This is a genomic window from Rhodococcus sp. NPDC056506, from assembly GCF_042794945.1.
Classification (GTDB): Bacteria; Actinomycetota; Actinomycetes; order Mycobacteriales; family Mycobacteriaceae; genus Rhodococcus_F.
Map to the genome: position 1 here is coordinate 55,925 of NZ_JBHTSW010000010.1, position 56,180 is coordinate 112,104.

General features: G+C 63.3%; 52 protein-coding genes (2 of these 52 running past the window's edge). 26 read left to right on the forward strand and 26 right to left on the reverse strand.

What is annotated here, in order from left to right; translation table 11 throughout:
- The 3 genes from ACFQ6H_RS11665 to ACFQ6H_RS11675 all read right to left on the reverse strand — a co-directional run.
- Nucleotides 1–414, reverse strand: partial view of a lytic murein transglycosylase gene (locus tag ACFQ6H_RS11665; RefSeq protein WP_378646188.1) — the start only. The gene continues 1,068 nt to the left of window position 1, outside the view; 414 of the gene's 1,482 nt are visible here — the first part of the coding sequence; its start codon is at nt 412–414; the stop codon falls past the left edge of the window.
- A gap of 63 nt (nt 415–477) precedes the next feature.
- Complete coding sequence (locus ACFQ6H_RS11670) at nt 478–1,020, reverse strand: DUF1003 domain-containing protein (protein ID WP_003945067.1); 543 nt, start codon at nt 1,018–1,020, stop codon at nt 478–480.
- Nucleotides 1,017–2,303 carry a magnesium transporter MgtE N-terminal domain-containing protein gene (locus ACFQ6H_RS11675; protein ID WP_378539200.1) on the reverse strand — a complete coding sequence of 429 codons (1,287 nt, stop codon included), beginning with the start codon at nt 2,301–2,303 and terminating at the stop codon, nt 1,017–1,019. The genes ACFQ6H_RS11670 and ACFQ6H_RS11675 overlap by 4 nt, the downstream gene beginning before the upstream one ends.
- A 73-nt stretch (nt 2,304–2,376) precedes the next feature.
- Between ACFQ6H_RS11675 and ACFQ6H_RS11680 the strand changes: the two genes are divergently transcribed.
- From ACFQ6H_RS11680 to ACFQ6H_RS11705, 6 genes are all read left to right on the forward strand, one after another.
- Nucleotides 2,377–3,339 (forward strand): HpcH/HpaI aldolase/citrate lyase family protein, encoded by a 963-nt coding sequence (locus tag ACFQ6H_RS11680; protein ID WP_378646190.1) that lies wholly within the window; start codon nt 2,377–2,379, stop codon nt 3,337–3,339.
- 106 nt (nt 3,340–3,445) lie between these two features.
- Entirely contained in the window at nt 3,446–3,940 is a 495-nt protein-coding gene (locus tag ACFQ6H_RS11685) for a general stress protein (protein WP_003945065.1), read from the forward strand.
- A gap of 258 nt (nt 3,941–4,198) precedes the next feature.
- Complete coding sequence (locus ACFQ6H_RS11690) at nt 4,199–5,530, forward strand: ABC transporter substrate-binding protein (RefSeq protein ID WP_378646192.1); 1,332 nt, start codon at nt 4,199–4,201, stop codon at nt 5,528–5,530.
- A gap of 80 nt (nt 5,531–5,610) precedes the next feature.
- The gene (locus ACFQ6H_RS11695) at nt 5,611–6,492 is read left to right on the forward strand and encodes a carbohydrate ABC transporter permease (protein WP_378646267.1); all 882 of its coding nucleotides are present in this window, start codon (nt 5,611–5,613) and stop codon (nt 6,490–6,492) included.
- A 1-nt stretch (nt 6,493) separates the two neighbouring features.
- A complete protein-coding gene (locus tag ACFQ6H_RS11700) occupies nt 6,494–7,324 on the forward strand; it encodes a carbohydrate ABC transporter permease (protein ID WP_378449050.1) in 831 nt (276 codons plus the stop codon).
- 4 nt (nt 7,325–7,328) lie between these two features.
- A complete protein-coding gene (locus ACFQ6H_RS11705; RefSeq protein ID WP_378646194.1) occupies nt 7,329–8,498 on the forward strand; it encodes an ABC transporter ATP-binding protein in 1,170 nt (389 codons plus the stop codon).
- A 4-nt stretch (nt 8,499–8,502) separates the two neighbouring features.
- Here the strand turns inward: ACFQ6H_RS11705 and ACFQ6H_RS11710 are convergent, their stop codons facing one another.
- A complete protein-coding gene (locus ACFQ6H_RS11710) occupies nt 8,503–8,760 on the reverse strand; it encodes a hypothetical protein (protein ID WP_378646196.1) in 258 nt (85 codons plus the stop codon).
- A 123-nt stretch (nt 8,761–8,883) separates the two neighbouring features.
- On the opposite strand from ACFQ6H_RS11710, the gene ACFQ6H_RS11715 reads away from it, so the two are divergent.
- Complete coding sequence (locus ACFQ6H_RS11715; RefSeq protein ID WP_378646198.1) at nt 8,884–10,149, forward strand: sensor histidine kinase; 1,266 nt, start codon at nt 8,884–8,886, stop codon at nt 10,147–10,149.
- A 10-nt stretch (nt 10,150–10,159) separates the two neighbouring features.
- Nucleotides 10,160–11,263, forward strand: coding sequence for a winged helix DNA-binding domain-containing protein (locus ACFQ6H_RS11720; RefSeq protein ID WP_378549614.1), 1,104 nt, complete (start codon nt 10,160–10,162; stop codon nt 11,261–11,263).
- Here ACFQ6H_RS11720 and ACFQ6H_RS11725 read toward each other — a convergent pair.
- Together ACFQ6H_RS11725 and ACFQ6H_RS11730 are read right to left on the reverse strand one after the other, a co-directional pair.
- Complete coding sequence (locus ACFQ6H_RS11725; protein WP_003945080.1) at nt 11,256–12,119, reverse strand: hypothetical protein; 864 nt, start codon at nt 12,117–12,119, stop codon at nt 11,256–11,258. The genes ACFQ6H_RS11720 and ACFQ6H_RS11725 overlap by 8 nt on opposite strands.
- The gene (locus tag ACFQ6H_RS11730) at nt 12,109–12,807 is read right to left on the reverse strand and encodes a metallophosphoesterase (RefSeq protein ID WP_378539195.1); all 699 of its coding nucleotides are present in this window, start codon (nt 12,805–12,807) and stop codon (nt 12,109–12,111) included. The genes ACFQ6H_RS11725 and ACFQ6H_RS11730 overlap by 11 nt, the downstream gene beginning before the upstream one ends.
- Nucleotides 12,808–12,878: 71 nt before the next feature.
- Here ACFQ6H_RS11730 and ACFQ6H_RS11735 point away from each other — a divergent pair, with 71 nt between their 5' ends.
- On the forward strand, nt 12,879–13,463 hold the full coding sequence (locus ACFQ6H_RS11735) for a suppressor of fused domain protein (protein WP_219466400.1): 585 nt from the start codon (nt 12,879–12,881) through the stop codon (nt 13,461–13,463).
- Between the two features lie 25 nt (nt 13,464–13,488).
- On the opposite strand, the gene ACFQ6H_RS11740 is transcribed toward ACFQ6H_RS11735, so the two are convergent.
- Both ACFQ6H_RS11740 and ACFQ6H_RS11745 read right to left on the reverse strand, forming a co-directional pair.
- Nucleotides 13,489–13,935, reverse strand: a complete 447-nt coding sequence (locus tag ACFQ6H_RS11740; RefSeq protein WP_378646200.1) for an SRPBCC family protein — start codon at nt 13,933–13,935, stop codon at nt 13,489–13,491.
- A gap of 134 nt (nt 13,936–14,069) precedes the next feature.
- Entirely contained in the window at nt 14,070–15,140 is a 1,071-nt protein-coding gene (locus ACFQ6H_RS11745) for a magnesium and cobalt transport protein CorA (RefSeq protein ID WP_003945070.1), read from the reverse strand.
- A gap of 169 nt (nt 15,141–15,309) precedes the next feature.
- Here ACFQ6H_RS11745 and ACFQ6H_RS11750 point away from each other — a divergent pair, with 169 nt between their 5' ends.
- The 4 genes from ACFQ6H_RS11750 (at nt 15,310) to ACFQ6H_RS11765 (ending at nt 18,772) form a co-directional block, all read left to right on the forward strand.
- Nucleotides 15,310–16,164: a PHP domain-containing protein gene (locus ACFQ6H_RS11750; RefSeq protein WP_378646202.1), complete on the forward strand. Its 855-nt coding sequence runs from the start codon at nt 15,310–15,312 to the stop codon at nt 16,162–16,164.
- Entirely contained in the window at nt 16,161–16,775 is a 615-nt protein-coding gene (locus ACFQ6H_RS11755) for a MarC family protein (RefSeq protein ID WP_164490628.1), read from the forward strand. Before ACFQ6H_RS11750 ends, ACFQ6H_RS11755 begins: the two co-directional genes overlap by 4 nt.
- 3 nt (nt 16,776–16,778) lie before the next feature.
- A complete protein-coding gene (locus ACFQ6H_RS11760) occupies nt 16,779–17,171 on the forward strand; it encodes a hypothetical protein (RefSeq protein WP_003945098.1) in 393 nt (130 codons plus the stop codon).
- A 407-nt stretch (nt 17,172–17,578) separates the two neighbouring features.
- The gene (locus ACFQ6H_RS11765) at nt 17,579–18,772 is read left to right on the forward strand and encodes an NADP-dependent malic enzyme (protein ID WP_230817414.1); all 1,194 of its coding nucleotides are present in this window, start codon (nt 17,579–17,581) and stop codon (nt 18,770–18,772) included.
- Between the two features lie 72 nt (nt 18,773–18,844).
- On the opposite strand, the gene ACFQ6H_RS11770 is transcribed toward ACFQ6H_RS11765, so the two are convergent.
- Genes ACFQ6H_RS11770 through ACFQ6H_RS11785 form a run of 4 tightly spaced genes read right to left on the reverse strand, consistent with a single transcriptional unit; the run spans nt 18,845 to nt 22,307 of the window.
- Nucleotides 18,845–19,534: an ABC transporter permease gene (locus ACFQ6H_RS11770; protein WP_095972891.1), complete on the reverse strand. Its 690-nt coding sequence runs from the start codon at nt 19,532–19,534 to the stop codon at nt 18,845–18,847.
- Complete coding sequence (locus ACFQ6H_RS11775) at nt 19,531–20,214, reverse strand: ABC transporter permease (protein ID WP_378449059.1); 684 nt, start codon at nt 20,212–20,214, stop codon at nt 19,531–19,533. Before ACFQ6H_RS11775 ends, ACFQ6H_RS11770 begins: the two co-directional genes overlap by 4 nt.
- 4 nt (nt 20,215–20,218) lie before the next feature.
- Nucleotides 20,219–21,364, reverse strand: a complete 1,146-nt coding sequence (locus ACFQ6H_RS11780) for an ABC transporter ATP-binding protein (protein ID WP_378646204.1) — start codon at nt 21,362–21,364, stop codon at nt 20,219–20,221.
- A gap of 4 nt (nt 21,365–21,368) precedes the next feature.
- Complete coding sequence (locus ACFQ6H_RS11785) at nt 21,369–22,307, reverse strand: ABC transporter substrate-binding protein (RefSeq protein WP_378646206.1); 939 nt, start codon at nt 22,305–22,307, stop codon at nt 21,369–21,371.
- A 206-nt stretch (nt 22,308–22,513) separates the two neighbouring features.
- Between ACFQ6H_RS11785 and ACFQ6H_RS11790 the strand changes: the two genes are divergently transcribed.
- A complete protein-coding gene (locus ACFQ6H_RS11790; RefSeq protein ID WP_378646208.1) occupies nt 22,514–23,395 on the forward strand; it encodes an ABC transporter substrate-binding protein in 882 nt (293 codons plus the stop codon).
- A gap of 80 nt (nt 23,396–23,475) precedes the next feature.
- Here the strand turns inward: ACFQ6H_RS11790 and ACFQ6H_RS11795 are convergent, their stop codons facing one another.
- From ACFQ6H_RS11795 to ACFQ6H_RS11805, 3 genes are read right to left on the reverse strand one after another with little or no spacing between them, the layout of a single operon-like run.
- On the reverse strand, nt 23,476–24,417 hold the full coding sequence (locus tag ACFQ6H_RS11795; RefSeq protein WP_378646210.1) for an alpha/beta hydrolase fold domain-containing protein: 942 nt from the start codon (nt 24,415–24,417) through the stop codon (nt 23,476–23,478).
- Between the two features lie 27 nt (nt 24,418–24,444).
- Complete coding sequence (locus tag ACFQ6H_RS11800) at nt 24,445–25,275, reverse strand: SDR family oxidoreductase (RefSeq protein WP_230817421.1); 831 nt, start codon at nt 25,273–25,275, stop codon at nt 24,445–24,447.
- The gene (locus ACFQ6H_RS11805; RefSeq protein WP_378646213.1) at nt 25,272–26,846 is read right to left on the reverse strand and encodes a flavin-containing monooxygenase; all 1,575 of its coding nucleotides are present in this window, start codon (nt 26,844–26,846) and stop codon (nt 25,272–25,274) included. The genes ACFQ6H_RS11800 and ACFQ6H_RS11805 overlap by 4 nt, the downstream gene beginning before the upstream one ends.
- 71 nt (nt 26,847–26,917) lie before the next feature.
- Between ACFQ6H_RS11805 and ACFQ6H_RS11810 the strand changes: the two genes are divergently transcribed.
- Nucleotides 26,918–27,547 (forward strand): TetR/AcrR family transcriptional regulator, encoded by a 630-nt coding sequence (locus ACFQ6H_RS11810; RefSeq protein WP_007736130.1) that lies wholly within the window; start codon nt 26,918–26,920, stop codon nt 27,545–27,547.
- Between the two features lie 98 nt (nt 27,548–27,645).
- Here ACFQ6H_RS11810 and ACFQ6H_RS11815 read toward each other — a convergent pair whose 3' ends face one another.
- The 5 genes from ACFQ6H_RS11815 to ACFQ6H_RS11835 all read right to left on the reverse strand — a co-directional run bounded on the left by ACFQ6H_RS11815 (nt 27,646) and on the right by ACFQ6H_RS11835 (nt 38,018).
- Complete coding sequence (locus ACFQ6H_RS11815) at nt 27,646–31,407, reverse strand: multifunctional oxoglutarate decarboxylase/oxoglutarate dehydrogenase thiamine pyrophosphate-binding subunit/dihydrolipoyllysine-residue succinyltransferase subunit (protein ID WP_378646215.1); 3,762 nt, start codon at nt 31,405–31,407, stop codon at nt 27,646–27,648.
- 175 nt (nt 31,408–31,582) lie between these two features.
- Entirely contained in the window at nt 31,583–35,392 is a 3,810-nt protein-coding gene (locus ACFQ6H_RS11820; RefSeq protein ID WP_378646217.1) for an ABC transporter ATP-binding protein, read from the reverse strand.
- Between the two features lie 36 nt (nt 35,393–35,428).
- Nucleotides 35,429–36,202: an ABC transporter permease gene (locus tag ACFQ6H_RS11825; protein ID WP_046378894.1), complete on the reverse strand. Its 774-nt coding sequence runs from the start codon at nt 36,200–36,202 to the stop codon at nt 35,429–35,431.
- A complete protein-coding gene (locus ACFQ6H_RS11830; RefSeq protein WP_007736138.1) occupies nt 36,199–37,200 on the reverse strand; it encodes an ABC transporter ATP-binding protein in 1,002 nt (333 codons plus the stop codon). Before ACFQ6H_RS11830 ends, ACFQ6H_RS11825 begins: the two co-directional genes overlap by 4 nt.
- Before the next feature lie 68 nt (nt 37,201–37,268).
- On the reverse strand, nt 37,269–38,018 hold the full coding sequence (locus ACFQ6H_RS11835) for a hypothetical protein (RefSeq protein ID WP_003945111.1): 750 nt from the start codon (nt 38,016–38,018) through the stop codon (nt 37,269–37,271).
- Between the two features lie 154 nt (nt 38,019–38,172).
- Here ACFQ6H_RS11835 and ACFQ6H_RS11840 point away from each other — a divergent pair, with 154 nt between their 5' ends.
- A complete protein-coding gene (locus ACFQ6H_RS11840) occupies nt 38,173–38,583 on the forward strand; it encodes a VOC family protein (protein WP_003945129.1) in 411 nt (136 codons plus the stop codon).
- Nucleotides 38,584–38,594: 11 nt separating this feature from the next.
- Here ACFQ6H_RS11840 and ACFQ6H_RS11845 read toward each other — a convergent pair whose 3' ends face one another.
- Together ACFQ6H_RS11845 and ACFQ6H_RS11850 are read right to left on the reverse strand one after the other, a co-directional pair.
- Entirely contained in the window at nt 38,595–39,629 is a 1,035-nt protein-coding gene (locus ACFQ6H_RS11845) for a glutathione S-transferase family protein (protein WP_042450363.1), read from the reverse strand.
- Nucleotides 39,630–39,652: 23 nt separating this feature from the next.
- The gene (locus ACFQ6H_RS11850) at nt 39,653–40,342 is read right to left on the reverse strand and encodes a GNAT family acetyltransferase (protein ID WP_378646219.1); all 690 of its coding nucleotides are present in this window, start codon (nt 40,340–40,342) and stop codon (nt 39,653–39,655) included.
- A 125-nt stretch (nt 40,343–40,467) separates the two neighbouring features.
- On the opposite strand from ACFQ6H_RS11850, the gene ACFQ6H_RS11855 reads away from it, so the two are divergent.
- Entirely contained in the window at nt 40,468–41,091 is a 624-nt protein-coding gene (locus ACFQ6H_RS11855; protein WP_378549581.1) for a PadR family transcriptional regulator, read from the forward strand.
- A 2-nt stretch (nt 41,092–41,093) separates the two neighbouring features.
- Nucleotides 41,094–42,578 (forward strand): DHA2 family efflux MFS transporter permease subunit, encoded by a 1,485-nt coding sequence (locus tag ACFQ6H_RS11860; RefSeq protein WP_378646221.1) that lies wholly within the window; start codon nt 41,094–41,096, stop codon nt 42,576–42,578.
- On the opposite strand, the gene ACFQ6H_RS11865 is transcribed toward ACFQ6H_RS11860, so the two are convergent.
- The gene (locus ACFQ6H_RS11865) at nt 42,538–43,938 is read right to left on the reverse strand and encodes an FAD-binding oxidoreductase (protein ID WP_378646223.1); all 1,401 of its coding nucleotides are present in this window, start codon (nt 43,936–43,938) and stop codon (nt 42,538–42,540) included. The genes ACFQ6H_RS11860 and ACFQ6H_RS11865 overlap by 41 nt on opposite strands.
- Here ACFQ6H_RS11865 and ACFQ6H_RS11870 point away from each other — a divergent pair.
- The 4 genes from ACFQ6H_RS11870 to ACFQ6H_RS11885 all read left to right on the forward strand — a co-directional run bounded on the left by ACFQ6H_RS11870 (nt 43,937) and on the right by ACFQ6H_RS11885 (nt 47,794).
- On the forward strand, nt 43,937–44,737 hold the full coding sequence (locus ACFQ6H_RS11870; protein ID WP_378549572.1) for an enoyl-CoA hydratase/isomerase family protein: 801 nt from the start codon (nt 43,937–43,939) through the stop codon (nt 44,735–44,737). The two genes, ACFQ6H_RS11865 and ACFQ6H_RS11870, sit on opposite strands and share 2 nt — an antisense overlap.
- Nucleotides 44,738–44,831: 94 nt before the next feature.
- Entirely contained in the window at nt 44,832–46,025 is a 1,194-nt protein-coding gene (locus tag ACFQ6H_RS11875; RefSeq protein ID WP_378646224.1) for a class I adenylate-forming enzyme family protein, read from the forward strand.
- 35 nt (nt 46,026–46,060) lie between these two features.
- Complete coding sequence (locus tag ACFQ6H_RS11880; RefSeq protein ID WP_230817435.1) at nt 46,061–46,822, forward strand: crotonase/enoyl-CoA hydratase family protein; 762 nt, start codon at nt 46,061–46,063, stop codon at nt 46,820–46,822.
- 6 nt (nt 46,823–46,828) lie between these two features.
- Nucleotides 46,829–47,794 (forward strand): adenosine deaminase, encoded by a 966-nt coding sequence (locus ACFQ6H_RS11885; RefSeq protein ID WP_003945144.1) that lies wholly within the window; start codon nt 46,829–46,831, stop codon nt 47,792–47,794.
- Nucleotides 47,795–47,842: 48 nt separating this feature from the next.
- On the opposite strand, the gene ACFQ6H_RS11890 is transcribed toward ACFQ6H_RS11885, so the two are convergent.
- Complete coding sequence (locus ACFQ6H_RS11890; protein WP_029255793.1) at nt 47,843–49,156, reverse strand: D-arabinono-1,4-lactone oxidase; 1,314 nt, start codon at nt 49,154–49,156, stop codon at nt 47,843–47,845.
- Nucleotides 49,157–49,234: 78 nt separating this feature from the next.
- Here ACFQ6H_RS11890 and ACFQ6H_RS11895 point away from each other — a divergent pair, with 78 nt between their 5' ends.
- Both ACFQ6H_RS11895 and ACFQ6H_RS11900 read left to right on the forward strand, forming a co-directional pair.
- A complete protein-coding gene (locus ACFQ6H_RS11895; protein ID WP_230817438.1) occupies nt 49,235–49,882 on the forward strand; it encodes a TetR/AcrR family transcriptional regulator in 648 nt (215 codons plus the stop codon).
- A 70-nt stretch (nt 49,883–49,952) separates the two neighbouring features.
- Entirely contained in the window at nt 49,953–51,128 is a 1,176-nt protein-coding gene (locus ACFQ6H_RS11900) for an amino acid deaminase/aldolase (protein WP_378646225.1), read from the forward strand.
- A 29-nt stretch (nt 51,129–51,157) separates the two neighbouring features.
- Here ACFQ6H_RS11900 and ACFQ6H_RS11905 read toward each other — a convergent pair whose 3' ends face one another.
- The gene (locus tag ACFQ6H_RS11905) at nt 51,158–54,601 is read right to left on the reverse strand and encodes a TM0106 family RecB-like putative nuclease (protein WP_378646227.1); all 3,444 of its coding nucleotides are present in this window, start codon (nt 54,599–54,601) and stop codon (nt 51,158–51,160) included.
- An 83-nt stretch (nt 54,602–54,684) separates the two neighbouring features.
- Here ACFQ6H_RS11905 and ACFQ6H_RS11910 point away from each other — a divergent pair, with 83 nt between their 5' ends.
- Nucleotides 54,685–55,326, forward strand: coding sequence for an alpha/beta hydrolase (locus tag ACFQ6H_RS11910; protein ID WP_378646228.1), 642 nt, complete (start codon nt 54,685–54,687; stop codon nt 55,324–55,326).
- Between the two features lie 5 nt (nt 55,327–55,331).
- On the opposite strand, the gene ACFQ6H_RS11915 is transcribed toward ACFQ6H_RS11910, so the two are convergent.
- Entirely contained in the window at nt 55,332–55,949 is a 618-nt protein-coding gene (locus ACFQ6H_RS11915; protein ID WP_378646229.1) for a cysteine hydrolase family protein, read from the reverse strand.
- Between the two features lie 92 nt (nt 55,950–56,041).
- On the opposite strand from ACFQ6H_RS11915, the gene ACFQ6H_RS11920 reads away from it, so the two are divergent.
- On the forward strand, nt 56,042–56,180 hold the 5' end (the start) of the coding sequence (locus tag ACFQ6H_RS11920; RefSeq protein ID WP_378646231.1) for a FadR/GntR family transcriptional regulator. The gene runs 563 nt beyond the window's last position; the window shows 139 of its 702 coding nt (coding positions 1–139); its start codon is at nt 56,042–56,044; the stop codon falls past the right edge of the window.

The following is a 56,180-nucleotide window of genomic DNA, read 5'->3' on the forward strand; positions in this document are numbered from 1 at the left end:
GAGATGCCAGGGGATTCCGCATCCCGGTGCCTCGGTCATCATCACCAGCTCCGCGGAGCGGTACGCGTTCAGGACGATCTCGGGGATGCCCAGAGAAGTGAGGACGACAGCCGCAGAGTTAGGGGCTGCCGGGGCACCGGCGACCGTATCGCTGGGCGGGGCAGATCTTTGCGTTCGGACGGTGCGGGGCGTCGGGAGGAAGTCGACAGAGTCCGGCTGCGCAATCGAGGCAGCGCCTGCCAATGCGATGGGAACCTGTGACCCTCCGGTCGGTGCGCTTCCGGCAGTGAGGGCCGCTGGACCTGTGACGACGAGCAGTCCCCCCACCAGTGTGGATGCTGCAATCATTCCGCGTACTCGCACGATTCCCCTTTGCTGGCGCTCCCGCTCCGGAGTACCCACCGTGATATCCATATTGCTGTGACTTACGTTACATATCGGTCACGGTGCGTGCAGCAAAACTCAGCGAACGCTCAGCTAGTTGTGACTTTGTTTCGCAGTATTCGAGTCACGGTGCTTCTTCTTCGGGGTCGGTTCGCCGTCGGCAGCAAGGATCGACTTGATCTCCTCGAGCTCCCGTCGCAGGTAGTCGCGGGTGGCAACCTCGCCGACGGCGATGCGCAGAGCTGCGAGTTCACGGGCGAGGAATTCGGTATCCGCCTTGGTTTGCTCGGCGCGTGAGCGATCCTCCTCGAGAGAGACCCGGTCGCGATTCTCCTGACGGTTCTGTGCCAGGAGGATCAGCGGCGCCGCGTAGGCGGCCTGGGTGGAGAAGGCCAGGTTGAGCAGGATGAACGGGTACGGGTCCCACTGCAGAGCCACCGCGAACACGTTGATCAGGATCCAGACGATCACGATGATCGTCTGGATTGCGAGATAACGCCCGGTGCCGAGGAAGCGGGCGATGCGTTCACTGACGCGTCCGACAGCTTCGACGTCGAAATCGAGATTGAACCGGCGGCTTCCGCGAGGCGTTTCCAGTCGTTGCCGTGCGGTCGTGCTCGACGCCCGTTCGCTCATCGGAGTAGTTCCTCGTCGTCGGAGTAATCCTCACGCCAGTCTTCCGGCAGGAGGTGATCGAGCACGTCGTCGACCGTCACGGCTCCGATCAGGTGATTCTCGTCGTCCACGACCGGCCCACACACCAAGTTGTAGGTCGCGAAGTATCGAGTGACCGACGCCAGCGAGTCGTCCGGGGCCAACCTGGGCATGTCGGTGTCGAGTATTCCGCCCACCAGGCTGGCGGGAGGCTCGCGCAGAAGTTTCTGCAAGTGGACGCAGCCGAGGTAGCGTCCGGTCGGAGTCGCGGTAGGCGGACGCACGACGAAGACCATGCTCGACAGGGCCGGAGTGACGTCGTAGTTGCGGGCGCGGGCAAGAGCCTCGGCGACGGTCGTCGAGGCCGTCAGTACCACCGGTTCGGGTGTCATCAGACCGCCGGCGGTGTCCGGGGAGTGCTCGAGCAGGCGTCGAACGGGTTCGGAATCCTGCGGGTCCATCAACTGCAACAGTGATTCGGCTTCGGTCTCGGGCAGCTCGCCCAGCAGGTCGGCGGCGTCGTCAGGATCCATTGCTTCGAGTAGATCGGCGGCACGTTCGACTTCCAGGTGCATCAGCAGGTCGGTCTGATCGTCCGCCGGCAGTTCCTGGACGACGTCGGCGAGGCGTTCGTCGTCGAGTGCCACGGCCAGTTCGTGGCGGCGCTTCTCCGGCAGTTCGCGCATGGCGTTGGCCACGTCGGCGGGTCGCATCCCTTCGTACTGCAGAAGAAGGTGAGCGACGCCCTGGCCGGGGAGCGAGAGGTCGCTCTGAGTGAGGCCGGCGACGTGCTGCCAGTCGACGACGTGAATCGCCGCGCGTCGACCGAGGCGTCCTCGATGGCCGCGAACTGCGACCTTCGAGACGACCCAGTCGCGGGTTCGCGTCGATTCGATCCCGAGGTCGACGACTATCGTGTCGGCGCCGTGAAGCTCTTCGAGTTCCGGGTCGTCCACGCGCACATGCGAATCGAGTACCTGCGCCAGAGCGAGAACCTCGCCCGGACGCTGGTTGAAGCGCCGCAGACTGACGTTGCCCGTGGTCAGGGTGACCGCACTCGGCTCGATAGCGGTCACTCGCAACATCGGGACGAAAATGCGTTTGCGCGTGAACATTTCGATCACCAGACCGAGAACTCGCGGTTGCTGGCGTCCGATGCGGACCGTGATGACGACGTCGCGCACACGACCTATCGATTCGCCGTCCGGGCCGAGGACAACCAGGCCGGCAAGCCTGGCTGCAAATACCTTGCCTGCTGCTGCCATGATTGCAAGGCTAATTCGTCCAGCGTCAAAATCTGCAACGGCGCCACCGAAAATCGAGAAGGGCAGTCCGCAAATGACTTCACGCAACCGTTCCCGTCGATCGGTATTGGCAGTTCCCGGCAGCAGTCGGAAGATGATCGACAAGGCGAAGGGATTGCCCGCCGACGAGATATTCCTCGACCTCGAAGACGCAGTGGCGCCGCTGGCGAAGCAGGCTGCTCGCGAGTCGATCGGCGACGCGTTGGCCGAGGACGGGTGGGGCAAACAGGTCAAGGTCGTCCGGGTCAACGACTGGACCACCGAATGGACGTATGCCGACGTCGTGGAGGTGGTGGGCCGCGCCGGAGCCCATCTCGACGCCATTCTGCTGCCCAAGGTTCCCGACGCGAGTCACGTGCAGGCGCTCGATTTGCTGTTGACGCAGGTCGAGAAAGCCAATGGTCTCGAGGTCGGCAGAATCGGAATCGAACCGCAGATCGAGAACGCGATCGGATTGACCAACATCGACGCGATCGCCACCGCGAGCCCCCGTGTCGAAGCGCTCGTGTTCGGTCCGGCCGATTTCATGGCGAGCCTGAACATGCGAACTCTGGTGGTCGGCGAGCAACCGGACGGTTACGACCGCGGTGATGCTTATCACCACATTCTGATGACCATCTTGATGGCCGCACGGGCACACGGAGTCCAGGCGATCGACGGGCCGTACCTGCAGATCCGCGACGTCGAGGCCTTCACTCGTTCGGCGGCGCGAACGGCAGCGCTCGGCTTCGACGGCAAATGGGTACTGCATCCCACGCAGATCGAGGCGGCCAACGAGGTGTTCAGTCCGCGCCAATCCGATTACGACCGTGCGGAACTCATCCTGGACGCGTACGCATTCCACACCTCGGCCGCCGGGGGAGGGCGGGGCGCCGTCATGCTCGACGACGAGATGATCGACGAGGCGAGTCGCAAGATGGCACTGGTGATTTCGGCCAAGGGGCGCGCCGCGGGGATGACGCGCACGTCGGAATTCACGCCACCCGAACACGCCTGACGCTGGTATAGCCGAACGAATCAGGTCTGTAAAGGGCACAATAGGGGTAGATGTACTTGCGTCATCCACGTGGATGACGTGCCCGAAAAGAGGAGCGCAGCCAGCCATGTCCAATCCGCTCGGTCAATCGTCGAATGGGTCGCGCCGTGGAGCGTTGCCGACACCGCCTTCGGGATGGCCCATCGGGTCGTACCCCACCTACGCCGAAGCGCAGCGCGCAGTCGATTACCTCTCCGATCAAGAATTCCCGGTTCAGGACGTCACGATCGTCGGCGTGAACCTGATGCAGGTCGAGCGAGTCCTCGGTCGGTTGACGTGGGCCAAGGTGATCGGTGGCGGCATCGTCTCCGGTGCCTGGCTCGGTGTGTTCTTCGGCCTGGTGCTCGGAATCGTCACCGGTGGCTTCCTCGCCCCGCTGATCGCGGGCATCGTGGGCGGCATCATCTTCGGTGTCATCTCCACGACCATCCCGTACGCCGCGACGCGGGGGCAGCGGGACTTTGCCTCCACGATGCAGTTGGTCGCCGGACGCTACGACGTACTGTGCGAGCCCAAGACGGCGGAGTCGGCGCGCGACCTTCTTGCCAAGCTCGCCATCTGACATTCTTGCTCGTGCTGCCAACTTGTGTGATCTCGGTTACTTTATGTACACGCGGGCGGGGTAACACTCACCTTCCCGTGACCGTTTGCCGGACAAGGAAATAGGTCCCTTCTCCGGCAAAAGTGCCGATGTGTGGTGCGTCGGCCAGCCGTAACGACTGCGCCGTCTCGCCGCCCGAGGAGGACGGCTGTGCAGAACAAGAGATCGCGGGCGGGGCAGAACGAGAGATCGCGGGCGGGGCAGAAAAAGAAATACAGGGTGGGGCTGCTCGGCGCGGCAACCTTGTTGTTGGCGCCCTTGCTCAGTGCGTGTGGATCAGACAGCCACGACGGGGTGGTGCTTTCCTTCTACACCGCCGCCGACGGCGCCGAGCAGTATGCGGAAGCCGCCGCCAATTGTTCGGCGGTCTCGAACGGCGCGTACCGGGTCGAGCAGAAAACTCTGCCCAAGGGTGCTGACGACCAGCGACTTCAATTGGCCCGGCGTCTGACCGGCAACGACAAGTCACTCGATCTGATGACGCTCGACGTCGTGTGGACTGCCGAATTCGCCGAAGCCGGTTGGGCATTGCCGCTTCCTGCCGACGTCGCGGCCGAGGTGAGCGACGGGACTCTCGAGGGCCCGCTGGAGTCGGCCAAGTGGCAGGACCAGCTCTACGCGGCGCCGCTAAACACCAACACCCAATTGCTCTGGTATCGAAAGGATTTGATGCCGGACGGCCAACCGCCCCAAACCTGGGATCAGATGATCGACATCTCCGAAGGTCTGGCTGCGGAGGGACGACCCAGCTGGATCGGCGTGCAGGGCAAGCAGTACGAAGGATTGATGGTCTGGTTCAACACGCTTCTCGCCAGTGCGGGCGGATCGGTGGTGGGGCCGGACGGAACCACGGTGACGGTCGCCGACGGTGATGCTGCCCAACAGGCACTGACCGTCATGAAGCGCGTCGCCACCGCGAAGGGCGCGGATCCCTCGATTTCGCAGGGGGACGAAGCGTCGTCGCGCCTGGGAATGGAGAGCGGTAAGTCCGCCTTCCAGGTCAATTGGCCGTTCGTGCTTCCCGGCATCATGGAGAACGCCGAGAAGGGCGATCTTCCGTACATCGACGACAAGGGCAACGTCACCAGCCAAAACACCGGAAATACGGTGCTGACGGTGAACGGAGAACGGAATTTCCTTGCCGCTCCCTATCCTTCGGTGATCGAAGGCAAACCGGCCGAGGTCACGATCGGCGGATTCAACGTAGCGGTGGCCAAGACCAGTCAGCATCCGGACCTCGCTTTCGAAGCGCTCACCTGCCTGCGCAACGAGGAGAATCAGCGCAACAACGCCGTCGCCGGTGGTGTCCCGCCGACGCTCGAGAGCCTGTACGACGATCCGGCCTTCCAGGAGGCGTACCCGGCGTGGCGTGAGGTTCGCGACAGCTTGGACACCGCGTCGGTTCGTCCCGTTTCTCCTGCCTACCAGAGTATTTCGACGCTCATCACTGCCACGCTCAACCCTGTGGGAAACATCGATCCGGAATCGACCGTGAACGATCTTGCCGAGCAGGTACGCAAGGCAGTCAATTCCGAGGGGCTGATTCCGTGACGATCGACAGCGAAAACTCGGGAGCTGCAACGGCAGTCGCCGACCCCTCGCCGGAGCCGAAGCACTCCAAGAAGTCGAAGATGTCGGACGGAAAGGCGGCCGAGCGTCGACTCGGCCTGTGGTTGGTGGCGCCGGCCGCGATACTCATGATCGCAGTGACCGCGTATCCCGTGGTCTACGCAGTGTGGCTGAGTTTGCAGAGGTACGACCTGCGCTTCCCGGGCCAACGAAAGTTCGTGTGGTTCGACAATTACGTATCGGTGCTGACCGACGGCTACTGGTGGCAGGCGTTTGCCGTGACGACGTCGATCACCGTCGTCTCGGTCGTCATCGAGTTCGTCCTGGGCCTGACCATCGCGCTGGTGATGCACCGGACGATCGTGGGTAAGGGCCTCGTCCGCACTGTAGTGCTCATCCCGTACGGCATCGTCACCGTCGCTGCGGCGTACAGCTGGTACTACGCGTGGACGCCGGGTACCGGTTACCTCGCCAACCTGCTGCCCGACGGCAGTGCACCGCTCACCGACCAGATCCCGTCGCTCGCGATCATCGTCCTTGCCGAGGTGTGGAAGACGACGCCGTTCATGGCGCTGCTCCTGCTCGCCGGTTTGGCTTTGGTTCCGGACGACCTCCTCAAGGCGGCTCAGGTCGACGGCGCCGGTGCGTGGACTCGCTTGGTGCGCATCATCCTTCCGCTGATGAAGCCCGCCATCCTCGTCGCACTGCTCTTCCGCACGCTCGACGCGTTCCGCATCTTCGACAACATCTACGTGCTGACGAAGGGAGCGAACGACACCGGGTCGGTGTCGATCCTGGGTTACGACAACCTGTTCAAGGCGTTCAACCTGGGCATCGGATCGGCGATCAGTGTGCTGATCTTCGTGTGTGTGGCCCTGATCGCGTTCGTCTTCATCAAACTTTTCGGTGCCTCGGCTCCCGGATCCGATACGGAAGGACGCTGACATGACCGTGACTCCCAGACTCAAGATCAGCTGGTCCGTGGTCAACCTTCTGGTCTTGCTGTACGCGTTGGTTCCTGTTCTGTGGATCGCCAGCCTGTCCTTCAAACCTGCCGGAACCATCAAGGACGGCAAGTTCATTCCGGAGAAGTGGACCCTGGACAACTACCGAGGGATCTTCGACACCAGCGCCTTCACCAGTGCACTGATCAACTCCATCGGCATCGGACTCATCTCGACGGTCATCGCCGTGGTGATCGGAACGATGGCGGCGTACGCCATTGCCCGCCTGGATTTTCCGGGCAAGAAGGTGCTCGTGGCCGTTGCCCTGCTGATCGCGATGTTCCCGCAGATTTCGTTGGTGAGCCCGCTGTTCGACATCGAACGACGCCTCGGACTCTTCGACACCTGGGCTGGACTCATTTTGCCGTACATCACCTTTGCGTTGCCGTTGGCGATCTACACGCTCTCGGCGTTCTTCAAGGAGATCCCGTGGGAGCTCGAGAAGGCGGCGCAGATGGACGGCGCGACGCCCGGGCAGGCGTTTCGGAAGGTGGTAGCTCCGCTCGCCGCGCCCGGCATCGTCACCGCGGGCATTCTGGTGTTCATCTTCTGCTGGAACGATCTGTTGTTCGCGATTTCGCTGACGTCGACCGAACGTTCCATCACCGCCCCTGCGGCCATCGCGAACTTCACCGGCGCTTCACAATTCGAGGAGCCCACCGGGTCCATCGCCGCGGCCGCAATGGTCATCACCATTCCGATCATCATCTTTGTTCTGTTCTTCCAACGTCGTATCGTGGCCGGGCTTACTTCCGGCGCAGTGAAGGGATAAGCCTGTGGCCGAGATCGTGCTGGACAAGGTGACCAAGCTGTACCCGGACGGAGCCAAGGCGGTCAGTGATGTCGACATCACCATCGCCGACGGAGAATTCATCATTCTCGTGGGCCCGTCCGGTTGTGGAAAATCCACGACCCTCAACATGATTGCCGGGCTGGAAGACATTTCGACCGGTGAGCTGAGGATTGCGGGTGAGCGTGTCAACGAACGCGCCCCCAAGGACCGCGACATCGCGATGGTGTTCCAGTCGTATGCGCTGTATCCGCACATGACGGTGCGCCAGAACATCGCGTTCCCACTGACATTGGCGAAGATGTCCAAGGACGAGATCAATGCCAAGGTCGACGACGCAGCGCGGGTACTGGACCTCACCCAGCATCTCGATCGCAAACCGGCGAACCTGTCGGGTGGTCAGCGTCAGCGTGTCGCGATGGGACGCGCAATCGTTCGCAGCCCGAAGGCGTTTCTCATGGACGAGCCGCTTTCCAACCTGGACGCCAAACTGCGCGTGCAGATGAGGACGGAGATCGCCCGCCTACAGCAGCGACTCGGTACGACAACGATTTACGTGACCCACGACCAGACCGAGGCGATGACGCTCGGCGATCGGGTGGTCGTGCTGCGCGGCGGCATTGTGCAACAGATCGGTGCGCCGCAGGAACTCTACGATCGTCCGAACAATCTGTTCGTGGCGGGGTTCATCGGGTCCCCGTCCATGAACTTCTTCCCCGGGCAGTTGACTGCGGAGGGTGTGAGCACGCCGATCGGTGACGTTCGCCTACCAGCGGCGGCGCAGTCGAAGATTTCGGGCAGTGGATCGGGTAAAGACGTGGTGGTCGGGATCAGGCCGGAACATTTCGAGGATGTCGCACTGGTCGATGCCGCGCAGGCGCCGCACGGCGGGACGTTCACTGTCGACGTCGACGTGTTGGAGTCGATGGGTTCGGACAAGTACGCGTATTTCCTTGCCGGTGGTCCTGCCGTCAATTCTCGTGAACTCGAGGAACTCGCCGCAGATTCGGGAACGGCCGTCGCTGGTGGCGGTCAACTGGTTGCCAGGCTCTCGTCCGAGTCCACGGTGGCCCAGGGCAGGTCGATCGATCTGTGGTTCGACCCCGCCAAGATCGCGGTGTTCGACGGCGGTACGGGAGCCAATCTGCTGCTGTGAACCTCTACCCGGGCAAGGTGACCGAATACGTCGCGGCCCAGGGGAGCGGTACCTGTTCCGGGCCCGGCGCGGCGTCGGTCGGCTCGGGCAGGGGGATCAGCAGGCCGAACTGTTCGTGATGGGTCGTGGCCGGGGCGGCTTGTGCTGTCCCGGTCACCACTGCTATCGGTGCGGCGGCCAGGGCGCCGGCGACGGCAAATCGAGTGGCGATGCGACGCTTACCTGCTCGGGTCCGAATCATGGTCTCTCCGGTGAAAATCATGGTCTCTCCTGTGAGAACTGTGTGGGGGATGAACCTGCCTTTCACGGTATTGCGGGTTGATTGTGAAATCTCGTGTGCGAAGCTCATTCACAGGGAACTGGGATGGGCGGCACAGGAGGACAGATGAACGGATCCTCGGTACGAACCGAACACCTACCCGGCGGCCCGGACCTCGAACGGATACTGCGCGAACATGCATACCGTGGTGCGTACCTCCAGTTGGCGGTGCGCGGCGCTCTGGTGCTGTTCATCGCCCTGACATTGATATTCGTCCCGCCCATGAACGACGCGGGATGGTGTTTTGCCATCCTGGGCGCGTACGCCCTCTGGTCGGCAGCGGTGGCTTTGTGGATCCGCAGGGGCGGCACCGGCCCGGTGACGATGATCTGGCTCGGGTTGTTCGTCGACCTCGCTGTGCTCGCAACTTTGACACTGCTGACCGGTCTCGCAGCCGAGCAGAGTTGGACCGCCGACATCTTGAGCAACGGGCTCTTCGTCATTCCGGTCCTGGCGTGTACACAACTGCGAACCGACGTGTGTGTCGGCGTCGTGGCCTGCACGATCGGTGTGTTCTTTGCTTCCAGTTGGGCAACGATGACTTCGAACTCCGAGCCGTGGCCGTCGATCCTGTTGAGCACCATGGCCTTGGGCGGAGTGGGAGCCGGCGCCGTCGGGTTGACTCGGATTCAGAGATCACGCGTCCTGACCATCGGACAACTCGTCGGGCATCGCACGAGCCTTCTTGCCGAGCTCATGGGGCTCGAGCAGCGTGAGCGCACGGAACTGTCGGAGCAATTACACGACGGTGCGCTGCAGTACGTCCTCGCGGCGCGGATGGATCTCGACGAATTGGCAGACAGCGCGGAGCCTGTCGCCTTGGCGCGTGCCGCGAAAGCGCTCGGTGAAGCGACAACGCTGTTGAGATCCTCCGTCTCGGAGTTGCATCCCACTGTCCTTGTTCACGTGGGTCTTGCCCGCGCAATCGGGGACCTCGCGCGATCGGCGCAGGGCCGCGGCGGAGTAGTGGTCGACGTCGACACTTCGGGCTGGAACGACGATCTGCGCACGTCCGCGGACGACGTTCTGTTCGGCGCCGCACGAGAGCTGCTGGCCAACGTCGTCAAACATGCCGGTGCGCACAGTGTTCGGATCGAGCTCGCACGACTGGACCACCGTGCGGTGCTGGTGGTCTCGGACGACGGTCGGGGGATCAGCGCCGATCGGATTGCCGAACGACGAGCTGCCGGCCACATAGGGCTGCTCTCGCACGAGCTGCGGGCGGTTGCCGCGGGCGGCTCGTTCTCGGTCGGGCCGGGTGAAGAGTCCGGAACCCTCGCGCGAGTCGAGATACCGTTCCAGATCGTCACCGAATTCGACCACGATCGCTGAGGAATTGTCGATGACGCTGATCACCGATCGCGAGCTCAACCTGGCGACACTGGCGAGGCAACTCCTCCTGCGGCGCGCCGAGGTCAGCGCCTTGGATGCGATCGAGCACCTGGCAGGTCTGCAAGCGCAAGCGCCGACGCCTCCCTATCTGGCACTGTGGGCGCGGCTGAAGAACTTTGCGGCAGAAGACCTCTCCACCCTTGTGGAGAAGCGCCAGGTGGTGCGGCTGGTTGCCATGCGGGGCACGGTCTTTGCCCTCTCTGCCGCGGATGCGGGCCGCTTCCGGGCCACGGTTCAGACGATCATGGAACGCGATCTCCACACCAACAGCACTCAGCGTGCGGCGCTCACCGGGTTGGATCTCGACGCTCTCGCGCAGGCGGGACGGGACCTGGTAGCGGACGGGCCGCTTACCCAAATGCAGATGAGGCCTCTACTGGCGGAGCGTTTTCCCGGCCACGCGCCAGAAGGGTTGGCACATGGAGTTCGCGGACTGTTGCCGATGGTGCAGGTTCCGCCGCGAGGGTTGTGGGGACAATCCGGCGCACCGGCGCTGACGACGTTGGAGAATTGGCTGGGCGCAGAAGTGGATTCGATTCCGGTGCCCGACACACTGGTGCTGCGTTACCTGGCCGCGTTCGGCCCCGCGAGCGTGAAGGACGCCCAAGCGTGGTCGGGTCTGACCAGACTCGCCGAAGTATTCGAGCGGCTACGACCCGGCTTGGTCACCTTTGTCAACGAGAATGGGGCCGAGGTGTTCGACCTGCCGGACGCGCCACGACCGACCTCCGGAACACCCCCGGTTCGCATACTTGCACCGTTCGACAACATCTTGCTCTCGCACGCCGACCGCTCTCGAATCATGGACGAGCAGTACCGAACTCGCGTCTTCACCGTGAACGGCATCATCAAGCCCGCCATCCTGGTGCGCGGGAAGGTGGTGGGATTTGCGACGGTGACGCCGGAAAAGGAGACGGTCGAGTTGGGTGCGACTCTGTTTGCGCAGCAACCGAAGACCGCCCTCGCGTCTATCGAGAAAGAAGCGCGTTCGTTGCTGACGTTCATGCACCCGAAGATCCCGAACCGCGAGGTTCACTTCACTGTATCTACGTAGCGGGCTTGTGCTTTCGGGGTGCTCGGTCGCGCAGTTCGGCCACGATCTCGTCGTTCCACATGTGGCGCCGCACCAACCGGTACCGCTCCCGTGCGATCCACAGGTACGCCTCGGCATCGGTGTGCTCGGGCAACATGTCGGCGCCCCGCAGCATTCGCACGACGGGGAGAAACTCCTCACCGAACCAGCGGCGGGCGACGGTGTCCCGGCCGAGAAACTCACCCTTCTCCTGCATGAGGCGAAAACCCCAGGCCTCCACGCACTCACTGAGTTCGGCGTACTCCCACGGGTCCGTGACTTGTACGGCTTCGCGTTGAGAGCCCTGCAGCGGAACGCGGGTGAGGAAGAGGCGGCGATGGTCCTTGATGAGCAGATCGGCGCGCTGAGTGATGCCTTCCGGTGAGATACGCGTGATGATCTCGGTGACGTACGCATCGATTGTCTTCTGGTGCATCGCACACGCAATGGACACTCGGTGGTGTCCGTCGATCACGAAGTGCATGGAGCCGACGCGATACAACTGGACAGGTGGAACCGATTCGCCGCGTCGTTGAGCCACGGCAAGCCGTTCCCAACGCGCACGAGAGTGAGTTGACGTCGGCCGGAAGTACCTGTCGAAATCACCTGTGCGGTCGACACTTCCGACGATCGATTCGATGGTGACGACCTGCAGACCCAGAGACTTCTCGCCGACCTTGCCGAGAGCGGCGACAACCTCGTCGAACGGCAGGATCGCGTTGACGTCGTCCGGTTCGCGTCGTAGCCAACTGACCAGACGTGCCACGTCGGCGCGTCGACGCTGACGAGCAAAGTCGTTTTCCGCGTCGGCTGTGGGAAAACCGGTGTCACGAGCCATGTCGGCGCCTCACGATCGTCGGCGGAGTACCTGGGGAAATCTCCATCAGCGTGAAGCCGACGGTATTGAGCACGATAGTCCGGCCCACCTCCAGATCGAGAGGTGTTCGCCCGTGCGGATGGATGTGGCCGTGAATCATGACCGTCGGATCGAGGTTGTGAATCAACGGCGTGAAGCATTCGAACCCTCGATGTGGTCGATCCTCGGCGTCGCCGACGCCACGGGCGGGGCTGTGGGTGAGCAGCACATCCACGCCCGCCCGGCTGCCGGAAAGCCGCGATTGCCAGGCGTTTCGCCAGGTGAGCGAGCGAGCGCGTCGGCTCTGCTGGCGCTCGGACCACTGATTGGGGCCGGTGTTGTATCGGATGGAACCGCCGAGGCCCGCGATTCGCAGACCGGCGACGGTCACGATGCGTCCGTCGGCGTTGACCGCGCCGGTGGGCCCTGGCCACTGCGCGGGCATGCCCGCCCGCATCCAACCCGATTTCTTGTTCGAGTATCCGGACAGATCGACGTCGTGGTTCCCGGGAACGAACACGCAAGGCGCGTTCAGTTGATCCGACAGGTACTCCAGATAGGCAAACGGCAGATCGCCCGCACCGAGGATCACGTCGACTCCGAGCGAACGAACCTGACTGCTCCACAGGTATTCGACGGTCTCGTCGCTGACAGCAAGAACGGAGACCATTTCGACGACGCTACCGCCAGCGCGAGGTATCTGCGCTGCGAACCTCGAGGGCACGGTGTTTAGATGGACGAGTGTCAGACAGCGTCGTATCTTCCGTCCGGGCCCATCTCGTCAGCAGCATCGAGGGGCCGGAGCCCGCCGCTGCCTCGGTGACGTTCCTGGGCGTCGAACCGCTGGACGTGCTGCGTTTCGAATCACCCGACGGCCTGGTCCGCTACATCACCCTCGGTTGCTCGCGTCATCCGATGGGCGACCCCAACGAACTGGTCGCAGACCCCACGCGCGGACCCCGCGCCGAGTTGGTGCTCACCCTGCGCGGAGGAACGGGTATCGCGTCGGGTGTGGCCAGGACTCTCGCTGTGCTGGCTGCCGCACCCTCCGTCGAAGGCGTCGTGCTGCTCGAAGACGCGCTGCTGGACCTGGGCGAGCCGCTCTGGAAGGACACCGCGTTCACGGCGGTGCTTCTCGGTGACAGCGGGATCGAAGACCTGACGCTGCCGGAGCCGTTCGATCCGGTGCGCTTCCTCGGCGTGGTCCCCCTCACCGGTACCGAAGCCGCCTGGGTGCGTCTGCGCGGCGCAGAGGCGCTGCGGGAAGCGTGGACCGAGGCGGGGATCGACATCCGCGATCCGCACCGTTCCGCCGCCTCGCTCTAGCTGCGCTGGCGCTTCGTCCGTCAGATCATTCGGCGTGCACGAGGATGTCTGCCAAGTTCTCGAGACTTACCCGAACCGTCCGTGAAAATGCTTTCGTGACGATCGGGTCGGCCATCTTGCCGAATACGCCGCCGAGTCCGCTTTCGCTGTCGAGTCGGTAGGTGACCCGTGTGCCGTCACCGACTTCTTCGCAGGTTGTGGTTTGCGAGAAGCTGACCGGACTTTCGACGGACGTGGATTTCGACGATCTCGGTGGGTCGTACTCGGTGAATTCGGATGTCCACTCGAGACGCTTGCCCAGAATTCGCGAGACGCCGTGCCAGCGGCTTCCCACGCCCATCGGGCCGTCGGTGATCTGTTTGCATTCGACCATCGAGTTTTCCCAGTTGGGCCAATTCTCGGCGACGGACAGGTACTCCCAGACGTCTTTGGGTGGCAACGCGATCTCTACGGATTGCTCGACTGTAGGCATGGTTGTTCCTCCACTACTCCTTGGGCCTGAATTTTCTTGTCGCAAAATGGATTTCGGGAACGGAATGAAAATGCGTACCCATATCCATTGTCCGCCTGCGACGGTGGCAAGTACAGGGAGTCAGTAGGAGTTGTTCACAGCCAGTTGTTGCGACGGAAGAGAAAGAACAAGCCGACGCATACCGAAGCGATGAGAAACAGGATGGACTGATAGCCGTATTTGTAGCCGAGTTCCGGCATGTTCTCGAAGTTCATTCCGTAAATTCCGGCAACGCCGGTCGGCACGGCGGCGATGGCGACCCACGCGGAGATCTTGCGCATGTCGGTGTTTTGCTGCACCGCGATCTTCGCCAGCGCGGCATCGACCAGAGAGCTCAACACCTCGTCGTATTCCGAGATGCGTTCGGACACGATCGTGTGGTGATCCCGGACGTCACGAAAGTACCGGCGGATCTCCTTCGGGACGAGACCGCCCGCGGGCTGGGTGAGTTGGAGCAGTGGCAATCCGAGTGGAGTGACCGAGCGTCGTAGTTCCACGATTTCACGTTTGAGCAGGTAGATGTGCTCGACCGCAACGGTGTTTCGCGGGTTGAATACCAACTCTTCCATGCTGTCGACGTCCTGTTCGACCAGCTGAATGACGGAGAGATAGCTGTCGACGACGTGGTCGGTAATCGCGTGCAACACCGCGAACGGGCCCATGGTGAGGCGCTCGGGATTCTGCTCGAGTGACTTGCGCACGCTCGCCAGTTCGGAGTGATCCCCGTGGCGGACGGTCACCACGAAGTCGGGACCGACGAACACCATGATCTCACCGGTTTCGACGATCTCGCTCGCCGTGGCCACGGACTCGTGCGGAACGTAGACGACCGTGCGCAGCACCAGGAACATGACGTCGTCGTAGCGTTCGAGTTTCGGACGCTCGTGTGCATGAACGGCGTCCTCGACCATCAGCTCGTGCAGTCCGAAAGTTGCTGCGACATCTTGCATCTGACCTTCGTCGGGTGCATGCATTCCCACCCAGACGAACGCGTTGTCGCGACTACGAACCTCGGCCAACGCAGCGCGGTGCGTGTATTTGCCCGGCAACCGCACGCCGTCCACGTAGACCGCGCAGTCGACGATCGCGCGTGCAGCAGGAACGGGGATCTTGGGCGCATCAGCTTGCGTCGATTTGCCGTTCGACCAATTCGGCAGTGACGGCATGGTTGGCACGCTCGCTCCTTCTCGGTCTGTAATGCAGTGGAACGGCAGGGGAACGGCACTACAGCGACACCTGATCGAATTGCGCTGCCGCTGCGGCGTAATCGTACGTCAGCTTCCGGCTCGCCCACCGGAGCGCGATGAAGTTGCCGATTGCTGACACACTGGAACAGTGCGAATAGACCTTCACACCCACTCCAACGCATCGGACGGCACCGACACCCCGGCTGCCCTCATGCGCGCCGCAGCCGACGCCGGACTCGACGTCGTCGCCATCACCGATCACGACACGACTTCGGGCTGGGCAGAGGCCGCGCACGCCTTACCGGCCGGCGTCGCCCTGGTTCGTGGGATGGAGATGTCGTGCGAAGGTCGAGGTGAGCGCGGTTGGCCCGTGGCTGTTCATCTGCTGGCGTACCTGTTCGATCCGACGCACCCCGAATTCGCCAAAGAACGTGAGCGACTGCGCGCCGAACGCGTCGAACGCATCCGCGTGATGACGACGATGATGGCGCGTGACGGTCTGCCTGTCGATCCCGATCAGATCCTCGCCGACGCCGGTCCGTCTGTCGGACGCCCGCACGTCGCAGCGGCCCTGATGCGAGCCGGCGTGGTGTCGAGCATCAGCGAAGCCTTCTCCGACCTGTTGTCCAGTCGCGGGCGGTACGACGTGCCCAAGTACGACACTCCGCTCGAGTACGCCGTCGAACTGGTGGCAGCGGCCGGGGGAGTGACCGTCCTTGCGCATGGACGGGCCCGTTCGCGCGGCGGATTGCTTGCGCTCGACCACATCCGCGATCTGGCCGATTTGGGTCTCGGGGGTCTCGAAGTCGATCACCCGGACCATCGCAGCGACGATCGTGACGTCCTGCGCCGCCTGGCTGTCGACCTCGGTTTGGCAGTCACCGGATCCTCTGACTACCACGGCGAGAACAAGACGATCGGACTCGGCGACGAGCTCACGGACGAAGCCGAGTTCGACAAACTCGTCTCGGCTGCCACCGGCGTGGAGGTACTGGGGCGCTGATGCTCGACACCACGCTCTACCTCACCGTGTTCATCACGCTGTTCGTGATCATGGACCCGCCCGGAGTCATCCCGGTGTTCTTGTCACTCGTCGGACGTAAAAGTCGTGAAGATCGCAATCGAGCGGCATGGCAGGCCCCCGCCGTCTCCCTGGCGGTCATCTCGGTCTTTGCCATCGGCGGTCAGGCGATCCTCAACTACCTCCACATCGGCATTCCGGCGTTGCAGGGCGCCGGCGGACTACTCCTGCTTCTCATCGCACTCGAACTGCTGACCGGCAAGGCCTCCAACCGTCCGCAGGGAGCCGACGACGTCAACGTCGCACTCGTTCCTCTGGGAACGCCGATGATGGCCGGTCCCGGTGCGATAGCGGCCGTCATCGTCTTTGTCGCCCAGGCCGACGGTGAAGCGGCGTCGTATCTGGCGATCGCGTTGGCGATTCTGTCCATCCACCTCGTGCTGTTCGTGGTCCTGCGCTTCTCGACCGCACTGATCCGGATACTGGGCGAGGGTGGCATCAGTCTGCTGGCACGCATCGCCGGTCTTCTGCTCGCCGCCATCGCGGTTCAACTCATTGCGGAATCAGTCCGCGGATTCGTCGCGGGAGCGTAAGAGATGACATACGACGACAGGTACAACCGGAACGACAGGCACGAGGACGACTACCAGTACCAGGAATATCAGGACCATCAGTACGAAGACGATTACGACTATCCCGCCGACAAACGACAATGGCTGCTGGTCCGCGCTCTACGCGCCCTGAGTGGCACCGTGGCGGCCGGAATCGTGGTCTTGACACTCGTGATCATCGGTTCGGCATATCTGGGCGGCAACCGCGGATTCCCGGGTCCGGGAACAACGTCGATCACCGCGCACATTGCGGCCTCGGTGGTTGCTCTCGCCGCGCAGATCTGGTGCGACCGCAGGCGGGGTATCGCGGCGGTTGCCGGATCGGTGGTCGTGCTCGTGGTGGCGGGGCTGTTGTTGGTGACGCAGTGGTGGGGATGACACGGTGGGGATGACACGGTGGGGATGACACGGTGGGGATGACGGTTCGGTTTCGAGTGTGGTGAGGAATCCGACCGCTTGGAGGATTTGATTGTGATCCGACTCTGGTGGCAAACTGGAGTTACTTCGAGGCGGCGCCACAGCCCGGCCCCGAAGTGCAGGTTTCGTCAGAATCTCTCCCGGAACCTAGATTGCATGGATACGCCAGGGCTCACCCGCCCCACACCATGACGCTTCGGATGTATTGCGGCCCACTTTCTCGCGCACGCCGAATGCTCTTCTTCTCAGTAGTCGTTCGCGGAAGAAATGATCTCTGACCGTTGTGAACGTGATTTTTGCACCGGTCCGAAGGATTACTTCCCAGTAACCCAGCCCCGAATGAGGCTGGACTAATCAGGAGTGTCATCGTGTCCCTCGTGACTGAAGCCATCAACGTACCCAAGGTCGAGCTGACCGACGAAGAAATCTTTGCCGCTCACGTCGGTGGCAAGCTCTCGGTCGAGACCACCGCGCCGCTCGATACGCAGCGCGCCCTCTCGATCGCCTACACACCGGGTGTTGCTCAGGTGAGCCGCGCCATCGCTGCAGACGAAACCCTCGCCGATCGATACACCTGGACCAACCGACTTGTCGTCGTGGTCAGTGACGGCACCGCGGTTCTCGGACTCGGCGACATCGGCCCCCGCGCGTCGCTGCCCGTCATGGAGGGCAAATCGGCACTGTTCAAGAACTTCGCCGGACTGAACTCCATTCCGCTGGTTCTCGATACCAAGGATCCCGACGAGATCGTCGAGACGCTCATCCGTCTGCGTCCGAGCTTCGGCGCGGTCAACCTCGAGGACATCTCGGCGCCGCGTTGCTTCGAGATCGAGAAGCGCGTCATCGAAGCTCTCGACTGCCCTGTCATGCACGACGATCAGCACGGAACCGCGATCGTGGTCCTCGCGGCGCTCAAGGGCGCAGTGAAGGTCCAGAGCCGCGACATCACCGCACTCAAGGTCGTCATCTCCGGCGCCGGTGCTGCTGGTGTTGCCTGCGCGAACATCCTGCTCGCCGCGGGAATCGCCGACGTCATCGTGCTGGACTCGAAGGGCATCATCTCGGGTGAGCGCAGTGACCTCAACGAGGTGAAGGCAGAACTCGCGGCCCGCACCAATCCGCGCGACCTGCACGGTGGTGCCATCGAGGCGCTCGAAGGTGCCGACGTCTTCCTCGGTGTCTCGGCGGGCAAGATCCCCGAGGAGCTCATCGCTTCGATGGCTCCCGAGTCGATCGTATTCGCACTCTCCAACCCGGACCCGGAGATTCACCCCGAAACCGCGTCGAAGTACGCGGCGATCGTGGCGACGGGCCGTAGCGATTTCCCGAACCAGATCAACAACGTTCTCGCCTTCCCCGGTGTCTTCAAGGGCGCGCTCGACGCCGGCGCCCGTCGCATCACCGAAGGTATGAAGCTCGCTGCCGCCGAGGCAATCCTGTCGGTGGTCGGCGACGAGTTGGCAGCGGACAAAATCGTCCCCAGCCCACTCGACCCTCGCGTGGCACCCGCAGTAGCGGAAGCCGTCGCGGCCGCAGCGCATGCTGAGGGCGTGACCAGCTAAGAGGGACTACGAAAGCCCCGATCGGAACCCGCACACAAGGTTCCGATCGGGGCTTTTTCGTGGGTATCCGAGCTACAGACGGGCGAGGTCGGGTGTTCGACGCAGCCTGCCGGTACCGGGAACAGAAGCCCAGACGACCAGTGCCAGTAAACCGTCGACGACAAGAGCCACAACCGCGACCAGGATTGCGCCGACGACCACGCGGTCGTACTTGTAGAGCGCGAGACCGTCGAAGATGTAGCGGCCGAGGCCACCGAGGTTGACGTAGGCGGCGACGGTCGCTGTGGCTATCACCTGCAGCGTCGCGTTGCGCAGGCCGCCGAGAATCAGCGGGAGCGCGTTGGGAATCTCGACTCGGAAGAGCACCTGGAGCTCGGTCATGCCCATCGCCCGCGCGGCCTCGACGACGCCACGGTCGACGCTGGCGATTCCGGCGTACGTGCCGGCGAGGAGCGGAGGAATGCCGAGGATCACGAGCGCGAGAATCGGCGGCATGACTCCGAGTCCCATGAGCAGAACGAGGAAGGTCAGCAGGCCGAGTGTGGGCAGTGACCGCAGTGCGTTGACCAGACTGACGACCACGATCTCACCGCGGCGCAGATGCCCGATGAGCAATCCGATCGGCACCGCGATCACGGCCGAAAGTGCCACGGCCAGAACGCTGTACCACAGGTGCTGGAGAATGCGGGTGCCGATTCCGGTGTCGCCGCTCCAGTTTCCGGGATCGACGATGAAGTCCCAGGCTCCGGTGAAGATGCTCATACGGGTTCCCCCTCGGCGGACAGGACGGCCGGAACCTTCGACGAGCGCGACGTCCTGGTCCACGGGGTCAGGAATCGGCCGATCAGATACAGGATCAGATCGAGCGCCAGTGCCAGTACGACGATCGCGATGATGCCGGCAACGATCTGATCCGGGTAGTCACGGTCGTAGCCCTGTTTGAACAGAACTCCCAGGCCGCCGATTCCGATCAGTGATCCGACCGAAACCAACGAAATGTTGGTAACGGCAATAACTCTGATGTTCGCGATCATCACCGGCAGCGCCAACGGCAACTCGACAGTCAGGGCGCGTCGTAGTGGCGTGAACCCGACGGCGGTGGAGGCGTCGATGACGTTGTCCGGCACCGAGTCGAGTGCTTCGGGCACAGCCCGGATGAGCAGTGCCGTCGCGTACACGCTGAGTGCGATCACCACGTTGAGCGGATCAAGGGTCTTGAGACCGAACAACTGGGGGATTGTCACGAACAGCGCGAGCGACGGAATCGTGAACGCGATGCTCGCCAGGGTCAACGTGATTCGGCGCAGCCACCGGACGTTGCGGATCGCTGTTCCTACCGGCACGGCAATCAGGAGACCGATCAGCAAGGGCAGCAGCGCCAGATACAGATGGGTCTTCGAGTAGTCCACGACCGTCGAGAAATTGTCGATGAGCCAGCGCATGCCGCTACGCCCCGAATCCCTCGGTGAAGGCGACTCGGTTGCGTTCCTCGTCCTCGCGTCGACGCTGATCTGCCAATTTCGCAACGACTTCGGAACCGAGGATCCCGCCGATGACCGAACCCTCGCCGTCGACCGCAACGCCGATACCGGAAGGCGACGAGATTGCCGCGTCGAGTGCTTGACGGAGATCGCCGCCGGGGGAGAACAGCGAACCACCGGCCGACGTCGACTGAGCAAGGGTGCGTCCCGAGCGAAGACCCTCGACGCCGGTCACGTCGATCCATCCCTGGGGGCTTCCGCTGTCCGTGACCACGAGAACCCATTCGCCCAATTCGAGACGCAGAGCCTTCAATTCGTTCTCGACGGCCGTACGGACCGGGTGAAGAGGAACCTCGTCGGCAGCGCGGAACGACAATCCCCGATAGCCGCGATCGCGTCCGACGAAACCGGCGACAAAATCTGTTGCCGGAGCGGCCAACACGTCGCGAGGCGCCGCCACCTGCTGAAGACGCCCACCGGGACCGAAGACGGCAATGTGATCACCGAGTTTGACTGCTTCGTCGATATCGTGGGTGACAAAGACGATCGTCTTCTTCAGTTCGCTTTGCAGACGGAGCATTTCGGTCTGCAAATCCTCACGCACCACAGGATCGACGGCACTGAAGGGCTCGTCCATCAACAGGATCGGCGGATCGGCTGCCAAAGCGCGGGCAACTCCCACACGTTGCTGCTGCCCACCCGAGAGTTGCCCGGGATAGCGAGTGGCAAGTGAAATGTCCAGTCCGACTCGTTCGAGCACACCCAACGCGGCTTTACGGGCGGCGCGGCGGGACTCACCGCGCAGCACCGGAACCGTTGCGACGTTGTCGATCACGGTGCGGTGGGGAAGCAGGCCGGCATTCTGAATGACATACCCGATGCCGAGGCGCAGTTTCACCGCGTCGGTCTGGGCGATGTCACGACCGTCGACGAAGATCCTGCCCGACGTCGGTGTGATCATCCGGTTGATCATGCGCATCGACGTCGTCTTGCCGCACCCGGACGGCCCCACGAACACCGTGAACGACTCGGCCTCGATGGTGAGATCGAGACGGTCGACGGCGGTGGTGCCGTCCGGATACTGCTTGGTGACACCCTCGAAGGTGATCACGTGACTACGAGACCGGCTTGTCGAGGCCCTGCGCCGTCACCCACGCCTTGGCCGCCGCTGCCGGCTCCGTCTTGGTGTCGCCGGACACCTGGACGTTGAGTGCCAACAATTCTTCGGTGGTGAGCTTAGCGGACACCGCATCGAGGACCGTCTTCAACTTGTCGGAAGACTTCGACGCACGCAGCACCGGCACCACGTTCTGAGCCGGGAAATTGTTCTTCGGGTCTTCGAGAACCACGAAGTTGTTTTCCGGGATGGAGGCCGACGTCGTGAAGATGTTTGCCGCGGTGATGTCACCGGACGAGAGAGCCTTCACGGTTGCCGGTCCACCGCCGTCGGCGATCGGAACGAAGTTGGCAGCCGAGATGTCGAGGCCGTAGTTGGACTTCAAACCGGGCAATCCGGCTGGACGTTCCTGGAACTCGGCCGGAGCACCGAACTTGACCTCGGCGGAATGCGGAGCCAGATCGGCGATCGTCTTCAGGTTCCACTTGTCCGCGGTTTCCTTGGTGACGACGACGGCGTCCTTGTCCTCGGCGGACGCGGGCGTCGCAATCGCCAATTCCGACCCGAGAGCTGCGGGAAGGGCAGCGAGGACGTCAGTGGAGCTGGTAGCTGTGCTGTCGGGATCCAAGTACTGCAGGAGGTTTCCCGTGTAATCCGGAATGACGCTGATGGACCCGTCCTTGAGCGCCGGAATGTACGCCTCACGGCTGCCGACGTTGAACGACGTGGACACATCGAACCCGTTGACACGCAGTGCTTCGGCGTAGATGTTGGCGATCGTCTCGGATTCGGTGAAGTTGGCGGAGCCGACGACGACCGAGTTGGGATCGCTGTTGGAGTCACCGTCGCTGCTACCGCACGCTGTGAGCGCAGTGAGAGAGACGACAGTTGCCGCGGCTACGAGCCAACGGTTGGAACGAAATCGTGAGGTGCGCATGAGCGTCCTTCCGGTTTTTCGGGCGTCCCGTGTTTCGGGCGTCGGAAACCATCCCCTTGTGGCGAAGCCACCCGAGTGGCTTCGACGGCGCCGCCACCGAGTGGCTGCGTCAGGACTGGTTACCGCGCATCGCCCGACAAGTGTAACGATAGGTACCGACATGGCACGGTTTTCGATCCATGGGATTGGATGTGAGGATTTCGGTGATGAGCACGCGTACGAAGTATTCGACTGTTGTTGCAGCACTGATGGTCCTGCCGATTCTCAGCGGATGCGCAAACGGTGATTCGGTGGTAGAGGGCGCCGAAGCGGAGTCTCGTGACCAGATCGTGGTGGCCGCTGACGCATCGGTGGAGAGTTCGGTGTTGGCCGAGGTGTATTCGACGGTGCTCTCCTCCTCCGGCCTGTCGGCTCGCGTCGAATCGCTGGGAGGGGGCCGGAACCAATCCCTCGAGGCTCTGGACGCTGCGAGGGTCACGTTGGTGCCCGAGTTCACCGGCGCGCTGCTCGATCACTACGACCCGTCCGCCCCGGCTCGCAGGGCGGACGACGTCTTCGAAGCCTTGAGTCGCTCTCTGCCTGAGGGTCTTTCGGTCTCCGACTACGCGATGGCCGAAGACCGCGCGGTCGTTGCGCTGGACACCGCATACGCACAGTCGTTGGGAGCGAAGACAATCGAAGCCTTTGCCCCTTCGTGCGCCGCGGCGACGCCGCTCGTCTCTGCGAGATTCGTCGAGGACGGGGCGGTGGAGCAGTTGGCGGAGGGCGCCGAGTGTGTCTTCGCCGGCATCGATCAGGCAACACCGGCGGACGTGCGCGGTGCGCAAGTATTCGGAACCACGACGCTGTCAGCCCTGGCGCAGTCCGATGCCGTCACGGTGCTCGCTGATTCGAATCACGTTCTGGCCGCACAGAATGTTGTTCCGCTCTTTCGAACGGGCGCACTCGGAGATTCGGCGATCAAGGCACTCAGCGTCGTTGCCGGTGAACTGTCCACCACCGACCTCGCTGCGATGATCGATCAGGTGCGGACCGGCAAGGCGTCAGCCTCGGACGTTGCCCGCACCTGGTGGGACACCCGTCAGTAACAGGAACGGAGTGGGGCACCCGTCAGTAACAGGAACGGAGTGGGACACCCGTCAGTAACAGGAACGGAGTGGGACACCCGTCAGTGAGAGCTCGATCCCACCGCTGAACTCGAATCATCCTTGGCACGAATCAGTTTCGATGCGATGAAGCGGCCCAGATCGGTGACGGCGTCTGCTGCTTCCTTGACCAGTGACGCCTGTGCGTGGGCCACGTGCCACAGTCTTGCGTACTCGACCAGGGACACATCGACGCCGGCAGCGGAGAGCTTGTCGGTGAACGTCATGATCTGCGGATAGAGAACTTCTTCGGAACCGACGTGAATCCTGGTGGGCGGCAACCCGTCGAGCTTGCCGTGCATCGGTGCGTAGCCCGGATCTGTGCGATCGCCGCCGGCAAGGTAAGCGTCGGCGGCATCGAAGGACCAGGCCGTGTTGACCACCAGGTCGGCCTTCTTGGTGGCACCCCGATCGCCGGGATCGACCCACGGTGAGATCAGTGCAAGCGCACCCGGGGTCACACCGTGACGTTCGATCAGACGCAGAGCGGTCGCGGCGGCCAAACCGCCACCGGCCGAATCGCCCGCGATGGCAACGCGGTCTTCGGAATAGTCGAACTCGGTCACCAACTGCATGAAGGCGGAGACCGCGTCGTCGAGAGCAGCGGGATACGGGTTCTCCGGTGCGAGACGGTAGTCCAAGGTGAAGACCGCACTGGACGATTCACGCGCGAGATGCGCTGCGAGAGAACGGTGGGTGGCCAGTGAGCCAAGCGTGTACGCCCCGCCGTGTAGGTACAGAACTGCGGTGGGGCGCTCGGTTGCGCCGACGGTGATCTTCTCCGCCGGTCTGCAGGCGAGCTCCAGCGGGCGCACGACGGCGCCCGCTGGAACCTGCTGGAGTGGTGCCCCGGCCTCGAGCAACAGACGCTGAATCCGGTACGGCAGTCGCGAGTTGAAAGCCAGACGGAAGTACGGCTTCAACAAGAATGCGACCACGGGCAGCGGAAGGGTGAACGTGCTCACCGGCAGGGCTCCTGACTCTGAAAAATCTCAGCTGGACTTGGGCATCATTCGGCCGGCGACAATCGAGACGATGCGCTGGTAGCCCGATCCTACGAGGCGAACCCAGGCGTCGAGTGCTATTGCGTCCATGCCGATGAGAACGCGCGGCTTGCTCTTGCGAACGCCGTTGACGATCGTCTTGGCGGCGTCCTCCGGAGTGGTACGCGCGAGCTTGCGGTCGAAGAACTCGGAGAAGACCGCAAGATCTTCGCCCGGGCCTGCGGTGGCGTTGCGTGCGATGGCCGTCTTGATTCCGCCCGGGTGCACACAGGTCACCTTCACCGGGTGCTTGGCGATCAGCATTTCCTGGCGAAGCGACTCGGTGAAGCCGCGAACGGCGAATTTAGCCGAGTTGTAGGCGCTCTGACCCGGCATCGACAGCAGACCGAAGAGGCTCGACACGTTCACGATGTGCCCGTCGCCGGATGCGATGACGTGGGGGAGGAATGCCTTGGTGCCGTTGACAACTCCCCAGAAGTCGACGTCCATGACGCGCTCGAAGTCTTTGAACTCGGACTTCTCGAAGGTGCCGTGGTACGCGATTCCGGCGTTGTTGTAGATCTGGTTGACCTTGCCGAAATGGGCGACAACCGCGTCTGCGTACTCGAGAACCGCTTCGCGCTGGGTGACGTCGAGATGGTCCGACTTCACCTCGGCGCCGATGGCCTCCACCAGACGCTTCGTCTCGGCCAGACCCACGGTGTCCACGTCGGAGATTGCCAACTTGGCGCCCTGGCCGGCCAGGTTCAGTGCGAGTGCGCGACCGATGCCCGATCCCGCTCCGGTGATGACTACGACCTTGCCTGCAAAATCACTCATTGTGCTACTGCCTTCTCGTCGTCGAGGTCGATCTGTGAAGTGGTCGCGGTGCCGACGGCGCCGAGATCCGACGTGGCGACGCTGCGGTATGCCGCGAGGTCGAAATGCTTGGTGGCATTGCGGAACTGGAAGGTGAAGCCCGGCCACAGGGTCGTGTTGTTTCCGTGCTTGTCCATGTACCAGCTGGCGCAACCGCCGTTGTTCCACACGCTCTTGGACATAGCTGCCTGCAGGTCCTTGTTGTACTTGTCCTGCTTGTCCTTGCGCACCTCGATGGTGCCGATGTCGTACTTGTCGATGGTGGCGATCGCGTCGACCAAGTAGTTGATCTGCGACTCGATCATGAAGACCATCGACGAATGTCCGAGGCCGGTGTTGGGTCCGACGAGGAAGAACATGTTGGGGAAGTTGGCAACTGCCGCGCCCTTGTATCCCTGCATGCCGGTCTTTTCGAAGACCTCGGCGAGCGAACGCCCGTCCTTGCCGAAGATTCCCGCGAAGGTGGGGGAGTCGGTGACGTGGAAACCGGTCGCCACAACGATGGCATCGATCTCACGCGTGGTGCCGGTCTTCGAGACGATCCCGTTGGCGGTGACCTCCTCGATGCCTTCGGTCACCAGATCGACATTGTCCTGGGCGAGGGTGGGGAAGTAGTTGTTCGAGATCAGCATGCGCTTGCAGCCGATCTGGAAGTTGGGCATGACCTTCTTACGGAGGTCCTTGTCCTTGATCTGAGCCTTCAGGTGACGCTCGGCGGCGAACTGCAGCGGCTTCATGAACACCGGCGCCTTGGCCAGGCCGACGACCTGCGTCTCGCGCATCCAGTAGATGCCGGTACGGCACAGCTTCTGGAAGCCGGGAAGGTACTTGAATGCGAGGTGCTCGATCTTGGTGTACTCGCGGTCTGCACGGGGCAGGATCCACGGCGCGGTGCGCTGGTACACGTCGAGATGTGCGACCTTTTTGCCGATGGCGGGCACGATCTGGATGGCGGAGGCGCCGGTTCCGATGACGGCCACGCGCTTGCCGGTCAGATCGGCGTCATGGTTCCAACGCGAGGAGTGGAAGATCTCGCCCTTGAAGGCGTCGATGCCCTTGATGTCCGGAAGTGAAGGCTCACACAGTGCGCCGACGGCCGAGACCACGATCTTTGCGACAAATTCGCCCTTGTTGGTGCTGATGTGCCACCGAGCGGATGCCTCGTCCCAGCGGGCGGAGAGTACGTCGCAGCCGAAGATGTGCTTGTCGAGCACCTTGTGGCGGTTGGCCACCGACTGGATGTACTTGTAGATCTCGGGCTGAGTGGAGAAGGAGCGTGTCCACTCCGGGTTGAGTGCAAAAGAGTACGAGTACAAATGCGACGGCACGTCACACGCGGCGCCCGGGTAGCTGTTGTCACGCCAGGTTCCGCCGACGTCGTTGCCGCGCTCGAGAACGACGTAGTCGGTGATGCCGGCCTGTGCCAGTTTGATCGCCGCACCGAGACCGGCGAAACCACTGCCGATGATCAGTGTGCCGACGTGGCGAGTATCCGCGGCAGGTGCTGAGGTATCTGTAACTGGAAGACTCATGTAGGGAACGATATGCCTTTATTGAGTCACGGTCAATAGCTTATTGACGAATATTCAGTAGTCTATTGGGCATGGACGCAGTAAAGCGAACGCGACTCGACCCTGCGCAACGCCGAGCTCAACTGATCGACCTCGGCGCACGCATGCTGGCCGAACGGCCGCTCGAACAGATTTCCGTCGAGGACATCGCCGATCAGGCGGGAGTATCTCGTGGGCTTCTGTTCCACTACTTCGCGTCGAAAAGCGAGTTCCATCTGGCGATCGTCCGACACAGCAGTGAACAGATGCTCCAGCGCACCGAGCCGAGTGAATCGGACGATCCGATGCTCACCCTCCGCTCGGTCCTGGCGTCGTACGTCGACTACGTGACCGAGAACCGCAATACCTACGTCTCACTGCTCCGCGGGACCGCCAGCGGGGATCCGCAGATGCGTGAGGTGTTCGAGCAGACCCGCGACATCATGGCGAAGAGGACCCTCGATCAGCTCCCGAAGATCGGCCTGACGCGAACGCCTCAGGTGGAGTTGGCCGTTCGCGGTTGGATCGCGTTTGTCGAGGAAGCCACCATCAGTTGGCTGCGCGCGCCTGCCATCACCCGCGAGGAACTGATCGACCTGACGGTTCAGTCGTTGCCCGCGTTGGCACTGGCCGCCGTCGGCTTCGATGCCGGACCGGATCTGGGTCTACTGCAATCGAATTGATCGCAGCAGAGAAAGGCCGGGCCCCACACTCCTTGCGGAATGTGGGCCCGGCCCTTGTTAAATTACTGAGATCAGTTGGTCGGCAGGAATGCCACTGTTCAGTTGGTGGGCAGGAACGCCTCGTCCAAGATCTCCTGCTGCTCCACCGCGTGGACCTTGCTCGATCCCGAGGAGGGAGCGGACATCGGACGACGCGAGATGCGCTTGATGCCGGTCAAGGTCTCCGGCAGAAGATCCGGCAGTGCCAGTCCGAGGAACGGCCACGCACCCTGGTTCGCGGGCTCTTCCTGGACCCAACGGAACTGATCCGCATTCGGGTAACGGTCCAGGGTCTCCTTGAGGCGACGCTTCGGCACGGGGTAGAGCTGCTCCATGCGCACGATGGCGATGTCGTCGCGCTCGTCCTTGTGCTTCTTCGCCAGGAGCTCCCAGTACAGCTTGCCGCTGACCAGCAGAACCCGCTTGACCGATTCGCGGGCGCTTTCGCCGCTCTCGAATGCAGGCTCCTCGAAGACCGAACGGAACTTGCCCGTCGTGAAGTCCTCGACGTTGCTGACTGCAGCCTTGTTGCGCAGCATCGACTTGGGCGTGAAGACCACCAACGGACGGCGGATGCCGTCGAGGTGATGGCGACGCAGCAGGTGGAAGTAGCTGGCCGGAGTCGACGGAACCGCGACGGTCATCGAGCCTTCGGCGCACAGCTGAAGGAAACGCTCGATACGGCCGGAGGTGTGGTCCGGACCCTGACCCTCGTGACCGTGCGGCAGGAGCAGCACGACGTCCGAGAGCTGACCCCACTTGGCCTCGCCCGAAGAGATGAACTCGTCGATGATGGTCTGCGCGCCGTTGACGAAGTCACCGAACTGCGCTTCCCACAGGACGAGGGCGTCGGGGTTGCCGACCGAGTAGCCGTACTCGAAGCCCAGGCCTGCGTACTCGGTGAGTGCGGAGTCGTAGACCATGAACTTGCCGCCGTTTTCGGCGTCTGCCGCGATCTTGGCGATCGGGCTGTACTCGTTGCCGGTCTTGCGGTCGATGAGAACCGAGTGGCGCTGCGTGAACGTTCCTCGCTTGGAGTCCTGACCCGCGAGGCGGATCAAAGCACCCTGCTCGGCCAACGAGCCGAACGCGAGCAACTCGGCGAACGCCCAGTCGACGTGTCCGTCACGAGCCATCTCGCGACGCTTCTCGGCAACCGGCTTGACGCGCGGGTGCACGGTGAAGCCCTCGGGGACGTTGACGAACGCGTCGCCGATGCGCTCGAGAACCTCGGGAGCGACAGCCGTCGTGAGGCGGGCCGGCGGAGTCTGGTCGAGTTCGACGGACTCGGACGGTTCGGGCTGGAACTTCTCGAGCTCACGGACCTCGTTGAAGACCCGTTCGAGCTGGCCCTGGTAGTCGCGAAGTGCGTCTTCGGCTTCCTTGAGCGAGATGTCACCGCGACCGATGAGGGACTCGGTGTAGCTCTTACGAACGCTGCGCTTGGTGTCGATGACGTCGTACATGGCCGGCTGGGTCATCGACGGGTCGTCGCCCTCGTTGTGACCGCGACGGCGGTAGCAGATGAGGTCGATGACGACGTCCTTGCCGAACTTCTCACGGAAGTCGACGGCCAGTTGAGCAACCCAGACGCAAGCCTCGGGGTCGTCGCCGTTGACGTGGAAGACCGGTGCGGCGATCATCTTCGCGACGTCGGTGCAGTACTCGGACGAACGTGAATGTTCCGGAGCGGTGGTGAAGCCGACCTGGTTGTTCACGACGATGTGCACGGTGCCGCCGGTGCGGTAACCGCGCAGCAGCGAGAGGTTGAGCGTCTCCGCGACAACACCCTGACCGGCGAATGCAGCGTCGCCGTGCAGCATGAGCGGCAGGACGGTGAAGCCTTCTTCGCCCTTGTCGAGGATGTCCTGCTTGGCGCGAACCAGGCCTTCGAGAACCGGGTCGACGGCCTCGAGGTGCGACGGGTTTGCGGTCAGTGAGACAGCGATGTCGTTGTCACCGAACATCTGGATGTACGTTCCGCTGGCACCCAAGTGGTACTTCACGTCACCGGAGCCGTGAGCGGCTGCCGGGTTCATGTTGCCCTCGAACTCCGTGAAGATCTTGGAGTACGGCTTGCCGACGATGTTGGCCAGCACGTTGAGTCGGCCACGGTGCGGCATACCGATGACAACCTCGTCGAGCTGGTGCTCGGCGGCCTGGTCGATCACGGCGTCCATCATCGGGATGACGGCTTCGGCGCCCTCGAGCGAGAAGCGCTTCTGGCCGACGTACTTGGTCTGCAGGAACGTCTCGAAGGCCTCGGCGGCGTTGAGCTTGCTCAGGATGTACTTCTGCTGAGCGACCGAAGGCTTGGCGTGATGGCCCTCGACGCGGTCCTGGATCCACTGACGCTGATCCGTTTCGAGGATGTGCGTGTACTCGACGCCGACGTGGCGGCAGTACGCGTCGCGCAGCACGCTCAACACGTCGCGCAGCTTCATCTTCTCTTGGCCGTGGAAGCCGCCGACCTTGAACTCGCGGTCCAGATCCCACAACGTCAGGCCGTGGCTGATGACGTCGAGGTCGGGGTGGCTGTGGAACTTGTCCTTGACGAACTGCAACGGGTCCGTGTCGGCCATGAGGTGGCCGCGGTCACGGTATGCAGCGATCAGTTCGAGAACACGGGTGTTCTTGTCGACGGCGCCTTCCGGCACGTCCTTGCGCCAACGCACCGGCTCGTACGGGTTGCCGAGCGCGTGGAAGATCTCGTCGTAGAACTCGTCGCTGATCAGCAGGTTGTGGATCGTGCGCAGGAAATCGCCCGACTCGGCACCCTGGATGATGCGGTGATCGTAGGTCGAGGTGAGGGTCATCAGCTTGCCGACGCCCATCTCGGCCAGCTTCTCGTCGCTGGCGCCCTGGAACTCGGCGGGGTATTCCATCGCGCCGGCGCCGATGATGGCGCCCTGACCCTTCATCAGGCGGGGAACGGAGTGAACCGTGCCGATGCCGCCCGGGTTGGTCAGCGAGATGGTGACGCCGGTGAAGTCTTCGCCGGTGAGCTTGCCTTCACGGGCGCGTCGGACGATGTCCTCGTATGCCGCGTGGAACTGGACGAAGTTCATCGACTCGGTGTTCCGGATGGCGGCAACTACCAGTGAGCGGTTGCCGTCCTTGCCGGGAAGGTCGATCGCGAGTCCGAGATTGGTGTGCTCGGGCGTGACCGCGTTCGGCTTGCCGTCGATTTCGGCGAAGTGCCGGTTCATGTTGGGGAACGCGTTGACTGCCTGGATGATCGCGTAACCCAGGAGGTGGGTGAACGAGATCTTGCCGCCACGAGTACGTGCGAGGTGGTTGTTGATGACGATGCGGTTGTCGAACATCAGCTTCGCGGGGATGGCACGCACGCTGGTTGCTGTCGGAATCTCGAGCGAGAGCGACATGTTCTTGACGACCGCTGCTGCGGCGCCGCGGAGAACCTTGGTTTCCTCGGCTCCGCCGGCGGGAGCGGGCTTCGCGGGAGCGGCCGCGGGCTTGGCTGCTGCAGGCTTGGCTGGGGCGGCCTTCGCGGCGGGCGCTGCCGTCTTCGCGGGGGCCGGTGCGGCAGCCTTGGCGGGCGGCGCAGGAGGTGCGGTCTTGGGGGCGGGAGGCGTGGCCTTGGGAGCAGCAGGCGGAGCTACAACAGCGGCGGGTGCAGCCGCGTTGCCGTTCGAGGCAGTCCCGTTTCCACCTCCCGTGTTCGCCGAGTCCGGCGAGTAATCGGTCAAGAATTCGTGCCAACTGGGATCCACGGACGACGGATCGTCCTGGAAGCGTTGGTACATCTCGTCAACCAGCCACTGGTTCTGTCCGAATTGGGATGTAGAACTGCTGCTCACGGCAGGTGTTCGCCTCGTTTCTATTTCGGTACCCGATCAGAGCGCCTATATATGTGAGATTAGCCCGAGCGTGTGACGAGCAATTGTGCGGCACACAATTTGTGAGCTGTCTCACGGAAGTCCGTGATCTTGCGATCGCGCACTACCTCTCGGCGGTACAAATCCGTGCCGACTGTCACGCGACGGGGTTGCCTTCGATGACAGTTCTCGACGTCAGATTATTCCCCTCACGCGCCTGCGATGCATCCCAGAGTCCCGAGTAGTGACCACCGGCATACCGCAGAACATCGTGCGGGCCGTATTCAACGATACGTCCCCGGTCAACTACGACAACGAGGTCCGCTCGGGCAGCTGTCGCGAGGCGGTGAGCTACGACGACGGAAGTCCGTTTCCGGGTGACCGACCGACTTGCTTCGAGCACCATTCGTTCGGTCGCGGGATCGAGCGTCGCGGTCGCCTCGTCGAGGAGCAGAAGGTCCGGGTCGACCAGTTCGGCACGGGCCAATGCGATGAGTTGGCGTTGGCCCGCCGAGAGCCCCTGGCCGCGCTCGCCGACGGGATGATTCATGCCTCCACGCATGTCGGCTATCGAATTCAGTGCGCCGACGGAACGCGCTGCTTCCTCGATCTCCGCGTGCGACGCCGACGGCCTGCCGTACGCGATGTTGTCGGCGACCGTGCCGGTGAACAGATGGGCTTCTTGTGGGACCACGCCGAGGCGACGTCGGTACTGCGAGAGGTGGAAGTTCCGGATGTCGGTTCCGTCCACGTCGACCGACCCGGACGTCGGGTCGTAGAAGCGGGCGAGCAACTTCACCACCGTCGACTTCCCGGCACCGGTTCTGCCGACGAGGGCAACCGTCGTGCCCGGCGGAATCTGCAGATCGAAATCGGAGAGGGCGTCGACGTCCGCACCCGAGTACCGGAACCCGACCCCGTCGAGATGGACGGCGCCGTCGAGCCGTCCGGAGATCGCGATCAGATCCTCGCTGTCGGCTGTTTCGATCGAACTCCGAGTACGCAGAAGGTCGCCGATTCGTTGCAATCCGACGTTTGCCTGTTGGTAACCATCGAACACTTGTGAGAGTTGCTGAATCGGTCCGAACAGCAGGCCGAGGTAGAGCACGAAAGCGATCAGTACGCCGGGTGACGTCGACCCGTTGGCGATCTGGTGCGCGCCGACGAACACCACTGCGGCCAACGCGAGGTCGGACAGGAACGAGATGAACGGGAAGTAGATCGAAATGGCTCGCTGCGACCGCATCCGCGATCGGCGGTAGCTTTCGGAGCGTTCTGCGAACCTACGCGCCGCACCTTCTTCGCGGCGGTAGGCCTGAGCCGCTCGCAGACCGGCGATGTTCTCCTGGAAGTCGGCATTGACGAGCGAGATCCGTTCGCGGGACTGGCTGTAGGCAACCGAGGAGATCTTGCGGAAGATCACGGTCGCAACCACGAGCGGTGGGATGACGGCCAGCGCCACCAGTCCGAGCGTCACGTCGGTCGCCAGGAGTGCGATCGAAATGCCGCCGACGGTCAGGACGCTCACGATCGCCGTCGACATGCCGGTTTGGATGAACGACGACAGCGCGTCGACGTCGGTGGTCATGCGCGTCATGATGCGCCCGGACAATTCACGTTCGTAGTAGTCCAGGCCCAGGCGCTGCAGGTGTGCATAGCTGCGCACGCGGAGCCCGAACAACACGCGTTCGCCGGCCCGGGCGGTGAGCACCGTCATGACCGCGACGACGACCCAGTCCGCGGCGACCAGGAGGGCGCCGAATGCCGTCGCTATCCAGAGCGTGCTGCTGTCCGCGGTCACGACTCCGTGGTCGATCGCGTATCTGACGAGGGAGGGAAATGCGATCGCCGCTGCGGAGTCCAGGGCAAGGCACACGACAACCGCCAGTAGAACCCAGCGGACCGGCGTCAAGATCTGTCGGAGTGAGAACTGTGGATTCGATTCGCGCAGGCTCTCAGGAGCGATTCCGGGGTCTTCGCGTGCGGGTGGGAGAGCATCGACTGCTGCCCGCAGGGACGGCGTCACCGCGATTCCGCTGAGCGCTCCGGCCATCGGTCCGCCCGCACCCTGCGCCGAAGCGGTAGTGCTGTCGGCTTCGGATTCCGGTGCCTGCGGCCACAACTGCTCGGTTGTCGGCTCGCTGCGGTCACGTCCGAAAGCATCGGAGTCGACGTCGTCGAGTTCGGCCGGTAGTTCCGGCGGCGAGGAGAACAGGGCACGAAAGAGCGGACATCGCGCTTCCAGTTCGTCCACGGTTCCGGAGTCGATGATCCGTCCGCCGTCGAGAACCGCGACCCGGTCTGCGAGCGTCAGGGTGGACCGCCGGTGAGCGAGGATGAGCGTGGTCTGGCGCCGTCTGGCCCGGAACGCGTCGAAGATCGCGGCTTCGGTAGCCGCATCGACTGCGGAGGTCGCGTCGTCGAGGACCAGGATCCGTGGGTCGACGAGGAGGGCTCGGGCAAGTGCGATGCGCTGACGCTGGCCGCCCGACAGCGTCAGACCCCGTTCACCGACAACGGTGTCGTATCCGTCCGGGAGTGCCTCGATGAACGAATCTGCCTGTGCCAGTGCTGCTGCGTCGCGGATGTCCTCGTCGGAGGCGTCCTCGCGGCCAAGTGCGATGTTGGCGGCAATGGTGTCCGAGAACAGGAAGGGCTCGTCGAAGACGAGGCTGACGGCGGCACGAAGCTGCTCACTGCGCAGTTCGCCGATGGGGAACGTCTCGCCGGCGGTATCGACTGTCACCGCACCCGAAGTCGGTGCGTAGAACCGGGGGAGAAGCAAGGACAACGCGGTCTTGCCCGACGCGGCCGGCCCCACGACGGCGACGGTCTCGCCCGGTTCTATGCGGAGGTTCAGCCCGGTCAGGACGTCGCGTTCGGTGTCGAATCCGAATGCCACGTCGTCGAAGGTGACGCCGAGAGGACCGTCGGGCAGGTCCACCGGATGGTCTGGATCGGCGATGTCCGGCTGAGCGTTGATGACGTCGTAGACACGCTCGACAGCGGCGCGCGCCAGCTGCGCCATGACGATGACCGACGACAGAGTTCGGGTGACTCCGGTCATCGTCACGATGTAGGTGGCGAACGCGAGAAACGTTCCCACGGTGATCTTGTCGTGCAGTGCGAGATACCCGCCGAGAGCGATCACTCCCACCTGCCCGAGCTGGGGCAAGGCGGCCATGGTCGGCGCGAATTTCGCGTTCAACCACGCGGCGCGGAGACGCTCCGAATACAACGTGCGGCTGTGCTTTTCGAGTTGGTCGACGGCTCGTTGTTCCTGCCCGAATCCCTTGACGACGCGCACGCCCGTGACGGTTTCCTCGACATGTTGGGCGAGGTCGGCGGCCCGCTGCTGCGCCGACCATGTTGCGGCGAAGAGCATCGGTCGCATCAGGAACACCACCAGCCCTACTGCGGGGATGACGGCGACAGCGACGAGAGTCAACAGCGGCGAGAGCCACGCCATGATGCCGATCGCGAGCACGAATTGCAGGAGCGCACCCGCGGACATCGGCACCATCGCGAGCAAACCCTGGACGAGTTGTAAATCGGTGATGGACCGGGATACCACCTGGCCTGTGCGGATCTGATCCTGCCCGCGTCCATCGAGGCGTTGCAGCGAGCCGAGCAAGGCGAGCCGCAAGTCGTGTTGAACATCGAGCGAGAGTCGGCCGGCAAGCATCCGTCGGCCGTACTGGCACGCGAAGCGGACGACCGCGAGCAGCGCGATCGCCAGCGCGACGAACCCGATCACCTTGCCTGGGTTCTCCTGGCTTGCGGCGTCGAGCGCATAGCGGGTCAGAAGAGGAAACGAGATGTCGATCGCCGAAGCGATGACGGTCACCAGAAGCGCGCCGATGGCAACTCTTCGGTGCAACCAGCATGCGTGCGCCAAGCGGCGGATCCAGCCCGGAGCTCGATCGACCTCTCCAGCTACCGGACTGTCCGTGTTGATCGTGTTCATCGAGATCCACGGTAGACCCGGCCCCAGACAGCCTTTTCAGGTGATGTCGCGGGTCCTGGTCCGCAGCCAACCGAGCCCGCAGAACAGAACCACCCAAGCTGCCAGCATCATCGGGCCGCTCGGCCAGGACGCAAACGCGTCGACGTCGATCGACGGGGCCGCATTGACTATCGTGCCGATCGTGGCCGACACCGGAAGCGCGGCCCCGATCCCACCGAGATCCATCGCGAGCAGCACTGCGCGGACGATCCATTCACCGAAGACGAACCACAGGACGACCGAGAGGGCACCGGCCATCGACGAACCGGTGAGCAGTGCCACCCCGGCGCCGAGCAGTGCCCACAGAGCGCACGCCAGAATGCCTGCGGCGCAGATGGCGAAGAGATCGGTGGTGAAGCTGAAGTCCCGGCCGAAGAGCAACATCGCGCCGATGCTGACTACTTCGACCGCCAACGCGTAGCCGACGGCGAATACCGCGACGACGGCAAGTTTTGCGCCGAGAACTCCGTCACGGCCGCGAGCTGTGAGGAACGTCGTGGTGAGAGTTTTGTAGCCGAATTCGGATCCGGCGGTGAGTGCTCCGAAGACAGCCGCGAACACCAGGACAAGCGTGTTGGAGACACCGAGGCTGACGCCGGTGGACACGACATCGACGTCGAAGGTGGTGTCAGCCGAATCGGCCACGACTTCGACGAACGTCCGAGTCGAGGCAGCAATCAGCACGGCCACGACGACCGGTGCGATGGCCAGTGCCCACCAGTAGCGCAGGGTGAGAACTTTAAGTGTCTCCGCGCGCACGAGCGTGGTCATCGGTGTCCTCCGGAAGGTCCGTATGCGGCAGGGCCGTAATAGCCCGGTCCGGAACCGGGACCGGGTGGGCGGTGGTATCCGACCTGGGGAACCGCGTACTGCGGTGTTGTCATCGCGAGGAACAGTTGCTCGAGATCTGCGCCTTCGGTTGCGACGCCGAAGATCGTGACACCGGCGGCGGATGCCACCGGTGGGAGCACCGACGTGTCGGTGCCGCCCACGGCGAGCCGTCCGTCCTGCGTGATCTGGGCGTCGATGATTCCGCGAGCGGCCAATGCCGTGGCGAGGAGCGCTGGGTTGGAACACGAGACGAGCAGTCGACTGCGCTGCGAGCGGCGAAGTTCGTCCATGGTCCCTTGGTAGACGAGTGAGCCGGCGCTGACGATGACCACGCTGTCGACGGTCGCTTCCACTTCACGAAGCGCGTGACTCGAGATCAGAACCGTTCGGCCGGAACCGGCGAAGGTCTGCAGGAACTGACGAAGCCACGCCATGCCCTCGGGGTCGAGTCCGTTCGCGGGTTCGTCGAGCACGAGGATCTCGGGATCACCGAGCATCGCGGTGGCAAGGATCAGGCGTTGGCGCATCCCGAGCGAGAAGGTGCCGGTCTTGTGGACTCCGACCGATCTCAGACCGACCATGTCCAGCACCTGCGCCGCGCGCTGAGTCGGCATGCCGATAGCGGCCGCGTAGATCTCGAGGTGTCCGAGCGCCGTTCGTTTCGGATGGAGACTGCCGACGTCGAGTACTGCGCCGACGGTCCGAGCCGGGTTGGGCAGCAAACGCATCGGGGTGCCGTTGATCGTGGCCGATCCCGACGTCGGTGACACCAGTCCGAGGAGCATCCGCAACGTGGTCGTCTTGCCCGAACCGTTCGGGCCGAGAAACCCGGTGATCGAGCCCGCCTGAACGTCGAAGCTCAGGTCGTTGACCGCGCGCGCCGCCTTGAACGTCTTCGTCAACCCACGAATCTCGATGGGGGCAGAGAAGGATCCCATTGCGGTGTTCGTCAATGCTGCTCCCGGGTCGGCGGCGAATACGTGATGCGAGCCTACGGCCCGGACGGCTATCTGCGGATGGCCCGGCGTGTCTCCGTCTGGGGAAGCACTGCGGCATCGTCGGCAGGCATCACGATCAGGTGGTCGGTCCACCTGGCCGGTGCCGGTCCGAAGGCTTCGCGCGCATTCTTGACGACGCCCTTGCCGATTGCACGGTTGCCCGCACCGCCGATGACCGCACCGATTCCGGCCGGAACGAGCTTGCCGAGGATCAGTGCGCTGCGCTTGGCGGCGTACTTGGTCACGAATTTCCGCACGAGGGTGCTGTTCATTCCCCTCATCGTGGGTCCGGGAATCTTGCTCGTGATTGCCGTTCCCCAGTTCTTGGCTGTGATTCCGGTGGCCTTCTGCACGATCTCCATACCGGATTCGCCGAGGGCGACTGCCAGGACCAGGGCACGTCGTTGCTGGTGATCCTGTACGGAGATTCCATGCACTGACGCAATTGCCAACGTCAGCAGCGCTGACGCCTCGAGGAAGAAAGCCGATTCCGCACCGACGGCAGCGATGGACGCGACCGTTCCGACGCCCGGCACGGCGGCGGTGGCGCCGACGGCACTGCCGCTTCCGGTTACGGCGAGAATGAACATCTTCTCCATCCGCTCGACGATCTGAGCAGGTGACTCGTCGGGGTGGGCCTTACGGACATGGTTGACGTATTTGGCCACTGCGGGCGCTTGCAGGCGGCTTCCGTTGTCGAGAACGGAAACGAGGACCTTCTCGATACGCCCGCTGTCGTTGTTCGTCGACTTGCTCATTGCTGCCCCTCCACAGTTGTCCTCCTCTGAAGCGAGGTGGACCGTATCTCGAGAATAGGTGAAGTTTTCGCTGGCGGCGGTGATCACCGGGGCCATAGGCTCGTACGAGACTCGGTTTTCTTCGTGAGTTTTCCCAGGCAGGAGTTCGAGTGTTATGACCGCCACTTCGGAATCTCGTTCGACGACCATCTGGCCGACGCTGCGCTACCTCGACGCCCGTGCGGCAATCCACTTTCTGGTGAGCACCTTCGGTTTCGTGGAGAAGGCCGTCTACGGAGAGGGAGACGTGGTGGACCACGCCCAACTCGACTGGCCGGGCGGTGGCGGCATCATGTTGGGTTCGCCGCGCACCGATTCGGCGATCGCCGGCCTGCCGCCTGGAATCGGTTCGGTGTACATCGTCGTGGACGACGCGGACGCCGCCGATGCACTCCACGAACGCGCTGTCGCGGCGGGCGCCACGATCACGCAGGGATTGCGCGACGAGGACTACGGTTCGCGGGGGTTCACCTGCCGTGATCCCGAAGGTGTGTACTGGAGTTTCGGCACGTACGCAGGGGAGTAGCCCCCCGCGACCTACCTGGTGGCCCAGTGCTCTGCCGGAACCACTTCCGACGGGATGGGCGGATGAGGTGGTGTGCCGTCCCCGAACGGTCGGCCACCCAACTGTTCGCGTCCGTGCGGTTCGAGCCAGTGTGTCAATTCCGGTCCCTTGGGCACGATTCCGGAGGGATTGATCTCGGAATGCACGATGTAGTAGTGCGCTTTGATCTGTGTGAAGTCGATGGTGTCACCGAATCCGGGGGTCTGGAACAGATCGCGCGCGTAGTCCCACAGCACCGGCATCTCGCTGAGTTTGCTTCTGTTGCACTTGAAGTGGCCGTGATAGACGGGATCGAACCGCGCCAGCGTGGTGAACAGGCGCACATCGGCTTCGGTGATGGTGTCGCCCACCAGGAAACGTTGCCGGGCAAGACGTTCGGTGAGCCAGTCGAGGCGAGCGAACAGCGTGTCGTATGCCTCGTCGTACGCCTGCTGTGAACCGGCGAAACCGCAGCGGTAGACGCCGTTGTTGACGTCGCGAAAAACGTACTCGGCAACTTCGTCGATTTCGTTTCGCAGAGGCTCCGGGTACAGATCCGGTGCGCCTTCGCGGTGGTACTTCTTCCATTGCGTCGAGAAGTCGAGGGTGATCTGTGGGTAGTCGTTCGTGATCACCTTGCCCGTGGCGATCTCCACCATGGCGGGCACCGTGATTCCCCTGGGGTAGTGGGGATCTCGGGCGAAGTATGCGTCCTGCAGTCGAGGGATCTTCAGTACGGGATCGACGCCTCCCGGGTCGAGATCGAAAGTCCAGCTTCGCTTGTCGTGAACCGGACCGCAGATGCCCATCGACAGTACGTCTTCGAGGCCGAGTAGGCGGCGGACGATGATGGCGCGGTTTGCCCACGGGCAGGCACGTGCCACGATCAACCGGTATCGCCCGGGTTCGACGGGGTACCCGTCGCGGCCGTCCTCGGTGATCCGGGTCGGGATGTAGTTGGTGTCGCGTTTGAATTCACGACCCTCTTCGACGAATGTCGGTTCGCTCGCGCCGTCTTCCGTACTCATCTGCGGTCCCTCTCGTTCGAGTGTCAACTGGGCAGGTGCACGTGTACCCGAGCGTATGCCCCCAGAACGTCGAATTTGGCTTTACGTGGAAGCGTCGCTCCGATCGCACTGCCGCGACTTGTGCGTAGCTGCGGGATCAATCCGGAATCGAGAGCGTCCTCCGCAGCGAGAAGCGTTACTGCGCAGCCGATCCCGTGACGGCGATGCGCTGGAGCAGTCAGGGTCGTGAGATCTGCCACGAATCCCTGAAATTCGGAGTACGCCGCGCATCCGAGCACCTCGGTGGAATCAGTGAGGGCGGTGAACCACCGCGTCCGGTTCCCGAGGTCGGCTGTGGTGCTGTCGTCGGGTGGGCACAGCGCAGCGACGGCGAGGGCATCGTCGATGTCGTGGGAAATCAGTAGTTGCTCGTCGGGCGGCGCGTCCGTGTAGTCGCCGAGGAAAGCGAGATCGACGGGGCCGGTGATTCGGCCGCCGTGATCGCCGGTGACGTCGAGTAGGCGTGCAGGTTGTAGAAGCGCTTCGACGGAGATGTCCGCCGTGCGCTCGATGAACCACTGCGGTCCGACAATCGCGCCACCGCCGGCCAGGTCCAGTACGTGGATGTCGTCGCCGACCACCCTGGCGGTGTGTGCCGGTCGCAACGCGGAGTCGCCGAGGCCCAGTTCGCGCGCCCATGCTAGTCGGATGATGTCGAGGTGATGATCGTCCACTCGCTACAGGCTAGTCCGGTTCGAACGGGTTGATCGAGATGGCCGAAGGTCGTATATTCCATGTGGACTATTTCAGGTGGAATAGTCAAGAAATAGTCAATTGCGGCTTGTCAGGGAGGGGACTCATGGGTGACGTGTCACTGACGCCTTTGGGGATCACCGTTCTGGGCCTGCTGTCCGAGCGTTCGATGCACCCGTACGAGATGTATCAACTCGCCTCGGTTCGACGGGGCGATCAGCTGGTGAAGATCAAGCCGGGATCGCTCTATCACACGGTTTCGCGGCTGGAGAAGCAGGAATTGCTGGCTTCGATCGGGATCGATCGTGAGGGCAATCGGCCGGAGCGCACGACGTACGAGATCACAGCCCGAGGCCGTGATGCTCTCGAGCACCAACTACGTGAGATGTTGGCGGTTCCGGTGCGGGAGTATCCGCGGTTGCCGCTCGCGCTCGCCGAAATGCACAACCTTTCCGCATCAACTGCGTGTCAGATGCTTCGGATCCGTCTCGCACACCTCGACAAGACGATTGCGAAATTCGAGGTCGACTACGAAGCGGTGAAGGCCGCGGAAAAGCCACGAATCTTCACGGTGGGCGCAGACTACGCCCACGCACTCACGATCGCCGAAAGAGAGTGGATCGGCGCGTTGGTGACAGATATCGAGAGTGGCGAAATGCCTTGGCTCTCACAAGAACTTCTCGACCGGCTGGCCGGCTCCGCGGGCTCGTCCGCACTACCTAAGGACTGAAGATGGAAAAGCAGGTCAATCCCTGGCACGCGCTGTGGGCGCTGTGTATCGGGTTCTTCATGATTCTGGTGGACAGCACCATCGTCGCTGTCGCCAACCCTGCGATCATGGAGGACCTCGGCACCGACATCAACAAGGTCGTCTGGGTCACCAGCGCGTACCTGCTGGCGTACGCGGTGCCGCTGCTTGTCACCGGCCGACTCGGTGACAGGTTCGGACCGAAGAACCTCTACATGATCGGCCTCGTACTGTTCACCGGCGCATCACTGTGGTGTGGTCTGTCCGGCAGCGTCGAAATGCTCATCGTGGCAAGGGCTTTCCAGGGCTTCGGCGCCGCAATGATGACTCCGCAGACCATGGCGGTCATCACGCGCACCTTCGCACCGAACAAGCGTGGCGCCGCAATGGGCCTGTGGGGCGCCGTTGCCGGCGTCGCGACGCTGGTCGGTCCGCTTGCCGGTGGTGTGTTGGTCGACAATCTCGGCTGGGAATGGATCTTCATCGTCAACGTCCCGATTGGTGTCATCGCTTTCCTGCTCGCCTGGAAGCTCGTTCCGTCGCTGCCGACGAGCGAGCACAAGTTCGACATCCCCGGCGTGATCCTCAGCGCCGCAGGCATGTTCCTGCTCGTGTTCGGAATCCAGGAAGGCAGTTCGTACGACTGGAACGGATTCGTCTGGAGTCTGATCGGCGCCGGCGTGCTGTTACTCGCGGTGTTCGTGTTCTATCAGTCGCGCAACAAGAACGAGCCGTTGCTTCCCCTCGAACTCTTCAAGGACCGCAACTTCTCGCTCGCCAACGTCGCCATCACCGCAATGGGCTTCGCGATCACGTCGATGGTCCTTCCGCTGATGTTCTACACCCAGGCAGTTCGCGGACTCTCCCCGACGCAGTCGGCGCTCCTCCTCGTTCCGATGGCCGTGCTGACCGGCATTTTTGCGCCGATCATCGGCAAGCTCGTCGACAAGACGCATCCGCGCTACATCGCGGGCACCGGCTTCCTGCTGTTCGCGATCGCCCTGGGCTGGCTGGCATTGGTTATGTCTCCCGACGTCGCGATCTGGGAACTGCTCCTGCCGATCGGCCTGATCGGCTTCGCCAACGCATGCATCTGGTCGCCGCTCGCGGCCACCGCCACACACAACCTGCCTCCGATGCAGGCCGGCGCCGGCGCAGGCGTCTACAACACCACCCGGCAGGTGGGCGCGGTTCTCGGTAGTGCCGCGATCGGCGCACTGATCACCGCACGATTGGCGGCTCAGGGTCTGACCGGCGGCAGTTCCGAAGCTGGAGTGGGTCACCTGCCCGAGTTCGTTCGTGAACCGTTCAGCACGGCGATGTCGGAGTCGATCTGGCTACCTGCAGGCGTGCTGCTCATCGGCTTCGTCGCTTCGGTGTGCTTCGCTCGGCCTCTGCGCGGCGACGCACACGAGGACGCGATGGCCGTCAGTGCCGAAGCGCGTCGGGAAACATCACTGCACGATTGAGATAGTCGCTCGGGTCCAGGGCTCGCTTGATCGCCCACATCGTGGCTATGTCCTCCGCGGAGAGGGCCAGGTCCAGATAGTTGCGTTTGAGCGAGCCCACCCCGTGCTCGGAACTGACGTTTCCGCCGTGATCGCGAACCAGTTCGAGGACGCTGCGGTACACGGTGTCGGCGTTCGGGCAGTTCAGGACGTTGAGGTGGATGTTTCCCTCGGCGACGTGGCCGAAGAGGATCGGAATCGCCTCGGAGGCGCGACTCGCGATCACCGCCGCGGCATCCTCGGCGAAGGTGGCAAGCGAGTCCAGGGGCAGTGCCGCGTCGAATTTCAGTGGGGGACCGAACAGTCCGACCACTTCGGCGAAGCACTCCCGCGCTGCCCACAAGCGCGTCGAGCCGGGATCGTCGACCGCTACCGCCGGGGTTTCCGGCGGGTCGATGCGTTCGAGGACTTCGCCCAGGCGTTCCAGCGGATCGTGGGCACCGGACACCTCGGCGAGCAGGTACCACGCCCGCCCCGTCGGCACCGCGGCGTTCACGTGTCGAGCGGCCAGTTCGAGTCCGCGGCCGTCCAACAATTCCAGTGCGTCGACGCCGTCGAGAGTGCGCAACGTTCGCCCCGCATCGACGACGTCCTCCAGCCTGTCGAAACCGGTCAGTGTGGTGACCCGGTGAGCCGGCACCTGGCGCAGTTCCAGATCGACTGCCGTGACCACACCGAGAGTTCCTTCGCTGCCCACCCACAGTGCGGGCAGGTTGTATCCGGAATTGTCGGACAACACTTTCGGTGACCGGCGCACGGTGGTTCCGTCGGGGATCACCACCTCGAGGCCGAGCACCTGTTCGGCCATGTTCCCGTATCGAACCGTGTGCAGGCCACCGGCATTGGTGGAGACCATGCCGCCGATGGTCGCCGTGTCCCGTGAAGCTATGTCGACGCCGAATTTCAGGCCGGCGTCGGCCGCAGCGGAATGTACCTGCGCGAGTGTCACTCCCGCTCCGACGGTGATCCGCCTGCCGGCCGCGTCGACTTCACCGGTCGTCGTGAGACGTTCGGTGGAGAGCAGGACGTCGTCGTGCTCGGGCACCGTGCCCGCGACCAGGCCGGTTCGTCCGCCCTGAACGGTGACCGGTACACCGTGGGAGCGGCACACGTTCAGCACTGCCGAGACTTCGGCAGTATTTCCGGGTCGGACCAGGGCGCTGGCGTGCCCGCTGTAGCGCCCCGTCTGGTCGGTGGAACGGGTAGCCAACACGTCGGCGTCGTCGACGACGAACCGGTGTCCCACAACGTCCGCGAGTGCATTTCTCAGACCGTCCACCCGACGATCGTAGGCCGGTTCCATGTGGCAGTGTGGCGGCATGACTGCTCCCGAATCGCACCCCACCCGTCTCGAGCGCTTCACCACCGATGGTGGTGCCGAGGTGGCTGTCCTGACGTTCGCGCACGGACCACTCAATCTGTTCGATCAGGCCATGTTCGACGCGGTCATCGCCGACGTTGCGGCGTTGACCGAGAATCCGCCGCGGGCTGTCCTCCTTCGCGCGGAGGGCAAGGTCAACTCGGCCGGCGTCGACGTTCACGTCTTCGACGGACTGAACCCGGAGCAAGGCGCGGAATTGTGGCGCGAGCTGTTCGCCCAGATCTGTCATCCGCTCGAGGCATTGCCGTGCCCGGTGATCTACGCGGCGCACGGGTTGACGCTGACTGCGGCATTCGAGATCTCCTTGGCCTGCGACATCATCCTCGCGGCGCCCAAGGCGAAGTTCGGGCTGGTCGAGACAGTGGTCGGTCTGACGCCGTCCATGGGTGGACCGCAACGTCTGGCCGAGCGCGCCGGTTCCGGACGGGCTCGGGAGTTGGTCATGACCGGCGATCTGTACGACGCCGCAACCCTGCACGCCTGGGGCGTCGTCAATGCAGTTCACGACGACGTCGACGGTGCGGCGCGGTCCCTCGCGACCAGGTTGGCGGACGGACCCACGCGAGCACACGACGCCACCAAGCAGATCGTGGCGGCGTGGCGTTCCGGCGGCATCGCTCATGCGGATTCGGTGACTCCCGGGGTGTCCGGCGCGCTGTTCGACACCGACGACCTGCGCGGCGCCGTCCGCAGTTTCCTCGACGTCGGCCCGGGTAAGGCCGTCTACTCCGGAAAGTAGATATACGACCTTTATCGTCAGAGACCTCCACGAACTGTGATCCACGTCATATAGTCGAAGGGCCGGTGGGTTCGTCAGTGACGTGGAGGTATCGATGCGGTCGACGCTTGTGGAATACCCGTGTTCGAATCTGCTCCTCGCCGACGCCCGCGTCACTCGCGCGGGGGACGGAGTGCTTCGGTACAGCCAACTGGACCCGTCGCTGTCCGAACTCCTCGATATTGCCGTTCATCGGTTCTCCTCGCGCATCGCGGTCGAGGAGGTCGACGGCGAGCAGGTCACCTTCGCGGAACTGTGGGCCGAGGCATCGCGGGTCGCAGGCGGACTGAAGTCGCGAGGCGTCGAGATCGGCGATCGTGTGGCGATTCGTGTCGCCGCGGGGGTGCGGTGGATGGAGGCGTGCCTCGGCGTCATCCTCGCGGGCGGTGTCCCGGTCTCTGTCGGTGTGCACCTGAGTGACGACGCAGCGGACTTCGTCATCGCGGACAGTGGCTCGGTGCTGGTGCTCGATGGGGAACTCCCACATGGTGTTCCGTTCATCGACGACGGCGCGGCCCCGGACGAGATGGCGATCCTCGCGTACACCGCCGATTCTTCGGGCGAGATGCTGGGCGTCGAGTTGAGTAACGAGAACGTGCTCTCGGCTATCGTCGGTATTCTGCACTCGCGCGATTACGGCGTCGAAGGTGTGCGGAATCTGCTGGTGGACAATGATTTCAAGTCTGTGCGCCAGTTCGTGCACGTGCTCGCGACGCTGGTGGTCGGCGGAACGGTGGTCCTCGCCGGCGACTTCTGGCGCGAGAGTGTGCACACCGTCGACATCGTGACCGGGCGGCCCGAGGACTTGCTCGAGCCACGGTTGCTCACGCTCGGACCGGCGGCGCGTGCCGGTTCGAGGTCGGTGCAGTGGATCGACTGCAGCGGATCGCCGATCACGGCCGAGCAAGAAGCGAAGCTGCTGACGATGTTCCCGGCCGCTCGACATGTGATCGGTTGGGGTAAAACCGAAACCTGTGGGGCCGGTCTCATTCTGCCGACCGAGTCGGCACCCGCACACCTCGGCAGCGTCGGAATCGCCTTCGGTGGAATGGAAGTGGCGTTGTACGGCCCGGACGCGCCAGGTGGTTTCGGTGAGTTGCTGTGCCGCGGGCCGAGTGTCACGCGTCGGTATTGGAATTCGCCGGAAGCGACCTCGACGAGGTTCACCCAGGGGTGGTTCTGCACTCACGACACCGCGCAGATCGACCCCGATGGCTTCGTCCGTATTGTCGAACGCAACGTCGCGTAGTCACGCGAGTGTGGTCGACAAACGAGAGGGACATCATGGCGGACGAGGTTCTCACCGAGCGGCGCGGGCGGACACTGATCATCACCATCAACCGACCCGAGGCGCGCAACGCCATCAACTCGGCGGTCAGTCACGCGTTGGCCGCTGCGGTCGAAGAGCTCGATGCGGACGACGATCTGTCCTTGGCGGTGCTGACAGGTGCAGGCGGAAACTTTTGTGCCGGTATGGATCTGAAGGCATTTGTGGCCGGCGAGAACGTACTCGTGCCGGGACGCGGCCTCGGATTCACGGAAGGGCCCCCGCGTAAGCCGATCATTTCGGCGGTCGAGGGCTTCGCGTTGGCAGGCGGCACGGAACTCGTGCTCGCCACCGACCTGGTGGTGGCGTCGTCCGAAGCGAAGTTCGGTATCCCGGAGGTCAAGCGCGGACTGGTTGCAGGTGGCGGCGGATTGTTGCGCCTGCCCAAGCGGATTCCGTACCAGAAGGCACTGGAACTGGCCCTGACCGGCGACAGTTTCACCGCCGAGGAGGCATACCGCTACGGTTTCGTGAACACGTTGACCGAGCCGGGCAAGGCGCTCGAAGGCGCACTCGACCTGGCAGATCGAATCACCCGCAACGGACCGCTCGCGGTTGCCGTCACCAAGGAGATCATCGTCAAGGCCGGCGGGTGGTCCGACGACGAAGCTTTCGCGAAGCAGTTGCAGGTTATGGCGCCGGTGTTCGCCTCCGAAGATGCACGCGAGGGTGCAACGGCGTTCGCCGAGAAGCGTGCCCCGGTCTGGAAGGGACGCTGAACCGAAATGGCTACTCCTGTCGCAGAACTGCACATGCACATCGAGGGTTCGTTGGAACCCGAACAGATCTACCGGCTCGCCGAGCGCAATCGAATGGATTTGCCGTACAAGGACATCGACGATCTGAAGTCGAGGTACGAGTTCACCGACCTGCAGTCGTTCCTCGATCTCTACTTCGCCAACATGGCCGTCCTGCGTACCGCGGAGGATTTTGCCGACCTGACGCGGGCGTATTTCCGTCGGGCCGCAGCCGCTGGAGTGGCGCATGCCGAGTTCTTCTTCAATCCGCAGGCGCACGTAGTCCGCGGTGTTCCGCTGACCGAGGTCCTGGACGGGATCATGGATGCGGTGGCATCGAGTGAGCGCGAGTTCGGGCTCAGCAGTGCGGCAATCGCCGCCATTCTCCGTGATCAGCCGGTCAAGGACGCCGAAGAGATCTTCTCCGAGATCATTCGCTTGCAGGCTCCGATCGTCGGACTCGGACTCGACTCCGCCGAGGTCGGCAACCCGCCCTCACTGTTCGAGGACGTGTTCGCCCGTGCGCGTGCCGAGGGCTTGCACGTCGTTGCTCACGCCGGTGAGGAGGGACCGCCCGAGTACATCTGGCAGGCGCTCGACATTCTCGGCGCCGAGCGCATCGACCACGGCGTCCGGGCGCTCGAGGACCCTGCCCTCATCGAGCGTCTGGTCGACGAGGAGATTCCACTGACGGTCTGCCCGTTGTCGAACGTTCGTCTGCGAGTGTTCGATTCGCTGTCGGATCATCCGCTTCGATCGATGCTCGAGATGGGTTTGATCGTCACGGTCAACTCCGACGACCCGGCCTACTTCGGGGGATACGTCGACGACAACTTCACCGAACTGGGCCGAGCCTTGGGGCTGACCGAGGCCGAGCGCGACACCCTCGCCCGGAACTCGATCAAAGCCTCGTTCGCCAGTGACGCGCGAAAAGCGGAACTGCTGAGGCACTAACTGCTGAGGCACTAACTGCTGCGGCACTAACTGCTGCGGCACTGACCGTCAGTCGCCGAGCACCTGACGTAGGTATTCGTTGTCGAACACTCGATTCGCGTCGTACTTGTCTCGAACGGCGACAAAATCGTCGAGTCGATCGTACGTAGGACGCAGGTCGTCGACGGTCCGGTTGTGCATTTTTCCCCAATGCGGCCGGCCGTCGACGGCGCGCGCGATGGCTTCCACTGCGGCGAAGTATTCGGTTTCAGGTCGGCGGTGGTACTGGTGGACCGCGATGTAGGCGGTGTCGCGTCCGTGAGCGGTCGAAAGCCAGAGATCGTCGGCGGCAGCAAAACGTACTTCGACGGGGAAAGCGACGTTCGTTCCGGACTTCTTCATCCAGCGATCGATTTCGTGGAGCGTCTCGGTGACGTGTTCGCGGGGAATCGCGTATTCCATCTCCTTGAACTTCACCCGGCGCGAGGACGCGAATACTCGGTAGCTGCGATCGGTGAACTCGCGGGCGCCGAGCAGTCGAGACGACACGTTGTTGATTCTCGGGATCGCGGCCGGTGCCAGGGTCGCGACGCGATTGACGCCTTCGAAGAGTGTGTTCGAGAGGAGTTCGTCGTCGACGAACGCGCGGACCTTGCCCACCGGATCGGGTTCGGTATCTCCGGGGAGTCGGGTGTTGCTCTTCGTGAGCACACGGTCGGTGTGCGGAAACCAGTAGAACTCGAAGTGATCCAGGCCCAGACGATCGCTCTCGAGGGTGTCCAGTATGTGAGACAGCGTGTCGGGTTCCTCGATTGCACGGAGCGTGAATCGCGGTACGCAGGCGAGAGTGATCTTCGAAATGATGCCGATTGCACCCAATCCGAGGCGCCCCGCTTCGAACAATTCGACATTTTCGTCGGCACTTGCGGTAACCACGGATCCGTCGGCGAGAACGATCTCGATTCCGCGAATCTGTGTGGCGATACCGCCGAATCGGGCGCCGGTTCCGTGCGTGCCGGTGGATGTCGCGCCGGCCAGTGACTGGACGTCGATGTCGCCGAGATTGGCCATCGCATATCCGCGTTGCCACAGGGCGTCGTTGAGGGCGTGAAGGCGAGTGCCTGCAAAAACAGTGACCAGCGCGCCGTCGTCGGTCGGCGTGATCGAATCGATTCCGCTCAGGTTGTCCAGGCTGACGAGGATACCGTCGGTGACCGCGACGCCGGTGAACGAATGGCCTGCGCCGACGGCCTTCACACGTTGGCCACGCGCCGCAGCCTCGGCGACCAACGACGAAAGTTCACGGGTATTTGTCGGCGTCGCAAAGCGACGCGGCGCGGCGCTTTGAGTGCCCGCCCAGTTCTGCCAAGTGTCCGAAGCCATTACGCAATAATGTACTTGGACGGTCGTCCAGGCAAGTATTGCGCGAAGATTTTGTCATTTGCGTTCTACGATCATTGGATGCTGAACAGGCTCCCGGCGGACGAACGCCGCACACAATTGGTCGAGTCCGCTTTGTCCATTGCGGAACAGCGCGGTGTCAGTTCTGTGACGGTAAGGGCGGTGGCAGAAGAGGCCGGCGTGTCGCTCGGCGTCGTTCATTACTGCTTCGAGAGCAAGGAAGCGCTGATCGCGGCAATGGGTGAGACGCTCATTCTGCAGCTCAGTGCGTCGATGCAGTACGCATTTGCGCAGGTCCGACACGCACCGGATCTCAGTGGCGTGCAGGGGCTCAAGGAATTGCTGCATATCGGGTTGACGGGAATGTGGCCCACTATCGAGGCAACGCCGGACAGGCAGTTGTTGACCTACGAAATCACCGCGCAGGCTCTCCGCAGTCGTAATCTCGGCGCCGAACGCGCTGGGGCTGTTGCTTTCGAGCAGTACCGAATCATGGACGAGCTTGCGGTTTCGTTTCTCGAGGAGTGCGCCAAAATTTCCGGCACCGTGTGGACCGAGCCATTGAGTTCGATTGCGCGCCTGAGCCTTGCACTTATCGACGGCCTCGTCCTGCGTTGGCTGGTCGATCGTGACTCCGACGCGACTATTGCGGAGTTCGGAGAAATGGTTCAGGTAATTGCCAACAAAGCAGTGATCGCGCCCCAGTAGAAGTGCCATCCTGGACATACGTCCAGTATTGGTGATTGACTGGTCGCACGCCGCGACGATTGGATCATCTGTGACCCGGACCCTCGATCGACTCACTGCTGCCACGCGAGAACTCGACCCGCCTCTGGCCGCGCTGGATCTGACCACACTGCGCAGTAATGCAGCCGACCTGGTGCGCCGCGCCGGTGGAACGCCGGTGCGAGTGGCGAGCAAATCGGTTCGTTGTCGGACGGTTCTGGCTGAAACTCTCGGCGACACACTGACCGCGTCCGGCGGATTCCGCGGAATCATGGCGTACTCACTGCGCGAGGCTTTGTGGCTGGTCGGGTTGGGCGCACGGGACATCCTGATGGGATACCCGACCGCCGATCGCGGCGCCATCGCGGATCTCACTTCCGACGACACCGCTCTCGAATCGATCACCTTGATGATCGACGACGATGCACAGTTGGATCTCATTCGTTCGGCGTCGACGGGGGATGCGCCTGTCCGGGTGTGCCTCGACGTCGACGCGTCGCTGCGAATCGGCCCGATCCATCTGGGCGTACGACGCTCACCTCTGCGCGAACCTGCCGCGGTCGCCGCACTCGCGGCGCGTGCTCGCCAGCGCGGATTCTCCGTCGTAGGAGTGATGTTCTACGAAGCGCAGATTGCCGGCCTTCCTGACACCAGTGCTCCGATCGGTTGGGTCAAGAAAGCCTCTGCGCGCGAATTGGCGTCCAGAAGGGGCGCTGTGGTCGCGGCCGTCACCGATGCCGTGGGTGCACTCGAGATCGTCAACAGCGGCGGCACGGGGTCGCTGGAGGTCAGCTCGGCCGATCCTGTGGTGACCGAGGTAACAGCAGGCTCCGGGTTGTATGTACCGACCCTGTTCGACCGCTACCGCGCCTTCCGGCCCGATCCTGCGCTGTTCTTCGCTCTGTCGGCGGTGCGCAAGCCGACTCCGTCCGTGACGACCCTGTTCGGCGGGGGATACATCGCGTCGGGACCTGCGGGAGCCACCCGCGTTCCGTCGCCGATCTGGCCTGCCGGTCTCAAACTGCTCCGCAACGAAGGGGCAGGCGAAGTTCAGACCCCTGTTACGGGAAAGGAAGGCGGAAACATCGCGATCGGCGACCGGGTGTGGTTCCGGCACGCGAAGGCCGGCGAGTTGTGCGAGCGTTTCGACCGCGTGTACGTGGTCGAAGCCGACGGCACCCGAACCTCGGTTCCCACCTACCGCGGCGAAGGACAGTGTTTCGGGTAGGGCAGTGTTTCGGGTAAGGCAGACTTCGGCTAGCTCGTCAGCCTCATGAACGCGCCCAGTTCCACCAATCCCGCGGGCGTGCTCGGCATGTACTGCGTCAATGCGTGCGATCGGACGATGATCGCGCACCACTTGCCGCGTGAGACAGCAACGTTGAGGCGGTTCCGCGACAGCAGGAACGACATTCCTCGCGGGACGTCCTCGACAGCGGAGGCAGCCATCGACACGATTGCCACCGCGGCCTCGCGTCCTTGGAACTTGTCGACGGTGCCGACCTCGACCTCCGTGAGACCGGCCTCGGTGAGATCGCGCTCGACGGTGCCCACCTGGGCGTTGTACGCCGCGACCACGAGAATGTCCGACTGCTCCAGCGGCCTGGTTCCCTCGAACTCGCTGGGGTCGGTCCACGGTGTACCGAGAAGTTCCTGGATCTGGCGAACGATCTCCTGCGACTCTTCCGGAGAGTATGTGGAATTGCCGCGGTGATCGACGTACACGGTGTGCACTCCGGCGGCGAGTCCGTCGAGTTTCCTTGCTGTACTGACGGTTTCCTGGGAATGGAGTTTGCCCTCGTACGACAGAGCAGACACGGGGGCGCACAGATCGGGATGCATCCGCCACGTTTTCTCGAGGAAGTAGCCGAGTTCGGGTGGCAGTGCACCGTGTCCCTCGGCGAGCCAGCCGAGTGCCGATTCGTCGACAGGTTCGGGGTGTGTGCCTTGGCTGACCTGCGGCAGTTGCTGTGGATCGCCCAGTAGCAACAGGTTTCGCGCGGAAATCGCGACGGCAATCGTGTTGGCCAGCGCGAATTGACCTGCCTCGTCGACCACGAGCAAGTCCAAACTGCCGGCGGGAACACGATCGGTGTTCGCGAAGTCCCATGCAGTGCCGCCGATGACGCAGCCGACGCCTTCCGCTTCGGCGATGAAACCGGCGTATTCCTCGGACGCGATGTCCTGCCATTCCGCGGTCTTGCTGCGGCTGCCCTTCTTTGCGACCAGTGCGGGGTCCACGCCGGCTTTCAGAATGCCGCCGAGCATGTTCTCGACCACCGAATGTGATTGTGCCACCACGCCGATTCGCCAATGGTGTTGTTCGATCAGTGTCTTGACGACACGAGCGCCCGTGTAGGTTTTGCCCGTACCGGGAGGACCTTGCACCGCCACGTAGGAATCGTCGAGGTCGAGAAGTGCGGCGGTGATGGCGTCGGCGTAGTTGTTGTCGGCGCCGACAGGTGGCAGCGGTGAACCCGAGAGGGTTCTCGGGGTGTTGCGCCTGAGAATGTCGACTGCCGCGATGTGTGGCAGTTCGGGCAGGCTCTCGCTGGCGCCGGACGCGGCAGCGGCGATGGACTTCTCCATGCGTCCGGTGGGAATCGGACGACCAGGTGCCAACGCGACCGGGGAATCGATGTATTCGTCACCGCTGAGCAGTTCTTCCACTGTGACTACGTCGAGCCCTTCGGACTTGACGACGGCGGTGACCTTGACGCTGCTGGTGCCGCGCTGGGTGGGGTTCTCGCTTGCAACTGCATCCGGGGAGGGGGTTGCGTAGAGCGCGAAAAGATCACTGCCCGGGCTCAAAGACGTTCCGGTGCCGAAACTTCCGGTCAACTGGATGTGGCGACGAAACTTCTTCTGCCGCGGGGTGCTCTTGTGCCAGTCCGCTTCGATTTCGGACTGCTCGACCACCATGACGTCGCGGATGTCCACGAGGTCTTCGATCGGTGTGACCAATCGGTCGAAGTGGGCCCACCAGTACGGCTTCCGCTCGCGATTGTGGTAACCGACTGCTGCGGCCAATAGAGCAGCAGCCTGCTGATCGGGGGTGCGTGTCGAACCGGCCTTGTGGCCTGCGAAGTCGCGGAGTGCGATTTCCGATTCGGTGAGTTCTTCGAGTGGAATCTTGATCTGTCCGGTCGGCTCACGAAGTTCGACACCATGTTCTGCGGCGCGCTCGGCGAGCCAATCACGCAGGCGGAGAGTGGATTCGCAGTCGTACTCGTTGTAGTCGGAGATGCCCTGAAGAAGATCCCTGGCCTGGTCGGCTTGTCCGCCGTCGCGCAATTCGCAGTAGTCGGCATAAGCGACGACCGAGGCGGCGGCGTTGGTCACGTCACCGTCGCGGCCGTGCTCACCCATGTAGAGCGGCTCGAGTTTCTTGATGCTGTACGAGCGTTGTCCGATCCGCAGGCACGCGCGGACGATCGGATACAGGTCGACGAGCACGTTCTCGCTGAGCAGCGTGTCCACTGTCTGCTCGCCGACACCGTGACGTGCGGCCAAGCGCAACAGCGCCGATTTCTCGTACGCGGCGTAGTGATAGATGTGCATGCCGGGGTGGGCTTCACGCCGCGCGGTGACGTAGTCGAGAAAGTCGAGGAGCGCTTGGCGCTCACCCTCGCGGTCGTGTGCCCAGAACGGCTTGAACACGTAGTCGTCCGCCGGCCCTTCGACCACGCCGAACAGGTACTCCAACCCCCAGTCGGTGGATCCGTCCTCGGCCCAGAGTGGATCGCCCTCGAAGTCGAAGAAGATGTCGCCGTCGTCGGGGACGGGTAGACCGCCGAGCGCCGAGGGCTCGTAGACCTCGAATTCGGCGTCGCCGGATTGTTCCTGGCGTAGTTGAACGGCTGCCTGCGCACGGAGTTTGTCGAGGGTTTCCCGGCGGATTCCCTCAACTGCGCCAGTGCTCGACGCGAGTTCGTCGATTGTCGTGATCCCCGAGACGATCAGTTGTTCGCGCTGATTGCCGCGGACACCCGCAACCAGTAGGAGGTCCCGATGGCTTTCGACCTCGACGCTGCAGGTGTCGCAGCGGCCGCAACGCAGGTACCGATCGTCGAGCCACTGGGTTGGTTTTCCCTCGGCGCGGTGCTCGTCGAGGACTCGTTCGAGTTCTGCTCTGCGCGCCGCGAACACCGGTGCGATGTCTCCGATGTCGTGTGACGACGTGCTGCCGTCTCCGAGCAGTAGATGAACCTGATCGGAGGCGGCGATTGCATTGCGCTCCAACGCGTCTGCGTACGCGGCGAGTTGGAGGAGCGCCGACACCTTGGCATGCCGGGAGAGTTTGCTGTCGTAGACGGCGTACGTGTCGCCCTCACGGACGAGGAAATCGCAGAAACCGAGGAATCGGCCGTCGAAGAAGGTTCCCTGATAGATGACGGGCGCACCGGATCGGGCGGCCTCGACGGTGGACAGGGTGGCGGCGGTCAACCCCGCGCGTGAGTGTTCCGGCCGCGGCATGACGACGACGCCGTCACCGTGTTGATCGATGAACTTCTGAAGCTGTTCGCGCTCGTGCGAGTCGCCGAGGCTCGACGTTCGCTCGAGCATCGGATCCGCCTCGGCGGCCTCGGCCGCGATCAGACCGGTACGGGCGTCGAGTTGCCGCAGCAGTGCGAACTCGCACGAGGCCGCAGCCGAGAGGTCGCTGGCGCTGTAGACGATCTGATCATCGAGTAGGAACACAGGGCGATTGTGCCATCGCTCACCGACAAGGCAACCCACCAGTAATCGCCCACGCGCCGCGGATACCGGTCGCGGAGTGCAGAATGACGATCATGCCTTTCTTCGACGGACGAACCGGTCAGGTGCACTTTCGGCATTGGCCGGCGGCAGGGGGTGTGGTGCCCACGGTGTCATTGGTCTTTCTGCACGGTCTCGGTCAGCACAGCGGGCAGTATCACCGCTTCGCTGGCGCTATGGCGGCGTCGGGGATAGACGTGTGGGCGATCGATCACACGGGGCACGGCTTGTCGGAGGGGGACCCGGGGGTAGGCGCTCCGCTGTCGGATCTTGCTGCCGACGCAGCCGCGCTCGCTGACATCGCTCTGGCGGAACTGCCCGAAGTCCCGCAGGCGGTGATGGGCCATTCCTTGGGTGCGGTGACGGCGCTGACGATGCTGGCTCATCGCGATCACGATTTTGCCTCCGCGGTGCTGTGCGGCATCCCGCGCAGTGCGGTCGAGCAACACGGGTGGGCGGAACTCTCCGACGCGGGCATCCCAGTCCTGGTCGTTCACGGTACCGACGACCGGATCGCCCCGGTCGATCCCGTCCGGGACTGGGCGCGGACGCTGCGCAACGTCGAGATGCGCGAGTTCGAGGACGCCGGTCACGACCTGTTGCACGAGAAGGTTCACGCCAGCGTCACCAACGTCAGCCGTGACTTCCTTCTCGCGCATTCCAGATAGGCCTCTCAGGAGAGCGCGTCAAGCACCTCTTTCGACGTGACGGGATGCGAGAACATCGGATAGTCGTAAGTGATCGCGTTCTCGTGTTCGGCGACCGAAGTTCCGGCTACACAATCGGTGAGAGTGATGACCCGGTAGCCGTTCTCGTATCCGGTGCGCATGGTCGATTCGACGCAGCAGTTGGTCAGGAAACCGCCGAGAATGATCGTGCGAATTCCCTTGCTGCGCAGAATGAAATCGAGGTTGGTGCTGGCAAATGTGTCGAGTCCACGCTTGCCCTCGATGACGATGTCGCCGTCCTTCGGGGTGAGGTCGTCGACGATCGCGGCGCCCCACGAGCCCTTCACGAAAGCTTTGCCGTCGACGACGCCCTTGAGGATTCCGTACGGATGCGAGGTGATTTCGTTGTACCCCTCGGCGAAGGTGATCGGTGCGTGCATCACGGTGACACCCGCCGCGCGGGCCGCATCGACCAGTGCGGCGGTCTTCGCGAGGAGTCCGTTCGATTCCATGACAGGTGCGACGGCCTCGTGGAGGACGCCGCCTTCGGTGGTGAAGTCGTTCTGGTACTCGATGAGCACGACGGCGGTGGTTGCGGGGTCCAATTCGAGCTTGTCGGTCATGGTCGGCACCTTCTCTGTTGTGGTCCGGGTCACGAATCTTCTCAATTAAACAGTTTGTCAGACAAGCAGGCAAGGGGTGGTAGCGTCGCGGCATGGATACGACTCCGTTGTCGCGCATGCCGCTCAGCCTTGCCGTGTCGGGAAGAATCCGCGCTGCCATTCTCGACGGCTCGCTTCCCGTCGGTGAGGCATTGCCGACCGAACAGGAACTTGCACAGACGTTCTCGGTGG

What these genes read in the sequence shown, in the direction of transcription:
- ACFQ6H_RS11715 (WP_378646198.1), top strand. Translation starts at nt 8,884, where the DNA reads ATGAACGGATCCTCGGTACGAACCGAACACCTACCCGGCGGCCCGGAC.
- ACFQ6H_RS11680 (WP_378646190.1), top strand. Translation starts at nt 2,377, where the DNA reads ATGACTTCACGCAACCGTTCCCGTCGATCGGTATTGGCAGTTCCCGGC.
- ACFQ6H_RS11835 (WP_003945111.1), bottom strand. Translation starts at nt 38,018, where the DNA reads ATGAGCAAGTCGACGAACAACGACAGCGGGCGTATCGAGAAGGTCCTC.
- ACFQ6H_RS11820 (WP_378646217.1), bottom strand. Translation starts at nt 35,392, where the DNA reads ATGAACACGATCAACACGGACAGTCCGGTAGCTGGAGAGGTCGATCGA.
- ACFQ6H_RS11840 (WP_003945129.1), top strand. Translation starts at nt 38,173, where the DNA reads ATGACCGCCACTTCGGAATCTCGTTCGACGACCATCTGGCCGACGCTG.
- ACFQ6H_RS11800 (WP_230817421.1), bottom strand. Translation starts at nt 25,275, where the DNA reads ATGAGTGATTTTGCAGGCAAGGTCGTAGTCATCACCGGAGCGGGATCG.
- ACFQ6H_RS11805 (WP_378646213.1), bottom strand. Translation starts at nt 26,846, where the DNA reads ATGAGTCTTCCAGTTACAGATACCTCAGCACCTGCCGCGGATACTCGC.
- ACFQ6H_RS11890 (WP_029255793.1), bottom strand. Translation starts at nt 49,156, where the DNA reads ATGGCTTCGGACACTTGGCAGAACTGGGCGGGCACTCAAAGCGCCGCG.
- ACFQ6H_RS11915 (WP_378646229.1), bottom strand. Translation starts at nt 55,949, where the DNA reads ATGACCGACAAGCTCGAATTGGACCCCGCAACCACCGCCGTCGTGCTC.
- ACFQ6H_RS11710 (WP_378646196.1), bottom strand. Translation starts at nt 8,760, where the DNA reads ATGATTTTCACCGGAGAGACCATGATTCGGACCCGAGCAGGTAAGCGT.
- ACFQ6H_RS11895 (WP_230817438.1), top strand. Translation starts at nt 49,235, where the DNA reads ATGCTGAACAGGCTCCCGGCGGACGAACGCCGCACACAATTGGTCGAG.
- ACFQ6H_RS11740 (WP_378646200.1), bottom strand. Translation starts at nt 13,935, where the DNA reads ATGCCTACAGTCGAGCAATCCGTAGAGATCGCGTTGCCACCCAAAGAC.
- ACFQ6H_RS11770 (WP_095972891.1), bottom strand. Translation starts at nt 19,534, where the DNA reads ATGAGCATCTTCACCGGAGCCTGGGACTTCATCGTCGATCCCGGAAAC.
- ACFQ6H_RS11720 (WP_378549614.1), top strand. Translation starts at nt 10,160, where the DNA reads ATGACGCTGATCACCGATCGCGAGCTCAACCTGGCGACACTGGCGAGG.
- ACFQ6H_RS11785 (WP_378646206.1), bottom strand. Translation starts at nt 22,307, where the DNA reads ATGCGCACCTCACGATTTCGTTCCAACCGTTGGCTCGTAGCCGCGGCA.
- ACFQ6H_RS11810 (WP_007736130.1), top strand. Translation starts at nt 26,918, where the DNA reads ATGGACGCAGTAAAGCGAACGCGACTCGACCCTGCGCAACGCCGAGCT.
- ACFQ6H_RS11875 (WP_378646224.1), top strand. Translation starts at nt 44,832, where the DNA reads ATGCGGTCGACGCTTGTGGAATACCCGTGTTCGAATCTGCTCCTCGCC.
- ACFQ6H_RS11885 (WP_003945144.1), top strand. Translation starts at nt 46,829, where the DNA reads ATGGCTACTCCTGTCGCAGAACTGCACATGCACATCGAGGGTTCGTTG.
- ACFQ6H_RS11675 (WP_378539200.1), bottom strand. Translation starts at nt 2,303, where the DNA reads ATGGCAGCAGCAGGCAAGGTATTTGCAGCCAGGCTTGCCGGCCTGGTT.
- ACFQ6H_RS11685 (WP_003945065.1), top strand. Translation starts at nt 3,446, where the DNA reads ATGTCCAATCCGCTCGGTCAATCGTCGAATGGGTCGCGCCGTGGAGCG.
- ACFQ6H_RS11700 (WP_378449050.1), top strand. Translation starts at nt 6,494, where the DNA reads ATGACCGTGACTCCCAGACTCAAGATCAGCTGGTCCGTGGTCAACCTT.
- ACFQ6H_RS11725 (WP_003945080.1), bottom strand. Translation starts at nt 12,119, where the DNA reads ATGGCTCGTGACACCGGTTTTCCCACAGCCGACGCGGAAAACGACTTT.
- ACFQ6H_RS11775 (WP_378449059.1), bottom strand. Translation starts at nt 20,214, where the DNA reads ATGCGCTGGCTCATCGACAATTTCTCGACGGTCGTGGACTACTCGAAG.
- ACFQ6H_RS11910 (WP_378646228.1), top strand. Translation starts at nt 54,685, where the DNA reads ATGACGATCATGCCTTTCTTCGACGGACGAACCGGTCAGGTGCACTTT.
- ACFQ6H_RS11830 (WP_007736138.1), bottom strand. Translation starts at nt 37,200, where the DNA reads ATGGGATCCTTCTCTGCCCCCATCGAGATTCGTGGGTTGACGAAGACG.
- ACFQ6H_RS11790 (WP_378646208.1), top strand. Translation starts at nt 22,514, where the DNA reads ATGAGCACGCGTACGAAGTATTCGACTGTTGTTGCAGCACTGATGGTC.
- ACFQ6H_RS11760 (WP_003945098.1), top strand. Translation starts at nt 16,779, where the DNA reads ATGACATACGACGACAGGTACAACCGGAACGACAGGCACGAGGACGAC.
- ACFQ6H_RS11845 (WP_042450363.1), bottom strand. Translation starts at nt 39,629, where the DNA reads ATGAGTACGGAAGACGGCGCGAGCGAACCGACATTCGTCGAAGAGGGT.
- ACFQ6H_RS11855 (WP_378549581.1), top strand. Translation starts at nt 40,468, where the DNA reads ATGGGTGACGTGTCACTGACGCCTTTGGGGATCACCGTTCTGGGCCTG.
- ACFQ6H_RS11870 (WP_378549572.1), top strand. Translation starts at nt 43,937, where the DNA reads ATGACTGCTCCCGAATCGCACCCCACCCGTCTCGAGCGCTTCACCACC.
- ACFQ6H_RS11860 (WP_378646221.1), top strand. Translation starts at nt 41,094, where the DNA reads ATGGAAAAGCAGGTCAATCCCTGGCACGCGCTGTGGGCGCTGTGTATC.
- ACFQ6H_RS11745 (WP_003945070.1), bottom strand. Translation starts at nt 15,140, where the DNA reads ATGCCGTCACTGCCGAATTGGTCGAACGGCAAATCGACGCAAGCTGAT.
- ACFQ6H_RS11880 (WP_230817435.1), top strand. Translation starts at nt 46,061, where the DNA reads ATGGCGGACGAGGTTCTCACCGAGCGGCGCGGGCGGACACTGATCATC.
- ACFQ6H_RS11825 (WP_046378894.1), bottom strand. Translation starts at nt 36,202, where the DNA reads ATGACCACGCTCGTGCGCGCGGAGACACTTAAAGTTCTCACCCTGCGC.
- ACFQ6H_RS11670 (WP_003945067.1), bottom strand. Translation starts at nt 1,020, where the DNA reads ATGAGCGAACGGGCGTCGAGCACGACCGCACGGCAACGACTGGAAACG.
- ACFQ6H_RS11695 (WP_378646267.1), top strand. Translation starts at nt 5,611, where the DNA reads ATGTCGGACGGAAAGGCGGCCGAGCGTCGACTCGGCCTGTGGTTGGTG.
- ACFQ6H_RS11730 (WP_378539195.1), bottom strand. Translation starts at nt 12,807, where the DNA reads ATGGTCTCCGTTCTTGCTGTCAGCGACGAGACCGTCGAATACCTGTGG.
- ACFQ6H_RS11865 (WP_378646223.1), bottom strand. Translation starts at nt 43,938, where the DNA reads ATGCCGCCACACTGCCACATGGAACCGGCCTACGATCGTCGGGTGGAC.